Below are 54219 nucleotides of genomic sequence, written 5' to 3' on the forward strand. Positions count from 1 at the left end.
GCGCCGGGGGGCGGCGGCGCGCCCGGGGGCGGCCCCCCCCCCCGCGTGCCCCGCGGGGGGGCCCCCCCCCGGCGGGGCCGGGCCCCCCCCCCGGGGGGCCCCCCCCCCCACGGATCGGCGGTCAGCGCCGCAGCGCCTTGCGCGCCAGCCAGTTGCCGAGGAACTGCGCCGCCTGCACCAGCACGACGATCGTGATCACGGCGATCCACGTCACTGCCCAGTTGTAACGCTGGTACCCGTACGAGATCGCGAAGTCGCCCAGGCCTCCCCCGCCGATGCTGCCGGCGATGGCGGACAGGTCGACGATCGCGACGAAGATGAACGTGTAGCCGAGGATGAGCGGGCCGAGCGCCTCGGGGATGAGCAGCGTCGTGATGATCCGCCACGGGCTCGACCCCATCGCCCGCGCCGCCTCGATGACGCCCGGCTCGATGGTGACGAGGTTCTGCTCCACGATCCGGGAGATGCCGAAAGTCGCCGCGATCGTCATCGGGAAGATCGCCGCCGGGGTGCCGAGGAACGTTCCGAGCACCAGCTGCGTCAGCGGCGCGATCGCCGTCATGAAGATGATGAACGGGATCGGGCGGATGAAGTTCACGACGACGTTCAGCACGGTGAAGAGCGCCCGGTTCTCGAGCAGTCCGCCGCGCCTGGTCGTGTAGAGCAGGACGCCGAGCGCGAGGCCGAGGATGCCGCCGAGCACCAGGGTGGCGACGACCATCCACAGCGTCTGACCGATGGACTCCAGGTACACCGGCCACAGGGTCGACCAGTCGGTCATGCGGCCACCTCCTCGACCTCGGTCACCGTGCGGAGCTCGGCGATCAGCGCATCCACGTCGCCCGGCTCGCCGAGGAGCTCCAGCGTGAGGCTTCCGAACGACCGGCCCTGCAGCGCGGAGATGCCGCCGTAGACGATCTCGAAGCGCACGTTGTGGCGGCCCACCGCGTCCGACAGCACGGACCCGAGACGGCCGTCGTCGTGGATGCGCGCCGAGACGATCCGCCCGGAGTGCTTGCCGCGGAGGCGCTCGATGTCCGCCTCCCCGGGCTGGTTGCGCAGCACGGTCCCGACGAACCGCTGGGCTGTCGGCGTCTGCGGGTCGGAGAAGACCTCGAACACCGTGCCCTGCTCGATCACCCGGCCGGCGTCGAGCACCGCGACCCGGTCAGCGATCGAGCGCACGACCTCCATCTCGTGCGTGATGACGACGATGGTCACGCCGAGTTCGCGGTTGACGCGCTTCAGCAGGGCGAGCACGTCGGATGTCGTCTCGGGGTCGAGTGCGCTGGTCGCCTCATCGGCGAGCAGGATGTCGGGGTTCGTCGCGAGTGCGCGGGCGATGCCGACGCGCTGCTTCTGCCCGCCGGACAGCTGGTCGGGGTAGCTCCACGCCTTGTCGGTGAGGCCGACGAAGGCGAGGAGCTCGGCGACCCGCTGCTTGCGCTTGTCGGCCGGCCAGCCCGCCACCTTGAGCGGGTAGGCGACGTTGCCGAACACGGTGCGCGAACGGAACAGGTTGAACTGCTGGAAGATCATGCCGATGCCGGCGCGGACCTGCCGCAGGTCGCGTTCCCGCATCGTCGTCAGGTCGCGTCCGTCGACGATCACGGCGCCGGCGGTGGGATGCTCCAGCGCGTTGATCAGGCGCACCAGCGTGCTCTTGCCCGCGCCGGAGTAGCCGATGATCCCGAAGATCTCGCCGCGGCCGATCGTGAGGTCGAGCTCGTCGACGGCGGGAACCGCGGCGTCGCCCGAGCCGAAGCTCTTGGTGACGCCGCGGAACTCGATGATGGGACCCGCGGTGGCCGTGTCGGGCACTACTGCGCCGCCTCGATGGTCTTCTTCAGGTCGTCGAGGATGCCGATCAGGTCGGACTCGGGACGGTTCACGATGACCGCCGTGTTCTTCGACTCGGCGAGCACCGCATCCGTCACCGCCTTGGTGTGGTACAGCTTCGCGATCTTCAGGTACGTCGGGTTGTCCTTGTCCTTCTCGCGGGCGACGAAGGCGTTGATGTAGGGCTCGGCGGTCTCCGACTTCGGGTCGTCCTGGAACAGCGCCGACTTCGGGTCGATGCCCGCGGTCAGGGCGTAGTTGTTGTTGATGATCGCGCCGTCGGCCGAGCTGAGCGCCGGGGCGGTCTGGGCGGCATCCACCGGGATGACGGTGACCTTGGAGGCGGCCGCATCGATGTCGGCCGGGGTGGCCAGGGTGCTTCCGCCGTTCTTCAGCTTCAGGAGGCCCGCCTTCTGCAGCACGAGCAGGGCGCGCGCCTGGTTGGTCGGGTCGTTCGGGATGGCGATCTTGCCGCCCTGGGGGATGTCGTCGAGGCTCGTGTGCTTGGTCGAGTACAGCGGCAGCGGGACGACGAGGGTGGCGCCGATCGGCACCAGGTTCTGCTTCGCCTGCACGTCGTAGTTGGCGAGGAACTGCAGGTGCTGGAACAGGTTCAGGTCGAGCTGACCGTCGGCGAGCGCCGGGTTGGCCTGCGTGTAGTCGCGGAAGTTGACGGTCTGGATGTCGATGCCCTCCTTCGCCGCCTCCTTCTTCAGAACGGCCCAGTACGGCGAGGATGCCTCGGTGGTGCCGATCTTCACCGTGACGCTCTTGGCGGTGGCGGCACCGGATCCCGTGAGGTTCACGACGACGAGGACGACCGCCACGATCACCGCGACGACGGCGATGCCGATGCCGACGAAGAGGCCGGTGCGGGAGCGCTTCGGCTTCTCCGGGAGCGCGGGGGTGGACGGGGGGCGTCGGACATGGCTGTGCCTCTCTCTCGTGAAGGGGGGATGTGCCGGCGAACGCTGTGGCGGCACATCCGAGCCTCTCCCGAGCCGCCGACAGTGGTCAAAACGTCTTGCGAAATGTGACGCCGCCCGTTCATCCGGCGACCCTTACGGTCGCGGTGGGCCACGCGTAGGGTGAGTGGGGTCAGCGTTCCCGCAGACGGACTGGAGACGGAATGAGCGACATCAACGACGACGACATCAGCACCGACGCGGTCGGCGGCGGCGAAGGGCCCGCGGACGGCGGAGCGAACCCCGGCGGCCACGACGGCGGAGCCGACGGCTCGGCCGCAGGCGAAGGGCCGGCCGACGGCGGAGCGAACCCCGGCGGCCACGACGGCGGAGCCGACGGCTCGGCCGCAGGCGAAGGCCCGGCCGACGGCGGAGCGAACCCCGGCGGCCACGACGGCGGAGCCGACGGGTCCGCTTGATGACGACCCACGAGCGCGGGCCGGGCGACCGGCCCGCGCTTTCGCGTTGCGTGCCGATCACGCGCGAGGAGTTCGCGACCGATCACTGGGGCCGGAAGCCGCTGTTCACCCGCGCGGCCGCGCTCCCGGAGGACTTCTCCGACCTCTTCAGCATCGACGCGGTGGATGAGTTGGTCTCGTCGCGCGCGATCCGCACGCCGTTCGTCCGCATGGCGAAGGAGGGCTCCGTCCTCCCGCCGTCACGCTTCACCGGGCCGGGCGGCTTCGGTGCGGAGGTCGGCGACCAGCTCGACTCCGCGAAGGTGCTGGCCGAGTTCGCGAACGGCGCGACCCTCGTGCTCCAGGGGCTGCACCGCACCTGGCCGCCCATCCAGGAGTTCGCGCGACGGCTCGCCACCGAGCTCGGGCATCCCGCCCAGGTGAATGCGTACATCACGCCCGCGTCCTCCCGCGGCTTCGATCCGCACTACGACGTGCACGACGTGTTCGTGCTGCAGATCGTCGGCGAGAAGCACTGGCGCATCCACGAGCCGGTTCACGTCGACCCGCTGCGCGACCAGCCGTGGAGCGACCATCGCGACGCGGTCGCCGCCCGCGCCCAGGAGGCGCCGGCGATCGACGAGACCTTCCGCCCCGGCGACGTGCTCTATCTGCCGCGCGGATGGATCCACTCGGCGGAGGCCCTCGGCGGCGTCTCGGTGCACCTGACCATCGGCGTCGCCGCGTATACCCGACACGACGTGGTGCGCGAGGCCGTGGCCCGAGCGGCGGACGCCGCCGCGCTGCGCAGCTCGCTCCCGCTCGGGTTCGACCCGTCGGATCCTGACGCGGTCGCGCCTCTCGTCGAGGAGACGGTTGATGCGCTCATCAAGGCGCTCAGCGACCCGTCCGCCCGCTCCGCGGTCGCCGCCGCGGTGACGGACCGCCTGCGCCGACGCCAGCGGTCGGACACACCGCCCGCGCCCGTCCGGCCGCTGGCGACGATCGCCGTCGCCGACGAGCTGTCGGTCGACAGCGTGGTCGCAGCACGGCCCGGTCTGGGCGCCGACGTGACGGTGGAGGTGGAGACGGTGACCGTGCGACTCGCGACCAAGACGGTCGCGCTGCCCATCGCCGCGCGACCAGCGGTCGAACGTCTGCTGGACGGGTCTCCTGTCGCCGTCGGCGAGCTGCCGCTCGATGAGCGCTCGGCGGTCGTCGTGGCGCGGAGGCTGCTGCGTGAGGGGATCGTCATTCCGGTGTCCGACCCGGTCGACGCCGCCTTGCCTGACGTGGACCCCGCCGACGAAGCGGGTGTCTCGAGCGACGGTGAGCGGAGCGCGACCGCCGACTTCGGGACCGCGACGGCGACGTGACCGGCCTTCCGCCGGATCTCGCCGGACCGGCGCGCGCACCCGCCGGGCACGGCGCTCCCGGGTGGCTGCCGTGCAGCGATCGCGCGTTGGAGCGACACGACCCGCTGGCCGGGACGGCCGGCTTCGGCGAGCGCTGGCTGCTGGTGGAGATCGAGAGCGGATGGGGTCGCCACGCGTTCTTCGACTCGGCGCTCGATCCTGCGCTCGGCGCCCGGATCGTCGCGCGAGCCGAGGAGGCGGGCATCCGTCCGCTGGCGATCCGGCGCACGCGGCTGCGCGCGCCGCTCCGCCGCGACCAGACCTCGTGGCGCTGGGCGCTGGTGGATTCCCGTCCCGGCCGGGAGAGCATCCACTGGGGTCGCGTCGACGACCCGGCCGAACTCCTGACTCTCCCGCTCGACGGAAGCGCCGGCGAGCCGAGCGACGCACCGATCTACGCGGTGTGCGCGCACGCCCGACACGACCAGTGCTGCGCCGTACGCGGTCGCCCGGTGGTCGAGACCCTGGCCGCCGAGCATCCCGAGCTCACATGGGAGTGCTCCCATCTGGGCGGCGACCGGTTCGCCGCGACGATGATCGTGTTTCCCGAGGGCCTCCTGTACGGTCGGGTCGGCGCCGAGGATGCGTCACGCATCGTGGAACGTCACGCGGAGGGCCGCGTGGTGCCGGAGCTGCTGCGCGGCCGGACCTGCCACAGCACGGTCGCCCAGGCGGCGGAGGCGTTCGCCCGCGCCGACACCGGCGACGACCGCATCGGTGCGTTCCGGCCGCTGGAGGAGCGCCCGCATCCCCACGGCTGGACGGTGGAGCTCGCCCACGGCCGCGATCGTCTCACCGTGGAGGTGGGCGAGCGGCTCTCCGAGCCCCTGTTGAGCACGTGCGCCGCGACGATCGCGCATCCGGTCCGGGAGTTCGTCCCGGTGTCGGTCGCCCGCGCCTGACGCGGACGGCCGCGAGCGTGGCCGCCTGAGCGACCAGCGCGAGCCACCGACGCACGCGGCCAGCGCAAGCCACCGACGCACGCGGCCAGCGCAAGCCACCGACGCACGCGGCCGGCGCACGCGGCCGGCGCGGACGACCGGCGCACGCGGCCGGCGCACGCGGCCGGTACGCGCGGCGAGCGGCCGCGCGCGCCGGCCTCCAGCTCAGGCGTTCTGCGTCGCGGGCGTCGACTGCAGGATGCGCACCATGTTGCCGGACGGGTCGCGGAAGGCGCAGTCGCGGGGACCCCACGGCTGGTCGATCGGCTCCTGGAGAACCTCGGCGCCCGAGGCGCGCACGCGCTCGAAGGCGGTGTCGAGGTCGTCGGTGCGGAAGACGATCGGGCTCAGAGAACCCTTGACGACGAGCTGCGCGAGCGCGTCGCCGTCGGCCTGGGAGCGGCCCGCGTGCGGGTCGCTGAGCACGACGGCGGCGCCGTCGTCGCCGGCCACCCCGAGGGTGACCCAGCGGTGGTCGCCGGAGGTGACGTCCTGGATGACGTCGAGGCCGAGGGCGTCGCGGTAGAACGCGAGCGACTCCTCCGGGTCGAGGACGGTGATCTGCGAGTACTGGAGTGAAACGGTCATGAGTCGACTCTAGGAACGCCGGATCGGGCGCGCTTCTCCAAAACTGCTCAGGTGGATAACTGCTCGCGCGGGCGGTCTGTGGACGGGTTCAGGCCCTCGCCCGGACGGGCCGGGTGCGCTGCTTGGCGATGCAGTCGGGCATCGCCCGCACGGCCTCATGCTCGCGGGTGCGATACTCGGTCGGCGTCATCCCGACGATCTCGGTGAACTTGGAGCTGAACGATCCGAGCGACGTACAGCCGACCGCCATGCACGCGTCGGTGACCGACATCCCGGTGCGGAGCAGGGCCATCGCGCGCTCGATCCGTCGAGTCATGAGGTAGCTGTAGGGCGTCTCGCCGTACGCTGCCCGGAACTGGCGCGAGAAGTGTGCGGGCGACATGTAGGCGCGCGCGGCCATGGTCGGGACGTCGAGCGGCTTCGCGTAGTCGCGGTCGATGAGGTCCCTGGCCCGGCGCAGGTGCGCGAGCGTCTGCAGTTCCTCCGGTGACACGGGATGAGCGTAACAGCACGCGTCTCGCGGCGGCAGAGCCGCTGTCGTGGCGTCGGTGTCAGCCGACCGGCAGTGCGGCCGTGCGCTCCGAACCTTCGACCAGCCGGATGAACGCGCTGAGCTCTCCCACCCCGGCCGGTGTCGTCGGCAGGAACTCGGTCAACTCAGGTGAGTGGACGAGGTATGCCGCCCACTTCGCACGTGAGATGGCGACGTTGAGCCGGTTCTTCATGAGCAGGAAGGACACCCCGCGCGGCACGTCGACCGCGGACGATGCCGCGAGGCTGACGATGGCGACGGCAGCCTCCTGACCCTGGAACTTGTCGACGGTGCCCACCCGCACTCCGCGATGACCCGCCGCATCGAGAAGGGCACGCACCTCGGCGAGCTGGGCGTTGTAGGGCGTCACGACGATGATGTCGTCCTCCGCGAGGGGAACATCGTCGCGGCCCGCGGCCGGGTCGCTCCACGAGCGACCGAGGAGGTCGTCGACGAGGGCGACGACGGTCTCAGCCTCCTCGGGCGAGGCGGTGGAGTTGCCGACGTGCAGCACCGGCACGGGATGCACGCCCGGCTCCACGCCGCCCAGCTGGCGTTCCGACGCGCACTCGTGAGCCCGCAGCTTGCCCTCGTACGAGAGCCGCGACACCGCAGCCGCGAGCGCGGGGTGCATGCGCCGTGTCTCGGCGAGGAAGTACCCGTACTCCGGCGGCAGCACGTCGTGGCCGTCGCTCACCCAGCCCAGTGCGGAGCCGTCGACCGGCTCGGGATGCCGCCCCTGGCTCACCTGCGGCAGCTGCTGAGGATCGCCGAGCAGGAGGAGGTTCTTCGCCGCGACACCCACGGCGATGGTGGATGCCAGCGAGAACTGCCCGGCTTCGTCCACCACCAGCAGGTCCAGGCTGCCGCGCGGGACGCGGCCGGCGTTCGCGAAGTCCCACGCGGTTCCGCCCAGCACGAAACCGCGTTCCTCGTTGACGCCCGCGAACTCCAGATGCCCGTTCGCCGAGAGCGGCGTGAAGCGGACAGCCGGCTCATCCGCCGGGTCCTCGGCCCCCGCCTGATCCGGCTTCGCACCCCCGCTGGGCACCTTGCCGACCTGTTCGGGATCGAGGCCTGCGGCCACCACGCGGTCGAGCAGGTTCTCGACGACCGCGTGCGATTGCGCGACGACGCCGACCTTCCAGCCCTCCTCGGCCACCAGCCGCGCGATGACGTGCGCGCCCAGGTAGGACTTCCCCGTACCGGGAGGCCCCTGGACCGCCAGATACGACCGGTCGAGGTCGAGCAGGCTCGCCACGACGGCGTCGATCCGTCCGGTTCCGTCGCTCGCCCCGTCCTCTCCACTGCTCGTCGGGTCAGGCACCAGGGCGCCGGACCGGGTTCGCGGCGGCGTGCGCCGCAGCAGGTCGATCGTCGCATCCACTGGCCACGTCTCATGATGCCGGGCGATCAGCAGCGCGGTCCCCCACTCGCGGATCGCCTCCCCGAGCCGCCGCGAATCCGGCGGAGCGGCCGGTGTCAGCGCGCTTGGCAGGTCGCGATACGGAGGCACCTCGGGCGGGAGAGTCTCGCGCACGACGATCGAGCCGTCCTCGAGCGCGTCGATCACGGCGACCGTCCGAGCCGCCCGCGCACCGGGCTGTGCACGCGGTTGACGGAAGGGTCCGGGGTACTCGTAGAGCAGGTACGGGCCGGTGCGCTCGCTCACCCGGATCGCGCTGCCCGCACCCCAGGCTCCCGTCAGCAGCAGCTCACGCCGTTCGACGCGCTGGCCCTCATCGAGATACCAATCGCGGAGCACCGTCGCGCTCTCGACGACGAGCACATCACGCGTCTCGCCCCACTCTTCGATGGGTTGGATCAACCGCGAGAAGTGCGACTGCCAGAAGCTCTTCTGCTCGCGACGGTGGAAGTCGATCGCCGCGGCGGCGAGCGCCATCGCCCGGCGGTCGGCATCGCGATGCGGATCGAGCGGATCGCCGGCGAACGCCAGCAGTCCGGCGCGCAGGGGCGACGCCTCGGGTGCAGCCTCCGTCTCCTCCATCGGAGCTGCGCCGATCGGGATACGGTTCTCGGTCGCGCGGGCGATCAGCCAGTCGCGCAGGCGCAAAGTGGAGACGCAGTCGTACCGGTTGTAGTCGCCGATGTCGTCGAGCAGAGGCTGGGCCTCGTCCAGGCGGCCGAGCGCGATCAGGTCGCGCGCGTTGGCGTACTCGGTGATCGAGTCGGCGCCGGTGGTCACGTCGCTCTCGCGGAGCTCGTCGCCCATGTAGAGCGGCTCGAGTTTCTTGATCGAGTACGACCGCGACCCGACCCGGACGGCCTTCCGGACCAGCGGATACAGGTCGACCATCACGTTGTCGCGCAGCAGGCCGTCGACCTCCTCCTCGCCGACGCCGTGGCGGGCGGCGAGGGCCAGCAGGTGCGTCTGCTCGTACGCCGCGTAGTGGTAGATGTGCATGCCCGGGAACTGTGCCCGGCGGTCGCGGACGAACGCCAGGAACGCCTCCAGCGCCACGCGCTCCGCCGCGAAGTCGTGCGCCCAGAACGCGGTGAAGCGCTCCTCCTGGTCGACCAGCCCGAACAGGTAGTCGAGGTTCCAGCGCTCACCGGCTCCCTCGGTGTACAGCGGATCGCCCTCGAAGTCGAAGAAGATGTCGCCGGGATCGGGATGCGGCAGCACCGCGAGAACCGGCGCGTTGAACACCCGCACCGGCGGTGGCGCCTCCGGCACGGCCTGCAGCTGCAGCCGCGCCTGCTCGCGGAGGCCGTCGAGCGTGCCTTCGGGGATGCCGTCAATCGGACCGGTGGAGGCGGCGAGCGCGTCGATGGTGGGGATGCCGGCCGCGAGGAGGTGCTCCCGCTGGGTCACGCGCATCCCGGCCACCAGCAGCACGTCACGGGACGCCTGCACCTCGGCGTCGCAGGTGTCGCACCGCCCGTCGACGGTGAAGCGCGGGTCGCCCCAGGCGACCGGCCCGGTATCGGCCGCATGCTCGGCCACGATGGTCAGGAGGCGTGCGCGACGCTTGCGGTACACCGGTTCGATGTCGGTCAGCGAGTGCTCGCTCACGGAGCCGTCGCCGAGCAGCAGCTCGACCGTGTCGTCGACATCCACACCCATCCGCCGCAGCTGCTCCGCGTACGCGGCGAGCTGCAGCAGTGCGGTGACGCGGGCGCTGCGGGCCAGCTTGGAATCCTGCACCCGATAGCGGCCGTCGGGAAGTCGAACGACGAAGTCGGCAAACCCGACGAACGACCCGTCGAAGAACGTCGCCTGGAAGACGACCTCCGCTCCGCGCTCGAACGCCTCGGACGTACGACGGACAGCGTCGGCGAGCGACTCCGCCGTCAGCTGCTCCGGCCGCTCGATCTCGGCCACGCCGCTGCCGAACCGCTCGCGGTAGCGCTCCAGGATGCGATGTTCGTGCTCGTCGCCCATGCGCGAGGAGCGCACGTACATCGGATCTTCAACCTCTTCGGTCTTCTCGAGCCGCCCGAGCTTCACATCGAGGGTGCGCAGGAAGGCGAACTCGCACTTCGACGCCTCGGTGAGGTCGCTGGCGCTCGTGACGATGATCCCGTCGAGCAGGAACACGGCGACCTCCCTTCGCTTCGGGGCGGCTATGGCGCCACCCGCTCTGCGAGACTACCGGCGACCACCGACAGCAGCGGGTTCTCCACAGGGACGACCGGCAGGGCGCCGAAAGCCGCTTCCTGTGATCACTTTCCCTTCGCGGCCGCCTTCATCGCCCGCTTGTGCTCCCGCACGCGCGCGAGCGAGTCGGCATCGACGATGTCGGCCACCGATCGGTAGCCCTCGCTGCCGTAATCGCCGGCCGCCTGCTGCCAGCCGGCGGCGGTCAGTCCCTTCTGCTTGCCGAGGAGGGCGAGGAAGATCTTCGCCTTCTGCTCGCCGAATCCCGGCAGCGCCTTGAGCCGGCGCAGCACTTCGGCGCCGTCCGGGTCGCCCTGCGTCCAGATGGCCGCGGTGTCGCCACCCCAATCGCTGACGATGGCAGCTGCCAGCGCCTGCACCCGCGCGGCCATCGACCCGGGAAACCGGTGTACCGCCGGGGTCTGCTTCATGACCTCCGCGAGCTTGTCGGGATCGAGCGCCGCGACCGTCGCCGGATCGAGCGAGCCGAGCCGGTCGCGCAGCTTCGCCGGACCGGCGAAGGCGGTCTCCATCGGGATCTGCTGGTCGAGCAGCATGCCGGTGAGCAGAGCGAAGGGCGACTGGTCGAGCAGCGCGTCGGCTTCGGGATCGCCGGTGATGTTGAGAGCCATGCGCTCAGCCTGCCACCAGGAGCACCACGCCCGCCACAGCCGACAGCACGGCCAGCAGCAGGGCCACGCCGAGCAGCACACCGTGCACGATGAGGAACGGCGTGGCGCGGCCCGCCGCATCCCGAGCCCGCGCATCCTTCCGGACCCGAGTGAAGAACCGCGGCCAGGCGAAGACGTTGAACAGGGCGTTGAGGAACAGCACGATGGCGGCGAAGACGGTCATGGTGCCTCCAGCCTATGCGGCCGGCGGCCGCGCTCCGCCGCCGCCTCAGTCACCCGAGGCGACGAGCTGCACGCGCAGCGAGTCGACGCGCGTGGCGATCACGTCGTCCGCCGCCCAGCGCTGCGCCAGCCGCGAGAGGATGGCGTCCAGCTCCTCGCGCGTCAGTCCCGCCGCGAGGGACAGGCGCACCACGAGCTCCTCACCTGCCAGCCGGTTGCCGGGATCGCCCGCCAGCAGGGCGACGTCATGCACGCCGAGCTCGGAGTCGATGGACCGCTGGAACGCCTCCTGCACCTCCGCGTCGCGATCGCTCGGCAGCCACGGCGTGCCCTGCGCGACCGCCCACACGGCGGGTCGCCGCAGCACGAACTCGGTCTCCGACGTCGGGTCGAGGACGATGAGCTCGGTGCCCTCCGCCGCGGCGGCGAGCGCCGCCCGACGGCTGTCCACCGGGACGGGACGCGCGGACGGGTTCCAGGCCTGCAACGCGGTCACCGACGAGAACACGGGCTGGACGGTGCGTCCGTCCGGCCCCGCCACCGTCACGATCGACAGTTCCTGGGTCTTGTCGACGCGCATCCCCGCGTCGTTCGTCCCCTCGTCGCCGAGGTCCGCCATCAGCGGGACGAGGAGGCGCACATCGCGCAGCGCATCCACCACGGTCTCCGCTCCGGTCTCGCCGGCGCGGAACGCGGCGAGCGCGCCGAGAAGCGCGGGCGGCGCCGAGCCGTCGTCGTCGCCGAACGGATTGTCGTCGAACTCGCGACCCTGCCACGGCTGACCCGCGGAGTCGGCGAGGGATGCGGCGAACGCGGCCAGCCGCGCGGCGCCCTCGACGCTGGGTCGGCCCGTCGGCGTCACCCCGTCAGCGGCTGCCGCGCCCTCCGGAACGGCGCCCGTCTGGTCGTCAGCGTCCCGCGACATCCAGCGCCTCGGGCAGCGTGAAGGCGCCGGCATAGAGCGCCTTGCCGACGATCGCGCCCTCGAGCCCCAGCGGCACCAGCTCGCGCAGCGCGGCGATGTCGTCGAGGTTGGAGATGCCGCCGGAGGCGACGACCGGCCGCTCGGTGCGATCCAGCACCTGGCGCAGAAGGTCCAGGTTCGGGCCGCGGAGCGTGCCGTCCTTGGTCACGTCGGTGACGACATAGCGGGCGCAGCCGGCGTCCTCCAGGCGGTCGAGGACCTCCCACAGGTCACCGCCCTCACGGGTCCAGCCGCGGGCGGCGAGGGTGGTGCCGCGCACATCCAGTCCGACGGCGATCGCCTCACCGAACCGGCTGATCGCGCTGGCGGCCCACTCCGGGTTCTCGAGCGCGGCCGTACCGAGGTTGACGCGGGTCGCGCCCGCTTCGAGGGCGTGCTCGAGCGAAGCGTCGTCGCGGATGCCGCCCGAGAGCTCGATGCTCACGCCGTCGACCTCGTGGATGACCTTCTTGAGCAGGGACCGGTTCTCCCCGCGGCCGAATGCGGCGTCGAGGTCGACCAGGTGGATCCACTCGGCGCCCGCCGCCTTCCACTCGGCCGCGGCATCGACCGGGTCGCCGTAGCTCGTCTCGCTGCCGGCCTCGCCCTGGGTGAGGCGCACCGCCTTGCCGTCGGCCACATCCACCGCGGGCAGGAGGACGAGCCGGGGCGTGCTGATGAAGTCGGTCATGTGTTTCCTCGTGTCGGTCCGCGGCGCGGACGGTGGGCCGGATTCGGCGAACTCGGGCGGGAGGCGGCTACAGCGAGCCGATCCAGTTGCGGAGCAGCTGGATGCCCGCGCGGCCGGACTTCTCCGGGTGGAACTGCGTGGCGCTCAGCGGGCCGTTCTCGACCGCCGCGACGAACGGGGAGCCGTGATCGGCCCACGTCACCTTCGGCTTGGGGAACGGGCCCGACGCCTCCAGGGTCCAGTCCTGGGCGGCGTACGAGTGGACGAAGTAGAAGCGCTCGTCCTGCAGGCCGGCGAACAGCGTGGAGTCCTCGGGCGCGCGGACCGTGTTCCAGCCCATGTGCGGCACGACGTCGGCACGGATGAGGTCGACCGTCCCCGGCCACTCCCCCAGCCCCTCGGTCTCGACGCCGTTCTCGACGCCACGCTCGAACATGACCTGCATGCCGACGCAGATGCCCAGCACCGGTCGGCCGCCCGCCAGGCGCCGGTCGACGACCTCGTCTCCGTGCGAAGCTTTCAGCGCCTCGGCGACGGCAGTGAACGCGCCGACGCCGGGCACCAGCAGACCGTCCGCCTCCAGTGCACGCTTGCGATCGCCGGTCAGCTCGACCTCGGCCCCCGCGGCCTCGAGCGCCTTGACGGCCGAGTGGACGTTGCCCGTCCCGTAGTCGAAGACGACGACCTGCGGGGCGCTGCCGGGAGTGCGTGCCACGGTCACAGCGCGCCCTTGGTCGAAGGGATGCCGCTGATCAGCGGGTCGAGCGCCTTCGCCTGACGGAACGCGCGCGCGAACGCCTTGAACTCGGCCTCCGCGATGTGGTGCGGGTCGCGACCGCCGACGACCGTGATGTGCGTGGTGAGACGCGCGTTGAACGTGATCGCCTCGAAGACGTGACGGACCATCGAACCGGTGAAGTGGCCGCCGATGAGGTGCAGCTCGAAACCGGCGGGCTCGCCGGTGTGAACGAGGTACGGGCGACCGGAGATGTCCACGACCGCCTGCACCAACGCTTCGTCGAGCGGCACCAGGGCGTCGCCGTAGCGGGAGATGCCCGACTTGTCGCCGAGCGCCTCCAGGATCGCCTGCCCGAGGACGATGCCGATGTCCTCCACCGTGTGGTGGACGTCGATGTCGGTGTCGCCGGTCGCGCGGATCCGCAGATCGGTGAGCGAGTGCTTGGCGAACGCGGTCAGCAGGTGGTCGTAGAAGGGGACGCTCGTCTGGATGTCAGATTCTCCGGTGCCGTCGAGATCGAGGCTCAGCTCGATGCTCGACTCGCTCGTCTCCCGCGTGACCGTGGCGGCGCGATTCGTCATGCGTCCGAGTCTACCGGGGCGCTCTGAGCCCTGTCGGGGGCCTCGTCGGCGCCTGCATCCTCCGGGGTGGGCCGGCCGAGCGCGGCCAGCGCCTCGAGGAAGGCGGTCGTCTCGGCCTCGGTCCCCGCGGTGACGCGCAGGTGGTGCGGGATCCCGACATCCCGGATCAGGATGCCGCGGTCGGCCAGCGCTTCGAACGTCGCGTGCGGGTCGTCCACGCCGCCGAAGAGGACGAAGTTGCTGCCGCTGCGGTGGGGCGTGTAGCCGAGGCGTGCGAGCTCGGTCACCAGCCGGTCGCGCTGGCGGCGGATGTCGCCGACCGTCGCGAGCATCTCGTCCGCGTGCGCGAGCGCGCCGAGCGCGGCGGCCTGGGTGATGGCGGACAGGTGGTACGGGAGGCGCACCAGCCGGAGCGCGTCGATGACGGCGGGGTCGGCGGCGAGGTAACCCACGCGCGCACCGGCGAAGGCGAACGCCTTGCTCATCGTGCGCGAGATCAGGAGGCGCGGCCGGCCCGGGAGCAGGGTCAGCGCGGACGGCTCGCCCTCCGGCATGAACTCCGCGTACGCCTCGTCGACGACGACGATCCCGTCGGTGGCGTCGTACACGGCCTCGATGGTGTCGAGTCCGAGGGGCGTGCCGGTCGGGTTGTTCGGCGAGCAGAGGATCACGATGTCCGGGTTGTGCCGCCGGAGCTCGGCGACGGCCGTCTCCGGGGTCAGCTCGTAATCGGCGTCGCGGGCGGCGGCGACGTACGCGGTCCCGGTGCCCGAGGCGAGCAGGGGGTACATCGAGTAAGTGGGGGCGTACCCGAGCAGCGTCCTGCCGGGGCCGCCGAAGGCCTGCAGGATGTGCTGAAGCACCTCGTTCGACCCGTTCGCCGCCCAGATGTTCTCCGGCGCGAGACCGTGGCCGAGGTAGCGGGCGAACGCCGTGCGGAGCTCGGTGAATTCGCGGTCGGGATAGCGGTTCACTCCACCGACTGCGGCGGCGACGCGGGCCACGATGTCCGCGGCCACATCTTCCGGAACGGGATGCGTGTTCTCGTTCACGTTGAGCGCGACGGGCACCGGACGCTGCGGAGCGCCGTACGGAGACCGACCGCGCAGGTCGTCCCGGATGGGCAGCTCGGAAAGAGAAGTCACCCCTCAATCGTAGCCAGCGCCGTCACTGCCCTTCCGCCGGATGACGCTCGGCGACGCGGCGGGACGAAGCCCCACGAGAAACGGAGGACATTTCGACGTCAAGCACGCTGTGCGATAGGAAACGGAGGCGATCCCGGCTGCCGGGCCGCGGATCCCCTCCGTTCACGACCGCGAGTTGCGGACGGCGCCTACCGTGCGGCGCCGCCTAGTGCGCGTACTTCGACGGGACCGCGAGCTGCTGGCCGGGCGAGACGACGGCCGAGTCGAGGCCGTTGAGGGAGACGATGTCGGCGATCACGTCGCGCGGGTCGGCATTCGGCGCGACGCGCTCCGCGACGGACCAGAGGGAGTCGCCCGACTCCACGGTCACGTACTGGAAGCTGACGTGCGTCTGCTCGCCGGTGGCGACCGCGCCGCCGCCGTTGAGTGCGAACACGAGGGCTCCGATGACGAGGGGCAGCGCGACGAGAGCGGAGAGGACCGCGCGACCGCGCCGCGTGAGACGCAGGCGGACCCGTGCTCCCTCCGGCAGCGGCGGGACCGCACGAAGGGTGGGAACCGACTCGCTCATCAATACTGCGCTCATGGCCGTGACCTCCTCAGACTCGCGGGTGCGAAGCTGTGTTCCGAATGTATCTTCGAATGTCCGAATCCGCAAGATGCCCTCAGAGCGGGAATTTGGGGACGAAGTTCGCGACACACTCGAACACATGTTTGTCTTCCCTTCCCGACGCGGATACAGTTTCGACTGTCTGAGGACATCAGATCAGGAACCACCGACATTCCTGCAGGGAGCATCCCCGCAGGGCCGCCGACGCCAGGAGAGGACGCCCGTGTCGAATGAGAACCAGGCACGCGGAGGCACCCGTCGCCGCAAGAACCTGAGCGACAAGCAGCTGGCGATCCTCGATGTGATCCAACGGTCGGTGAGCCAGCGCGGCTATCCGCCGAGCATGCGCGAGATCGGTGACGCCGTCGGCCTCTCCTCTCTGTCGTCCGTCACGCATCAGCTGAACCAGCTGGAGCTGAGCGGCTACCTCCGGCGCGACCCGAACCGTCCGCGCGCCCTCGAGATCCTCATCGACCTGCCGTCGTCGTCGCAGTCCGCGCCGGACTACGAGAACCAGACGCCGGTCGGCGACGCCGCGATGGTTCCCCTCGTCGGCCGCATCGCGGCCGGAATCCCGATCACGGCCGAGCAGCAGGTGGACGAGGTCTTCCCTCTCCCCCGCCAGCTGGTCGGCAACGGCGAGCTGTTCATGCTGAAGGTCGTCGGCGAGTCGATGATCGACGCGGCGATCTGCGACGGCGACTGGGTCGTCGTCCGCGCCCAGAACACGGCCGAGAACGGCGACATCGTCGCCGCGATGCTCGACGAGGAGGCGACCGTCAAGGTCTTCCGCCAGCGCGACGGCCACACCTGGCTGCTGCCGCGCAACTCGAACTTCGAACCTATCCTCGGCGACTACTCGCAAGTGCTCGGCAAGGTCGTCGCGGTCCTCCGCGCGGTCTGAGCTTCCCGCCCGCCCCACCCCACGTTTTGCGCCAAATAGTGGTTATGACCGCCTCATAACCGCGATTTGCGCCAAATCGTGGCACGGGGGAAGGCCGGGTCACGCCCAGCCGAGCTCGCGCAGGCGGTCGTCGGACAGCCCGAAGTAGTGCCCGATCTCGTGCACCAGGGTGAGCCGCACCCGCGCCCGCAGGTCGTCCTCCGAGACGGCCGACGCCTCCAGGTTGTTGCGGAACAGCGTGATCCGATCCGGCAGCTCGCCGAACCCGTACACCGAGCGCCGGGTCAGCGGACGTCCGCTGTACAGCCCGAACAGCCGCGGCCGGGCGCCGTCCGGTTGATCCTCGATGAGGATGGCGACGTTCTCCAGCGGTCCCACCATGTCGTCCGGCAGCGCATCGAAGATGTCGCCGACCATCCGCTCGAACTCCTCGTCCGGGATGCGCACCATGCGCCCATCCTCACACGCACGCTCTCCCGAAGCACGACGGCCCCGGTACGCCATGAGCGTACCGGGGCCGCACAATGCGCCAATGGACGCGTCAGGCGTTCACAGCCGCCCGCTCGCGCACTCCGCGCGTCGCCTCGATGATGTTCCGCAGCGAGGCGACGGTCTCGTCGTAGCCGCGCGTCTTGAGGCCGCAGTCCGGGTTCACCCAGAGCTGCCGGCCCGGGATCGCCTCCAGTGCCGTCTCCAGCAGCTCGGTCACCTCAGCGACGGACGGCACCCGGGGCGAGTGGATGTCGTAGACGCCCGGCCCGATGCCGTGCTCGAAGCCGGAGCGCTGGATGTCGTGGACGACCTCCATGCGGCTGCGGGCCGCCTCGATGCTGGTGACGTCGGCATCCAGGTTCCGGATCGCGTCGATGACGACGCCGAACTCCGAGTAGCAGAGGTGCGTGTGGATCTGCGTACCGTTGGCGACGCCCGAGGTCGCCAGGCGGAACGATCCGACCGACCAGTCCAGGTATTCGCCCTGTGCCGCCTTCTTCAGCGGCAGCAGCTCGCGCAGCGCCGGCTCGTCCACCTGGACGACGCGGATGCCCGCCTCTTCGAGGTCCGCGATCTCGTCGCGCAGCGCGAGCGCGACCTGTCGTGCCGTCTCGCCGAGCGGCTGGTCGTCGCGCACGAACGACCACGCGAGGATGGTCACAGGCCCCGTGAGCATTCCCTTCACCGGCTTGTCGGTGAGGCTCTGGGTGTACGCCGACCACTCGACCGTGATGGGTGCCGGTCGCGAGACGTCGCCCCACAGGATCGACGGGCGCGTACAGCGCGAGCCGTAGGACTGCACCCAGCCGTTGCGCGTGACCGCGAAGCCGTCCAGGTTCTCGGCGAAGTACTGCACCATGTCGTTGCGCTCAGGCTCGCCGTGCACGATCACGTCGATCCCGATCTCCTCCTGGAGGTCGACGACGCGCTTGATCTCGTCGCGCATGCGGCCCAGGTACTCCGCCTCGGTGATGAGGCCCTTCGCCAGCTGCGCACGCGACCGGCGGATGTCGGCCGTCTGCGGGAACGACCCGATCGTCGTCGTGGGGAGGAACGGGAGGCTGAGGGCGGCATCCTGCGCCGCCAGCCGGTCGGCGTAGGCGCCACGGCGGAAGTCGGCCTCGGTCAGCGCGGCCTCGCGCTCGCGGACGGCCGGAACGCGGACGCCCGGCGCCGACGCACGGTCGGCGAGCGCAGCGGTCGCGGCGGTCAGCTCCTCCTGGATCGCCTCGTGGCCGTCGACGATCCCGCGCGCGAGCACGGCGACCTGGGCGACCTTCTGGTCGGCGAAGGCGAGCCACGACGCCAGGCGCGCGTCGAGGTCCGGCTCGTCGTCCACGTCGTGCGGGACATGCAGCAGCGACGTGGACGTGGACACCGTGACGTCGGGGCTGAGCGACAGCACCTCCGTGAGCTTCCCGAACGCCGCCTCGAGGTCGCCGCGCCAGATGTTGTGCCCGTCGATCACGCCGCCGACGAGCGTCTTCCCGGCGAGGGCGGATGCGGTCGCCGCGTCGAGCCCTGATGGGATGGATCCGCGCACGAGGTCAAGGGAGATCGCCTCCACCGGGTTGGCCGCGAGCGCGGGCAGGGCGTCGTCGAGGCTCCCGTACGGAGCGGCCACGAAGAGGGCAGGGCGGTCGGACGCGCGCCCGAGCACGTCGTACGCCTCACGCACCGCGGCGAGCACCGCATCCCGGGGCTCGTCGATGCTCTCGCTCACGAGAGCCGGCTCGTCGAGCTGCACCCAGGGCGCGCCCGCGGCGGACAGGCGCGCCAGCAGCTCCGCGTAGACGGGCAGCAGGTCGGCCAGGCGCGAGAGCGGCCGGAACCCCTCCGGAGCGTCGTCGGCCGCCTTGCTCAGCAGCAGGAAGGTCACCGGCCCGACGATGACGGGACGCGTGACGAACCCAGCAGCGCGAGCCTCCTCGAACTCGCGGACGATGCGGTCCGAGGCCAGGCGGAACGCCGTCTCCGGACCGATCTCCGGCACGAGGTAGTGGTAGTTGGAGTCGAACCACTTCGTCATCTCCAGCGGCGGGTTCTCCCCCTCGCCGCGGGCGATCGTGAAGTAGCCGGCCAGGTCGACGGAGCCGTCGGCCGCGGCGAGCCCCGCGAATCGCGACGGCACGGCACCGACGGTGACCGCCGCATCCAGTACCTGGTCGTAGAAGCTGAAGCTCTCCGGGATGGACGCGTCGGTGCGGCCGAGGCCGAGCGTCGCGAGCCGCTCGCGCGTGGCGGCGCGCAGGTCGGCCGCAGCCGCCTCCAGCTCGTCCGCGTCGATGCTGCCGGCCCAGAATGCCTCGACGGCTTTCTTCAGCTCGCGGCGGCGTCCGATGCGCGGGTAGCCGATGATGGTGCCCGCCGGGAACGCGGGGCGGCCCGAAGCGGCGGAGGTGGTGTCGGTCATGCTGGTTCCTTCTCGGTGGCCGGGTTCGCCGGGGTGGTGGATGCGGTCTCGCTCGCCGCCGGGAGGGCGCCGATGCGGTCCAGCACGGACAGGACGGCCTCGTGCTGATTGAACGTGTACAGGTGGAGGCCGGGGGCACCGCCGGCGAGCAGCCGCTCGCCGAGCCGGGCGGCCCAGGCGATGCCGATCTCGCGGCGGCCCTCGTCGGTCGGCTCGACCTCCAGCTCGATCGCGAGGTCGCTCGGCAGGTCCTCGCCGCTGAGCTCCAGCATCCGCTTCAGGCGTGCCGGGCTCGTCACCGGCATGATGCCCGGCAGGATCGGGAAGGTCACGCCCGCCTCGGCCGCGCGCTGGGTGAAGTGGAAGTAGTCCTCGGCGTGGAAGAACAGCTGCGTGATCCCCAGGTTCGCCCCGGCCGCCTGCTTGGCGAGCAGAGCGTCGATGTCCTGCGAGACCGAGTGCGACGACGGATGCCCGTTCGGGAAGGCCGCGACGGCGATCTGCACATGCTCGCGATGCTCCAGCACGGCCTGCGCGTGCAGCTCGGGAACGGCCAGCTCGCCGTACGGGACCCGCTCGGCCTGGACGCGATGGATGAGCTGCACGAGCTCCGCGGTCGTGCGGATGTCGCCGATCCCGTCGTCCCCCTCGGCCAGCCCCTCCGGCGGGTCGCCGCGGACCGCGAGGAAGCGGCGCACGCCCGCGTCGAGGAAGTCGCGGATCAGCCGGTGCGCCTCCTCGTGCGACGAGCCGACGCAGGTGAGATGCGCCATCGGGCTGACCTCGGTGTGCTCGATGATGTAGCGCAGCACGTCGAGGGAGGCGGTCCGCGAAGAGCCGCCGGCGCCGTACGTCACGGAGATGAAATCCGGACGCGTCGCGGCCAGCAGGTCGATCGTCCCCGGCAGCGCCGCCGCGGCGCGTTCGGTGCGCGGCGGGTACAGCTCGAAGGAGAACCGGGCCTCGGTACAGCTCATGGGTTCCTCGGATGGTCGGACAGCGGCACAAGGACGTCCCGCCCGCGCTCGGCATTCGGCACAGGGAGGGATTCACTCGGGCGGGTGCCGGGCTCGGCTGTCGCACCACGTCGGCGGTCGCCCGCTTCGGTTGTCTGGCAATCTAGCAACGCAGAAGGCCGGGCGGAACCTCTCGCGTCATCCAGTGACACAGAGGATCCGCCCGGCCTTCGGGATACGGTGTGCGGCTACGAGGTCGCGGCCACCTCGAACGGCTCGAACGCCGCGTGGTACTCGGGCATGATCCGCGCGGTCACGCGGGTGCCCTCCTCCACGTACTCGGTCGAGATCACGCGACCCCGCTCGTGCAGCGCGGAGATGAGGTCGCCGCGGTCGTACGGCACCACCAGCTCGACCTCGAGGGAGGGATCCGGCAGCAGCCGCGCGATGGCGGCCAGCACCTCGTCTATCCCCTCGCCGGTCCGGGCCGACGCGAAGATCGCGCCCGGCTCCAGTCCGCGCAGGATGAGCCGGTCGTCCGCCGAGATCAGGTCGGCCTTGTTGAAGACCACGATCTCCGGGATGTCGCGGGCGCCCACCTCGCCGATCACGTCGCGCACCGTCGCCAGCTGCGAGGCCGGGTCCGGGTGCGAGCCGTCGACCACGTGCAGGATGACGTCGGAATCGGCGACCTCCTCCAGCGTCGAACGGAACGCCTCGACCAGCTGGTGCGGCAGGTTGCGCACGAAGCCGACGGTGTCGGCGAGCGTGTACAGCCGGCCGTCGGCGGTCACCGAGCGGCGGACCGTCGCATCCAGCGTCGCGAACAACGCGTTCTCGACCAGCACGCCGGCCTTGGTCACGCGGTTCAGCAGGCTCGACTTGCCCGCGTTGGTGTAGCCGGCGATCGCCACCGACGGCACGGAGTTGCGGTTGCGGTTCGCACGCTTCGCCTCGCGGGCGGGCTTGAAGCCGGCGATCTGCTTGCGCAGCCGCGCCATGCGCGTGTGGATGCGACGACGATCCAACTCGATCTTCGTCTCACCCGGTCCGCGCGAGCCCATGCCGGCGCCCGCTCCACCCACCTGGCCACCGGCCTGGCGGGACATCGACTCGCCCCAGCCGCGGAGGCGCGGGAGCAGGTACTCGAGCTGCGCGAGCTCGACCTGCGCCTTGCCCTCGCGGCTCTTGGCGTGCTGGCTGAAGATGTCGAGGATCACCGCGGTGCGGTCGATCACCTTCACCTTCACCACGTCCTCCAGTGCACGGCGCTGGCTCGGGGCGAGCTCGGTGTCGGCGATGACCGTGTCGGCGCCGAGGGCCGCCACGATCCCGGCCAGCTCCTCGGCCTTGCCGCGGCCGAGGTAGGTGCTGGGGTCGGGATGCGGTCGGCGCTGCAGCAGGCCGTCGAGCACGGCCGCTCCTGCCGTCTCCGCCAGGGCGGCGAGCTCGCGCATCGAGTTCTCGGCGTCCTGCAGGGAGCCCTGCGAGTACACGCCGATCAGCACGACGTTCTCGAGTCGCAGCTGCCGGTACTCGACCTCGGTGACGTCCTGCAGCTCGGTGGAGAGCCCGGACACACGCCGGAGCGCTGCGCGCTCCTCGCGGTCGAGCTGCTCACCGTCGTGGAGTCCGCCCTCGACGGCGTCCGCCTGCAGGGCCTGCGCCCGTGCGGACGCATCCGAGCCGAACAGCGTCACCGTCGCACGGCTGTCCTGCGTGGCGAGCACGCGCGCGACCACGTCGTCTGCGTCGTGGTCGCGGATGTCGGTCTTATCAGTCATTCAGTTCCCCGATCCGGGTTAACCCTAGTTTGTTCGTGTCCTGTACGGTCTGCTTATGGCCAGCGGAGATCACTACTTTTCCCCGGCGCCCGAGAGCGAGATGAACCTGCGGCCGTTCACCGTTCAGCTCGCCGGCCAGACATACGAGCTGGTGACGGCGAACGGGATCTTCAGCCCCGAGCGCATCGACATGGGTACGCGAGTGCTGCTGGACCATGTCCCCGCAGCGCCGCCCGGGGGTCAGTTCCTCGACCTCGGCTGCGGCTGGGGGCCACTGGCTCTCACACTTGCTCTCGAATCCCCTCATGCGACGGTCTGGGCCGTCGACGTCAACACCCGAGCGTTGGACATGGTGCGCAGGAATGCGCAGAAGCTCGGTCTCACTAATGTAAACCCGGTGACGCCGGATAATGTTCCCGATGACGTGCGATTTACGACGATCTGGTCGAATCCACCGATCCGCGTCGGCAAGAACGAGCTGCACAACATCCTGGAGCGCTGGCTGCCACGGCTCGAGCCCGGGTCGGACGCGTGGCTGGTCGTGCAGCGCAACCTCGGCAGCGATTCCCTCCAGCGGTGGATCCAGGCGACCTTCCCGGAGCTGACCACCACGCGGGCCGCGACCTCGAAGGGCTACCGCGTCCTCCGCGCCCGCTCCCACGCCGACGCCTGACCTCCATCCCCAGCCGACAGCTCCTGAGTTTTTCGCGTTTCCGGGCGCTGAATCGGCGAAAAACTCAGGAGCTGTTGGATGGGTCAGGCGAGGTCCAGGGTGCCGGTGAAGACGAGGGCGGCGGGGCCGGAGAGGCCGACGTGCTCGCCGTCCTCCGTGGCGAACATGCGGACGCCGACGGTGCCGCCGGGCACCTCCACGCGCCACTGGTTCGGGGCGCCCTCGCCCGCCCAGTAACGGACCGCGAGCGCGGCGGCCGCCGCCCCCGTGCCGCAGGAGAGCGTCTCGCCGCTCCCGCGCTCGTGCACGCGCATCCGGATGCGGCCGACGCCGTCGACGACGAGCGGCTCGTGCGGCACGACGAACTCGACGTTCGCTCCGTGCTCGGGGGCCGGCTCGATGTGCGGGATGTAGGAGAGGTCGGCCGCGTCGAGCTCGGAGTCGTCGGCGACGGCGACCACGACGTGCGGGTTGCCCATGTCGATGCTCAGCCCGGGCCGGGCGACGGCGAGCTCCTTCGCTCGGACGAGCGGCTCGCCGCCGTCGAGCCGCCAGCGGCCCAGGTCGACCTGGAAGCCGTTTGTGCTGCGCTGCACGTCACGCACGCCGGAGCGCGTGCCGATGGCGATCGTCCCGCCCTCGGGGAGCTCGGCGAGGCCGGTCTCGAGGAGGTAGCGCACGTAGACGCGGATGCCGTTGCCGCACATCTCGGCGGGCGACCCGTCGGCGTTGTAGTAGTCCATGAACCAGGTGGCCGCGTCGTCCTCGGCGAGGGCCGCCTCGCCCTCGGGGAGGTGCGCGGAGCGGACCGCGCGGATCACGCCGTCGGCGCCCACGCCGAAGTGGCGGTCGCAGATCTCGGCGATCTGGGTGGCGGTGAGCGGCAGGCGCCCCTCCGGGTCGGAGTAGAGCACGAAGTCGTTGCCCGTGCCCTGACCCTTGGTGAAGTGGATGGTCGCCATGCGTCCCAGCCTAGCGACCCGTCGCGGGCGCGCCGCCCTCGGCGGCCTCCGCCGAATCCACCAGCGCGAGTGCCGCACCCACCAGGTCGGAGGCGTCGTAGTCGAGCCAGTGGATGTGCGGGTAGCGCTTGAACCAGCTGACCTGCCGACGCGCGTAGCGACGGGTCAGCTGCTGGGTCTGGGCGATCGCATCTTCGCGGGAGAGCTCGCCGCGCAGCTCAGCCAGGGCTTGGGCGTAGCCGATCGCGCGGCGGGCGGTGACGCCACGGTCGATGCCGTGCGGGATGAGGTCCGTCAGCTCGGTGAGCAGCCCGTCGGCCCACATCCTGTCGACCCGGGCGTCGAGTCGGGTGACGAGCTCGTCCCGCGGGGCGGCCAGCCCGATGACGACGGTCGGTTCGTGCCAGAGGGACGGTTCGTCGGGCAGCGCGCCGGTGACGGACGTCCCGGTCAGCTCGGCGACTTCGAGGGCGCGGACGATGCGGCGGCCGTTCCGCGATCCGATCCGCCGGGCGGCGTCCGGGTCGCGCTCGGCCAGGCGCTGGAAGAGCATCCCGGGCCCGTGTTCGGCGAGTTCACCTTCGAGGCGTGCCCGAAGCTGCGGGTCCGTGCCCGGGAAACGCAGGTCGAAGAGCACGCTCGACACGTACAGTCCGGAGCCCCCGACGAGGATCGGGACCGCACCGCGGTCGGCGATCTCCTGGATTCGCGCCCGCGCTTCCGGCTGATAGCGGGCGACGGTGGCTTCATCGGTGACGTCGAGCACGTCGAAGAGGTGGTGCGGGATGCCGCGCCACTCCTCCGCACTGATCTTCGCTGTGCCGATGTCCATGCCCCGGTAGAGCTGCATCGCGTCGGCGTTGACGACCTCGGCGGAACGTCCCCGGACGCGCAGCGCTTCGGCCAGCGCCAGCGAGAGGTCGGTCTTGCCGGTGCCGGTCGCGCCGACGATCGCGACGAGCGGAGGCACCGGCGCCGCGCTCAGCGCTGTCCGTCCGTCGGGTCGTAGATCGGCATCGTGCCCACGCCCGGCGACGTGAGCGGTTCGCGCGTGCGGAGCGTCGGGAGTCCAAGCGAGACCCGGCCCGCTGCCGCTCCCGCCGCTGCGCCGCCGTGGGCGGGCACGGCGCAGGACTCGGCCTCTGCGCGGTCCCAGGCGTCGCCCGCGCGCGTGCGGCGGATGCGTAGGGGCGCGCCGTCGGCGGAGTCGGCGATGAGGTGGTGCGGCGCAGCCTGGGTGACGCGGACCGTGACGACGTCACCGGGACGCGGCGTCTCGGAGCCTGCGGGCAGCTCGAAGTGCACGAGGCGGCTGTCTTGGGCGCGGCCGCTGAGCCGGCGCGTGTCGGCGTCCTTCCGGCCCTCACCGTTGGCGACGAGCAGCTCGACCTCACGGCCGATGAGCTTCTGGTTCTCCTCCAGGGAGATGCGCTCCTGCAGCGCCGTGAGCCGGTCGTAGCGCTCCTGGACGATCTCCTTGGGCACCTGGTCCTCCATGGTGGCCGCCGGCGTGCCGGGGCGGATGGAGTACTGGAAGGTGAAGGCGGACGCGAAGCGGGCGGCTTCGACGACGCGGAGTGTCTCGTGGAAGTCCTCCTCGGTCTCACCGGGGAAGCCGACGATGATGTCCGTGCTGATCGCCGCATCCGGCAGCTTCGCCCGCACCCGGTCGAGGATGCCGAGGAACTTCTCGGAGCGGTACGAACGCCGCATGGATTTGAGGATGCGGTCGGAGCCGGACTGCAGCGGCATGTGCAGCTGCGGCATGACGCTGGGCGTCTCTGCCATCGCGTCGATCACGTCGTCGGTGAACGCAGCGGGGTGCGGGCTGGTGAAGCGGATGCGCTCCAGTCCCTCGATCTGCCCTGCGGCGCGCAGCAGCTTGCTGAACGCCTGACGGTCGCCGAACTCCACACCGTAGGAGTTGACGTTCTGTCCGAGCAGCGTCACCTCGATGGCGCCGTCGTCGACGAGCGCCTGGATCTCGGCGAGGATGTCACCCGGCCGACGGTCCTTCTCCTTGCCGCGCAGCGACGGGACGATGCAGAAGGTGCACGTGTTGTTGCAGCCGACGGAGATGGAGACCCAGCCGGAGTACGACGAGTCGCGCTTGGTCGGGAGCGTCGACGGGAACGTCTCGAGCGATTCGAGGATCTCGATCTCGGCGGCGTCGTTGTGTCGGGCGCGCTCGAGCAGGCTCGGGAGGGAACCCATGTTGTGGGTGCCGAAGACGACGTCGACCCAGGGCGCCTTCTCGAGGATGACGTTCTTGTCCTTCTGGGCGAGGCACCCGCCCACGGCGATCTGCATGCCTTCATGCCGCCGCTTCACGCCGGCGAGGTGACCGAGGTTGCCGTAGAGCTTGTTGTCGGCGTTCTCGCGCACCGCGCAGGTGTTGATGACGACGATGTCGGCCTCTTCACCGTTGGCCGGGACGTAGCCCGCCGCCTCGAGGGAGCCGCTGAGGCGCTCGGAGTCGTGGACGTTCATCTGGCAGCCGAACGTGCGCACCTCGTACGTTCGCGCTCGGCCGTCAGGACGGACTGCCGCCTCGGAGGGCGCGATGACGCTGTGCTGTTCCAGGATGCTCATGATGGCGACAAGTCTACGTTTCTCGCCGCCCCCGCAGGCGACGTGATCAGGCGGTCGCCGCGAACCGTCCGCACGCCACCGCGGCACGGCCGGACCTACTGGAAGCGGACCCCTGATCCCCCGCGAGGGCGCCGCGTCGCGAACGCCGCATCCATCGCCTGGCGCACGACATCCGACGCATACCCCTTTCGCGCAAGGAACCCGTGCAGCCGGCGGCGGGCGGTCTCATCGTCGTAGGACGACAGCTGACCCATGCGCTTCACGGCCAATTCCGTCGCGCGCTCCAGTTCGTCGTCGTCGCCGATGTCGGACAGCGCGGCCTCGATCAGGACTGGATCGATGTGGCGGCGCTTGAGCTCCTGCTCGATCGCTGTACGCCCAAGCCCCTTCCGGCTGTGCTGCGTGAAGGCGAGCGTCGCAGCGAGCGCAGCGTCGTCGATCACGCCGAGCACCTCCAGACGATCGAGCTCCGGTCCGTACACCGCCGGGTCGATCTCGCGCTTGGTGAGCAACTGCTCGAGCTCCCACCGCGACATTCCCCGTCGAGCCAGCTGACGGATCGCCACCCCGGAGGTCTTCCGCGCCTGCCGGACCGTCTCCTCGTCGACCTCCGCCTCGTCCGCGATCGCCGGCGCCGGAGGCTCGGCGCCCCAGGTGTTGTTCCACCCGGCGTCCAACCCCGCGTCGGTCCTCTGACCGGATCGCCCGCGCGCGACTCCCGCCGCGCCGTCCCCGCCTGGAGCCTCCGCGGGCAGTGCGACCACCGGCCGCACAACGCCTTCCTGCGGCTGACGCTCGCGCACCCGGCCGCGTCGCGACGGATGCTGGTCGCCGTCGCTCTCGCGCCCGGAAGCCGCTCGGCGGAGCGGGGTCACGGGAGCCAGATGCTCCCGCTCCCCCGTCTCGGCGGTCGACGTGCCGTCACTCTGGTTGTCCTCCGGAGAGGACGGGAACTTCACCACCACGAGGATCCCCTCCGTGAGGCGAAGGACGCGGTCACGCGCCCTTTCGAGCCTGCAGCTTGTCTTCGATCGATCCGACGTTGGACGGCTGTTCCGCCGACGCGTTCGGGTCGGCCATGATGCCCAGCTTGATCTTGATCTTCTGCTCGATCTCGGACGCGATGTCCGGGTTCGCGATCAGGAAGTTGCGCGAGTTCTCTTTGCCCTGGCCCAGCTGGTCGCCCTCGTAGGTGTACCAAGCGCCCGACTTCTTGACGAGGCCGTGCTCCACACCGAAGTCGAGCAGGCTGCCCTCTCGGGAGATGCCGACACCGTAGAGGATGTCGAACTCCGCCTGCTTGAAGGGCGGAGCCATCTTGTTCTTGACGACCTTCACGCGGGTGCGGTTGCCGACCGCGTCGGCGCCGTCCTTCAGGGTCTCGATTCGGCGGATATCGAGGCGCACCGAGGCGTAGAACTTGAGCGCCTTACCGCCGGCGGTGGTCTCCGGGCTGCCGAAGAAGACACCGATCTTCTCACGCAGCTGGTTGATGAAGATCATCGTCGTGTTGGTCTGGTTGAGCCCACCGGTGAGCTTGCGGAGGGCCTGAGACATCAGACGGGCCTGGAGGCCGACGTGCGAGTCGCCCATCTCGCCCTCGATCTCGGCGCGGGGCACGAGCGCGGCGACGGAGTCGATGACGATCAGGTCGATGGAGCCCGAGCGGACCAGCATGTCGGCGATCTCGAGCGCCTGCTCACCCGTGTCGGGCTGCGAGACGAGCAGGGCGTCGATGTCGACGCCGAGCTTGCGGGCGTACTCGGGGTCGAGCGCGTGCTCCGCGTCGATGAAGGCCGCGATGCCGCCCGCACGCTGAGCGTTGGCGATGGCGTGCAGGGTCAGGGTCGTCTTACCCGACGACTCCGGGCCGTAGATCTCGATGATGCGGCCGCGGGGAAGTCCACCGATGCCGAGGGCCACGTCGAGGGCGATGGATCCGGTCGGCACGACCTCGACGGGGGCGCGCTCGTCGCTGCCCAGTCGCATGACGGAGCCCTTGCCGAATTGGCGGTCGATCTGCGCGAGGGCTGTTTCCAGGGCCTTCTCGCGGTCTGCGGGTGATGGCATTTTGCGGTTCTCCTTCGTGGGCTTCGCTACGGTTCGACTCTAGGAGTGACGTCCGACACCCGAAGCGAGGGACGCGCATCTGTGGACAACCGTTTTCGACTGCCGATGTGAAGAAGTGTAGCCACTTCCGAACATATCTTCGAGAAGCGGAAATGGCGTGTCGCGCCGAGGTTCAGCGCTTCGGGGCGGGCTTCCCTGCGCCGTACCAGTGCGACTGCGGCACGCCGGTCTCCTTGCAGAGCGCGATCCACACCTCGCGCGGAGACAGACCGGCGGCGATGGCCTCGTTGGGAGTGCGGCCGCCGAGTTCGCCGAGGACGAGGTCGGTCAGCAGCGTCTGACCGTAGGTGCTGCCGAACTCGTCGGTGACGGCGCGCTGGAACTCGCTGAGCTTCATGGGTCCTTTGTTTCGGAGAGCAGGGAGGGGGTAAACGAAGGACGCCCCGCCGAGAGCGGGGCGTCCTCCAGAGCGTGCGGGATCAGCGGGCGACCAGGTCCGAGTCCATCGCCGAGACGAACTCGTCCGGAACCGTGTCCGGAATCACCGGCTCGAGACCCTCGAGCACCGCGATCCGATCGCCGACCTCGCGCATGATGACCGAGACCGGCGTCTCCAGAGCGTCTGCCACGGAGGCGAGGATCTCACTCGACGCCTCCTTCTGTCCGCGCTCGACCTCGCTGAGGTACCCGAGCGCGACGCTCGCCTTACTGGCGACCTGGCGGAGCGTACGACCCTTTTGCAGGCGGAAGTCCCTGAGCACGTCGCCGATTTCCTGACGTACAAGAATCATTCGGAGCCTCCCTCTCTTACCCTGCCGACGTATCGATGGGATACGAATGTACCGCATCCCTGCGCTCCACGATATCGAGGGCTACTGGGCTTTTCTTGTGAATGCAGCAGGTGTAACGAGACCGAAACACCGCGTATTCCCGCGGTAATCCGGGAGTCTCAAACATCCGTTATTCCGAGCTCGGCGGCGAGCGCGCGTACGGCCACGACGACCGTCTGCCGGCGGATGCCGTCGCGGTCGCCCGAGAGAGCGAGCCTGATCGAGCGCGCGCCGGCGTCGGAGGCGACGCCGACGTACACGGTTCCCACCGGGCGGCCGCCCTGCGGATCGGGTCCGGCGACTCCCGTCGTGGCCACTCCGATGTCGGCGGGGCTGCCCGCGACGGCCAGGCGTTCGCGGACGCCGGCGGCCAGCTGCCGGGCGACCTCGGGATGGACGGGGCCCTCCGCCGCCAGCAGATCGGCATCCACACCCAGCAGCGTGTGCTTCAGCTCGGTGGCGTAGACGACCGCACCGCCGAGGACGACGGCGGACGCGCCGGGCACGCTCGTGAGCTCGGCGGCGAGGAGCCCGCCGGTCAGCGACTCGGCCACGGCGACCGTGAGCCCGCGGTCGATCAAGGCCCGGACCACGACCTCGGTCGCCTGCTCAGGCAACGGCACGCTTCGCCCTCCGGCCCTTCCAGGCCTGCCAGAGGTAGTCGATGCCAGTCCAGACCGTGAGGATGACGGCCGCGGTCATGAGGATGCCGTTCACCCAGAAGATCCAGTCGCCGAACACCGTCCACAGCGGGACGAGCGCGAAGGAGATGGCAACCGACTGGACGATGGTCTTGATCTTGCCTCCGCGCGAGGCGGCGATGACACCCTGCCGGATCACCACGAAGCGGTAGACGGTGATCCCGATCTCGCGCACCAGGATGACGACGGTCACCCACCAGGGCAGCTCACCCAGGATGGAGAGCGCGATGAGCGCACCTCCGGTGAGCACCTTGTCGGCGATCGGATCGAGGAGCTTGCCGAGATCGGTGACGAGTCCCTGGCGCCGTGCGAGGGCACCGTCGACGCCGTCCGTCGCGATCGCGAGGATGAACAGCACCGCGGCCGCCCAACGGAGCCAGCCGTCCTCTCCGCCGTCGGCGAGGAGCATCCAGACGAACAACGGAGCGAGCAGGATGCGCACCACGGTGATCGCGTTGGGCAGGTTCCAGTTGCTCACGTGCGCTGTTCCGCCGTCCGCCGCTGCGGGCGGAGGCGTGTCGGGCACCGACATCGTGGTCGTCTACTCTCTGTCGGTCAGCTGCCAGGCGTCCTCGTCGGAGTCGCCCTCGACCTCAGGATAGCCCGCCGTCATCGCCGCGACAGGGTCGTTTCCGTAGCGATCGTCCGGCTCGGTGTCGACGCCGACCCCGGCCGGTCCGAGCGCGGCGCCCACACTGGCTCCGGCGGCCGCAGACGGCGCCGGCGCGCCAGCACCAGCGGGCGGCTCCTCGCCGCGGAGCCGCGCGATCACCTGCGGAAGCTGTTCCGCCGTTGCGAGCACGTCGCGGGCTTTGGACCCCTCGGACGGCCCGACGATCTCGCGGGACTCCAGCAGGTCCATGAGCCGGCCGGCCTTCGCGAAGCCGACGCGCAGTTTGCGCTGCAGCATCGACGTCGATCCGAACTGCGACGACACCACGAGCTCGGCGGCGGCGAGCAGGAGCTCCAGGTCGTCTCCGATGTCGGAGTCGATCTGCTTCCTCTCGGCCGACACCGTGACGTCCTGCCGGTACTCCGGCCGCGCCTGGCGGGTGACATGGTCGACGACCTTCTGGATCTCGTCCTCGTTCACCCACGCGCCCTGCACGCGGATCGCCTTGGACGCGCCCATCGGCAGGAACAGGGCGTCGCCCTGGCCGATCAGCTTGTCGGCGCCCGGCTGGTCGAGGATGACGCGCGAGTCGGTGACGCTCGTCACGGCGAACGCCAGTCGCGACGGGACGTTCGCCTTGATCAGACCGGTCACGACATCCACCGACGGCCGCTGGGTTGCGAGGACCAGGTGGATGCCGGAGGCACGTGCCAGCTGCGTGATGCGGACGATCGAGTCCTCGACGTCGCGCGGGGCGACCATCATGAGGTCGGCGAGCTCGTCGACGACGACGAGGAGGTACGGATACGGCTTCAGCTTCCGTTCGCTGCCGGCGGGCAGGACGATCTCGTCGTTCACGACGGCGCGGTTGAAGTCGTCGATGTGCCGGAAGCCGAAGCTCGCCAGGTCGTCGTACCGCATGTCCATCTCCTTCACGACCCACTGCAAGGCCTCCGCGGCCTTCTTCGGGTTCGTGATGATGGGCGTGATCAGGTGCGGGACGCCGCCGTAGATCGTCAGCTCGACGCGCTTCGGGTCGATGAGCACCATGCGCACCTCCGATGGCTTCGCGCGCATCAGGAGGCTGGTGATCATCGAGTTGACGAAGCTCGACTTGCCCGAACCGGTGGAACCGGCGACGAGCAGGTGGGGCATCTTGGCCAGGTTCGCGACCACGAAGCCGCCGCCGACGTCTTTACCGACGCCGATCGTCATCGGGTGGACGCTCTTCGTGGCCGCGGGAGACCGCAGCACGTCGCCGAGCGACACGATCTCGCGGTCGCTGTTCGGGATCTCGATGCCGATCGCGCTCTTGCCCGGGATGGGCGAGAGGATGCGGACCTCGTTGCTCGCGACCGCGTACGACAGGTTCTTGCTGAGCGCTGTGACGCGTTCGACCTTGACGCCGGGGCCGAGTTCGATCTCGTACTGCGTGACCGTCGGGCCCCGCGAGTAGCCTGTGACCTTCGCGTCCACGCCGAACTGGGTGAGCACGGAGGTTATGGCGGCAACGATCTCGTCGTTCGCGCCGGAGCGGGTCTTCGCGGGCGTTCCGGCGGACAGCATGGTCGCGGACGGGAGGTTGTACGGAGCAGACGGCTCCGGGAGCGCCGGCGGGGCGACATCCTCGTCGAAGTCCTCGGCGCCGGCCTGGAAGCCGGGGAGCACGGCCGCGCCTCCGGGCGCCCCGGACACGGGCGGGAGCGGCGCGACGGCCGTCGGCGGCTGCTCTCCGGTGAACCGCTGCAGGGCGTCCTCGGCGTTGGCGAGCTCGCTCAGCACCTCGGTGTTGTAGTGGTCGCTTGCCGGGTCGGGCTCGAGGGCGGTCGCGAACTCCCCCTTGCCCCGCTGGCCGGCACCGAAGACCTCGGTGAGGCCGTCCGCCGGGGCGGCGTCGTACTCCGGGTCCTCTTCGCGCTGCGACTTGTTCCGGCGCCACCAGGGCAGGTTGGCCTCCTGCTCGGGCTCGTCGTCGACCCCGTCCAGCTCGACCTGCTTCGATCGGGCCTCCTTCGCCTCCTGGCGCTCATCCTCCGTCGGCAGCTGCGCACCGAACAGGTAGGCGTACAGCTCACGGATGCGCTCGGGCAGCTTGTTCGGCGGCGTCTTGGTGATGATGAAGAGGCTGAGGATCAGCAGCAGGATGATGACGGCGCCCGCGCCGTACGGAGTGATCAGCAGCGACAGCGGGGCCGCGATCAACCAGCCCAGCACGCCGCCCGCCTGCGCAAGAGCCGTGACACCGTCGCTCGGAGACGGGTGCGGGCTGAACAGATGACACAGCCCGGACACCGTAAGCAGCAGGATGCTCAGGCCGATGCCGATGCGCGTGTTGTCGTGAACCGAGCTGGGATGCCGGAACAGCCAGGCGGCGAACAGCACCATGACGATCGGAAGAGCGAACGCGACGCGCCCGAAGAGCGCACCGAACGTCCAGGCGTCGAGCATGCGCGCGACCTGGTCGTTGATGAGGAACCACTCGATGACCGCCCCGGCGATGGCGAGCAGGACGAGGAAGAACGGAAAGCCGTCACGCCGTTCCTCTTTGGCCAGCTTCTCGGGACCGAGCGCACGGAAGGCGGCGCCGGTGAGGTGCGCGAGACCCATCCACGCGCGGATCAGCGGACTGGTCCCCGCATCGGCTGCCGGGTAGGCGACCGTCTTCTGCTGCGCGGTCTTCGACGCCGGCTTGCGCGCGGTCGACCCGCCGCGACCGGAGTTCCGGGCGCGTGCATTCGACTTGGTGCTCGTAGCCATGGCACAACGGTACGTCGTGCCCCCGTCATCACGCGGTTCCCGCGCCTGAGTTGTGGAAATCCGGCCCGGTCAGCGAACTGTGCGCACCATCGTGTCGGAGCCCTCCCCCGATGCGACCGTCACGTAGCCCTCGCTGACGTAGAGCCGCTGGGCGAAGTTGGAGCGCTCGACGCTGAGGCTCAGTCGCGCGTGGCCGCGGGCCGCGGCTGCGCGCGCCAGCTCACGGAGCAGCGCCCGGCCGACCCCCTGCGCGCGCCACTGCGGGTAGACGCCCAGCGTCAGCTCGGGCACCCCGGCCGCGACGAAGCCGTAGCCGGGGTCGCTCGGAGAGAACAGTCGCGCCCAGGCGGCACCGACGGGAACACCGCGGGCGTCCTCGGCCACGCAGCCGAAGTCGCCCGGCCGCTGCCAGCCCGCGATGTAGTGGCGGACGGACGGATCGTCGAGGACGGTCACTCGCGGCCGGGTGCGGACCGGATTCCAGTTCGCGGCCTCCACCAGCATGTCCGCGAGCACCCGGGCGTCGCCGGGAACGGCGGGGCGGATGTGGAACGCGTTCATGGACGAACGTTACCCACCGTCGTGTTTCCGGCGGGTTACGATCCCACCCGCCGGAAGCGAGGCCGTGTCAGGCCTCGATCACCAGCGGCACGATCATCGGCCGGCGGCGGTAGCTGGTGTTGACCCAGCGGCCCACGGTCCGGCGGACCACCTGCGAGAGCGCGTGCGAGTCGCGGACGCCGTTGTGGGCGGCCTCCGACAGGGCGGCGGCGATCTTGGGCTTGACGTCGTCGAACACCGCGTCGTCCTCCGCGAAACCGCGGGCGTGCACCTCCGGGCCCGTCACGATGCGGCCGGTCGCGGCCTCCACGACGACGATGATCGAGATGAAGCCCTCCTCGCCCAGGATGCGGCGGTCCTTCAGGTCGGCGTCGGTGATCTCGCCGACGCTGGAGCCGTCGACGTAGACGAAACCCAGGTCGAGCTGGCCGACCACGCGGGCGACGCCGTCGCGCAGGTCGACGACCGAGCCGTCCTCCGCCAGGATCGTGTTCTTCTCGGGAACGCCGGTGTCCATCGCGAGGCGCGCATTGGCCACCAGGTGGCGGTACTCGCCGTGCACGGGCATGACGTTCTTCGGCTTCAGGATGTTGTAGCAGTAGAGCAGCTCGCCCGCCGCCGCGTGGCCCGAGACGTGGACCTTCGCGTTGCCCTTGTGCACGACGTTCGCGCCCAGCTTGGTGAGCCCGTCGATGACCCGGTAGACCGCGTTCTCGTTGCCCGGGATGAGGCTGGACGCCAGGATCACCGTGTCGCCGGGGCCGACCTCGATCTGGTGGTCGAGGTTCGCCATCCGCGCGAGCACGGCCATCGGCTCGCCCTGCGATCCGGTCGACATATACACGATCTCGTCGTCGGGGAGGTCGGCGGCCTTCTTGTAGTCGATGAGCACGCCCTCGGGGACTTTGAGATAGCCGAGCTCCGCCGCGATGGTCATGTTGCGGACCATCGAGCGGCCGAGGAGGGCGACGCGGCGGCCGTTCGCGGCGGCGGCGTCGAGCACCTGCTGCACACGGTGGACATGGCTGGAGAAGCTGGCGACGATGACGCGGCGCGGCGCCCGGGCGATGACGGCGTCGAGCACCGGGCCGATCGAGCGCTCCAGCGGCGTGAAGCCAGGCACATCGGCGTTGGTGGAATCGGCGAGGAACAGGTCGACGCCCTTCTCGCCGAGACGCGCGAAGGCCCGCAGGTCGGTGATGCGGTCGTCGAGCGGCAGCTGGTCCATCTTGAAGTCGCCGGTGTGAAGCACGACGCCGGCCGGCGTGGTGATGGCCACGGCGAGCGCATCCGGTATGGAGTGGTTGACCGCGACGAATTCCAGGGAGAACGGGCCGAGCTGTTCGACCTGCCCCTCCTTGACCGTCAGCGTGTACGGCTGGATGCGGTGCTCCTTGAGCTTCGCCTCCACCAGGGCCAGCGTCAGGCCCGAGCCGATCAGCGGGATGTCGCGCCGCAGCCTGAGCAGGTACGGAACGGCCCCGATGTGGTCTTCGTGGCCGTGAGTCAGCACGACGCCGACGACGTCGTCCAAGCGGTCGCGCACGGGCGCGAAGTCGGGGAGGATGAGGTCGACGCCCGGCTGGTCCTGCTCGGGGAAGAGGACGCCGCAGTCGACGATGAGGAGCTTTCCCTCGTACTCGAAGACGGTCATGTTGCGGCCGATCTCACCGAGACCGCCCGTCGGGATGATGCGGAGTGTTCCGGGTTCGAGCGCGGGAGGCTCGGCGACGAGGTTGGGCATGTGCCCTCCTATTTCTGTGTTCTTCGCGGGGCTTCGCGCGCCCGCCATGTGTTCGACCGCCTGTGCGGTCGTCAGCGTGTGGTCCCGGCGATCTTCGGGAGCGCACCGCCCGCGGCCGCGTTGCGGTCGGGGCGGAAGTTCGAGAAGTCGACACCGGGGATGTTCTTGACGAGGTCGAGCTCGTCTTCGATCTGAGCGGCCTCCCACTCTTCGGGCCCCACGAGCGGCAGACGCACGCGGGGGCTCGAGATGCGGCCGAGGCCGTGGAGGATGTACTTCGCAGCAACCGTACCGGGCACGTGCGTCATCACGGCGCGCACCAGCGGTTCGAGCTTCATGTGGGCGGCGGTGGCGGTCGCCAGGTCGCCGGCGTTGACCGCGTCCACGATCTGGCGGTACGGGGTCGGGGCGATGTTCGCCGTGACCCCGATGAGGCCGCTCGCGCCGATCGAGAGGTGCGGGAGCACGTTGGCGTCGTCGCCCGAGAAGTACATGAGGTCGGTCTGGTTGAGCACGCGGCTGACCTCGCTGAAGTCGCCCTTCGCGTCCTTGATCGCGAGCACGTTGGGGTGCTTCGCGATGCGGAGGATCGTCTCGTACTTGATCGGCACGCCGGTGCGGCCGGGGATGTCGTAGAGGATGACGGGAAGGTCGGTCGAGTCGGCGATCATCCGGAAGTGGGTCAGGATGCCGGCCTGCGTCGGCTTGTTGTAGTACGGGGTGACGACCATGACGCCGTCGGCCCCGGCCTTCTCGCTCTGCTGGTACAGCTGGATGGCGTGGGCGGTCTCATTGGACCCGCCACCCGTGATGATCTTGGCGCGACCGTCGGCGACCGACTTGCCCACCTCGACCAGGCGGAGCTTCTCGGGGTCGGTCAGCGTCGAGGTCTCCCCCGTCGTGCCGGTGACGACGATGCCGTCGGCCCCGGCGCGGATCACGTCGTCGATGTGCTTCTCGACCGCCGCCCAGTCCACTTCGCCATCGGCGGTGAACGGGGTGACCAGGGCGACGAGGACCTGGCCGAACGGATTCTCGGAAGCAGCCATGGCACAAGGCTATCGGGTCGCCGTCACGGGAGGTCACATTAGCTGCGCTGTCCACAGCGTCGGCGTAGCGTCCCGAGCTGTGAACGGATTCGCGGCTCTCGGCATCCTGCTCGGGCTCGTCGCCGTCCTCGCGGCGGCCGGGCTCCTCTGGCGCGCAACCACCGGGCGGGCGCGCACAGTGCGCGTCCACGACGTCGTCATCCCCGCCGAGGTCGGCGTCGACGCCCTCGGCGGCCGCGCCACCCTCCTGCAATTCTCCACCGAGTTCTGCGCGCCCTGCCGCTCCACCGCCCGCGTGCTCGACGACGTCGCCGCCGACGTCGACGGCGTCGCCCACGCCGAGATCGACCTCACCGATCGTCCGGACCTCGCCACCCGCTTCGGGATCCTGCAGACCCCTACCACCCTCGTCCTCGACGCCACGGGCGCGGTCCGTGCCCGGATCGGCGGCGCCGCGCGCTCGGACGACGTGCGCCTCACCCTCCACCGCATCCTCGGGAGCGACCATGTCTCAGCCTGATCCGTCCGCTCGCACCGGCATCGACCCGCGGTCGCCGCGTTTCGGCGCCGGGATCACCGCCGTGCTGCTCCTGATCGACCTGTTCCTCTCGCTGGTCGGCGCGGCGACGTCCGCGGCGGTGCTGCTCCTCGTCATCGCGCTGCTCTTCGCCTGGGGCGCCTTCGCCGGCATCCGCCGCCATCCGTACGGGGTGCTGTTCCGCGCGGTCATCCGGCCCCGGCTCACGCCTCCGACCGAGTTCGAGGACCCGGCGCCCCCGACCTTCGCGCAGGCGGTCGGGCTGTTCGTCACCGGTGTCGGCCTCGTTCTATATGTGTCGGGCGTGCCGCTCGCCCTCCCGATCGCCGTGGCGCTCGCGTTCGCCGCGGCCTTCCTCAACTCGGTGTTCGGATACTGCCTGGGCTGCCAGCTGTACCTGCTGCTGGTGCGCGCGCGGCTCATCCGGCGCCGCGCCCAGGCCTGAGCGAGCGGCCCAGCCGGGAATCCGCCCAGCACCCGGTGACGGTGTCGGAACCCGTCAGTAGGGTGGGAGACGCCCGGCCGCGCTCGGCGGCGGAGCGTCACGAGGAGGTCTTCATGGCAGTCACCAGCGCATCCACCACCGTCTGGAACGGCGATCTGACGAGCGGCTCCGGAACGGTCACGCTCGACTCGTCGCACGCGGCGGAACTGGCCGTCAACTGGAAGGCCCGCTCCGAGGGCGGAGCCGAGGTCACGACCCCGGAGGAGTTGCTCGGGGCCGCCCACGCCGCCTGCTTCTCGATGGCCTTCTCGAACGTGCTCGCGAAGTTCGGCAACGCGCCGGAGAGCATCCGCACCACCGCCGCGGTCACCTTCGACCCCGCTCAGGGCATCACCGGCAGCCACCTGACCGTCACGGCGACCGTTCCCGGCCTGTCCGAGGACGACTTCCAGCGGCTCGCCGACGAGGCCAAGAGCACCTGCCCGGTGTCGCGGGCGCTGGTCGGCATCCCGATCACGCTCGACGCGTCGCTCGCCTGATCCGCCGGGGGCCGGACATGCGCGTACTGCTCGCCGGAGCCTCCGGCATGATCGGCGGCGAGCTACGCCGTCAGCTGGCTGCGGCCGGACATGAGACGCGGAGGCTGGTCCGCCGCGAACCCGCCGACGCCGACGAATTCCGCTGGGCGCCTGAGGAGCGGTCCGTCGACCCCGCGCTGTTCGACTGGGCGGACGCGGTGGTCAACCTCTCCGGCAGTTCGCTGCAGCATCTGCCCTGGACACGCGCGACCAAGCGACGCATCCTGTCGTCACGGCTGCAGGCCACGGGAACCCTCGCCGAGGGGATGCGCCGAGCCGACACCTCTCCCGACGTGTTCGTCAGCGGCTCCGCCGTCGGCTACTACGGTGACCGTCCCGGCCAGCAGCTCACCGAGGCGGCGACGAAAGGGCGCGGGTTCCTGGCCGACGTGGTCGACGCCTGGGAGGCGGCGGCCCGGCTCGCGCCCTCATCCACCCGGGTGGCGCTCGCGCGCACCGGCGTCGTCATCGGTCGCGGCGGCGCCCTGAAACCGCTGCTCCCGCTCGCCAAGGCGGGACTCGCCGGGCCGCTCGGCGGCGGACGCCAGCACTGGCCCTGGGTGAGCCTGCACGACGAGGCCGCAGCGCTCATCCACCTGCTGACCTCGTCGCTCGACGGGCCGGTCAACATCGCCGGGCCGACGCCGGCGACGGCCGGAGAGATCGTGCGCGCACTCGCGCAGGCCGTGCGGCGGCCGTACCTCCTACCGGTGCCGAAGTTCGCGATCGAGCTGGCGCTGCAGGACGCGGGCCGCGAACTGCTGCTCGCGGATCAGCTGGTGGTGCCGAAGGCGCTGCTCGACGACGGCTTCGAATTCCGGGATCCGACGATCGAGGACGCGATGGATCGGCTCGTCGAGGTGCGCGCGGCCTGACGCGGTCGCGGGTCGCGGGGTGCTCAGCGCGCTGGGGGCCGCCCTGCCTTCGCCTGCGACCGTTCCAGCCGGATCGCCTGCCGCAGCGCCTCCCGTGCCCGGCGTCGGTCGCCGGACGCGTCGTAGGCGAGCCCGAGCCGGAACCAGGCGCGCCAGCTCTCCGGCTCCGCCTCCACCTCGGCGCGGTATCGCGGGAACTCCTCGTCGGCGGCGTCCCGGAGCGGACGGCCGCTCGCACGCGTCGGCAGGTCTTCGACGGGAAGGGCGCCCTCCGCATCCAGCTGTCGCACCAGGCGCTCGGTGCGCGCGCCGAACAGCAGCTCCCGGCCGATCGCCCACGCGGCGATGAACGGGAGCACGATCAGCGCGACGCCCATGGCGATGCCGACGGGCTCGCCGGTCAGCACGAGCATGATCGCGCGCTGCGTGACCAGCACGAGGTAGACGAGCAGGAGGACCGCCATCAGGATGGCGGCCAGACGGTTTCTCATGGCGACCGGTCCCTTATCGCGTCGGGTCGGTGCCGTCGTCGCCCGCATCGCGGACGGTCGGACGCGGCGGTTCGCCGCTCGGCTCGGCGATCCCGAGGTCGACGAGCTTGTCGAGACCGACGATGACGCCGGTCGTGGTCGCCGCTGCCCGGAGCGCCAGAAGGATGCCCGCCTCGTACGCCTCCGGGCCGATCGTGTCGTGGCGGATGGTCAGCTGCTCCCCCGCGCCGCCGAAGATCACCTGCTGCTGGGCGGCGACGCCGCGCATCCGGAGGCTGTGGATGGGCACGCTCGCGACCTGCTGACCGCGGGCGCGCTGGTCGGAGTGCGGCGCCTCCACCGGGCCCTTCGCCGCGCGTGCGGCGCCGATGAGTTCGGCGGTGCGCACCGCCGTGCCGGACGGGGAGTCGACCTTGCCCGCGCCGTGCGTCTCCACGATCTCGATGGAGTCGAAGAAGCGGGCGGCGACAGAGGCGAACGCCGTGCCCAGGGCGGAGCCGAGGGAGAAGTTGGGGATGACGACGGCGCCGCGTCCTTCGTGCGCGGCGACGCGTCGCTCCAGGTCGAGGATGCGGTCCGCCGACCAGCCGGATGTGCCCACGAGCACATTGAGGCCGTGATCGACCGCGAAGGCGACGATCCCCGGGCTGACCTGCGGCAGCGTCATGTCGACGAGCACGTCCGCGCCGAGCATGTCCTCCAGCGGCGAGCGGGAGTCGAGCTGTGCGACGAGCTCGAGGTCGTCGGCCTCCTCGATGAGGCGGACCGCCACGCTTCCCAGTTTTCCGGTCGCTCCGGCGACGGCCACGCGAATGCTCACCCGATCAGCCTACCCGCGGGCCGCGTTACGCTGGGCCGATGGTGTCTTTCGCAGACGTCGCCGTCACCGACGCGACCGCCCACCGGATGCTGTCCGACTACTTCGCCGAGCGCGCCGAGACGTTCCCGAGCTCGCAGGGCGCGTACCGCACGTCGTTCCCGGATCCGAGCCAGTTCGTGGCGCCGAACGGTGTCTTCCTCCTCGCCTACGACGAGGGCGTCGAGGTGGGATGCGGCGGCATCCGCGAGCTGCGCGTCCCGCTGTCCGAGATCGAGGAGGGCGTGCAGGTCGTGCGCTACGAGATCAAGCACCTGTGGGTGACGCCCACGCAGCGTGGCAATGGGTACGGCCGGGCGATCCTCGCCGAGCTGGAGCTGCGCGCCCGCGGCTTCGGCGCGACCGAGCTGGTGCTCGACACGAACGCCAGCCTGGAGGCGGCGGGCGGCCTGTACCGCTCGCACGGCTACGAGCCGATCCAGCCGTATAACGACAACCCCAACGCGACCGACTGGTTCCGCAAGCCCCTCGTCTGAAGCCGACAGCTCCTGAGTTTTTCGGCGAAATCGGGGCTCGGAGGCCGAAAAAGTCAGGAGCTGTTCGCTGCTCAGGCGGGGCGGGTCAGACGGGCTGCAGCTCCGGGAGACCCGTACGCAGCTCGACGGGCAGGTGCCCGAGGTCGTTGTGCACCACCAGCACCGGCGGCTTGGCGGAGCGGACGCGGATGATCGTCAGCCCGCAGTTGGCCTGGTTGAGGCCCAGCCAGCGCCAGTCCGGCGCGTCGAACACGTGCCGCACGAACCAGCCGATCACGAAGTTGTGGGTCACCAGCAGGTCGTGCCGGTCCCCCATCGCCGGGGTGAGGAACTCGTGGACAGCGTCGTCCATCTGCGCCCGGCCCGCCTCGATCTCCGCCTCGGTCACCGGGCCGAAGAACGACTCGAACGCCTTCGGCATGTCCGGGGTCGGACCGGAGGGGATGCAGTCGAACAGCAGGCTCGACGGCTGCGGTTCGAGCGCCGGCATCCGCTCGGCCATGATCGCGGCCGTCTCGGCTGCGCGCACCAGCGGCGAGTGGTACATCGACGTGAACGGGATGCCGCTCAGCCGCTCAGCGACCAGCTGCGCCTGACGCTTGCCCCGCGGCGAGAGCGGGCCGTCCGGCAGGCCGTGCTCGGCATCCTGCTGCTCGCCATGGCGCACGAGGTAGATGTAGTGGGGCACGAGCGGGACCTTTCGGAGATGGAACGGAAGGAAGAGCGGATCAGGAGGCGAGGCCGGCGAACACGTCGTCGGTGACGCTCCCGACGGCGGCCACGGAGACCGGCCGGTCCGCCAGGTCGGCGGCGAGGGCGCGCACATCGTCGGCGGTGACGAGGTGGAGGCGCCGGAGGCTCTCATCGAGGTCGGCGAACTCGCCGAGCGTGATCTCGGCGCGGCCGAGACGGGACATACGGGTGTCGGAGTCTTCGAGGGCGAGGGCCGCTCCCCCGGAAAGCTGCCCGACCGCTCGACGCAGCTCGTCGGGCGTGACGCCGCCGGAGGCGAGCCGCCGCAGTTCGTCGAGCATCAGTTCGGTGACCTGGCGCGCCTTCGCCGGCGTGCATCCCGCGTAGAGGCCGAACACGCCCGCGTCGGAGTACGAGCCGGAGAACGAGTAGACGGAGTAGGCCAGGCCGCGGCGCTCGCGGACCTCCTGGAAGAGGCGGCTGGACATCCCGCCGCCGAGGATGGAGTTGAGCACGCTCATGGTCGTGCGGCGCTCGTCGGTGGCCAGGATCCCGGGCATTCCGACGAACACGTTGGCCTGCTCGTTGGGGCGCTCCACCGTGACGATGGGGCTCCCGCGGCGGATGTCGGCGGGCACCGACGGGCGGCGGTCGACCGGAGTGGCGACGAGCTCCGGATCCCAGCCCGCGGCGGCGAGCGCGCGCTCGACGCCGGCGACCAGCAGGTCGTGGTCGACCGCGCCCGCGGCCGTGACCACCAGGTCCTGCGGCCGGTAGTTCGCCCGGTAGTGCTCCCACACGCCGTCCCGGCTCGCGGCACGGATGGTGTCGGGGCGGCCGCCGATGGGACGGCCCAGCGGGTGGTCGCCGAGGACGGCCTGGAACATCCGCTCGTTGGCGACGTCGGCGGGGTCGTCCTCCGCCATCGAGAGCTCTTCGAGGATGACGCCGCGCTCGTTCTCGAACTCGCCCGCGTCGAGCACCGACGACGTGAGCATGTCGCCAATGACCTCGACCGCCATTGCGAGATCCCGGTCCTGGACCTTCGCGTAGTAGCAGGTGTACTCCTTGGCGGTCATGGCGTTGTGCTCGCCGCCCACCGAGTCGAACGACACGGCGATGTCGAGGGCGGTGCGGGTGCGCGTGCCCTTGAAGAGGAGGTGCTCGAGAAAGTGCGTGGAGCCGAGCGAGCCGGGATGCCCGGGCTGGCCGTCGCTCTCGTCGCGCGAGCCGACGGCGACCCAGTAACCGAGTGTGGCGCTGCGTGCTCCGGGCACCTGTTCGCTGAGGATGCGAACTCCGCTCGGGAGCACTGTCCGCCGGACCAGCGCTTCGCCGGACGCCGCGAAGGTGAGGTCGGCCATACCGAGCGGGAGGTCGACTGCGCTGTTCATCCCCTCCACCCTACGCCAGAGCCGGTGGGATCCCGTGGCTGGGAAAAAGAGGACAAACAGACTCGTCTGTCTACGGCTATACTGTGAAAGCCATCGTGTCCGGTGCCCCGCGCCGGATGCGATCGGCCTACGAACAGCAACGCGGAGGCGCCCGAGCCTCCCCCGAACAAGGAGTCGTGCCGGATGGTCGTAAGTGCCCGAGCGACCATCCGGCCGCCCGCGCCGTCGAAGGTCAAGATCCTCGCGACGGCGGATCAGCTCTTCTACCAGGAGGGCATCCACACCGTCGGCGTTGACCGCATCATCGCGGGCGCCCGGGTGACGAAGGCGACCTTCTACAAGCACTATCGGTCGAAGGACCTGCTGATCATCGCCTACGTCGAAGGACGCGACCGCCAAGTGCGCGAATGGTTCGCCGAGCAGGAGGCCAAGCACGCGGATCCCCGTGACATCGCGCGCGCCCTCGTCGACTCGATCAACGAGCAGGCCGTCAGCCCCGGCTTCCACGGCGACCCCTTCATCAACGCCGCCGCGCAGTTCGCGGACGAGACCGACCCGGTCCGCGTCGCCGTGACGGCCCACCGCGACTGGTACGCGGACCGCATCGAGGAGCTCTTCCGCCAGATCGGCCACCCGCGGCCGGGAGACGCCGCGGACGACCTCATCCTCGCGCGCGACGGCGCCCTCGCCGGCGGCTACGTGGGCGACCCGATCGCCGCGGGCGCCGCGCTGCACCGGGCCCTCGACCGCATCCTCGGCGAGGTCTGACCGGCGCGACCAACTGTGGGTCGCGACACGCCGTTATGCGACCCGAATAACGGCGTGTTGCGACCCACGTCTGCGCGGCGAGGTGCGCGCGGGACGGGGCGAGACGGACGAGACGGGCGCGTCGGACTGGCGCGCGCTACTCCGAGACGCGGTCGAGGTCGAGCATCTGCGACCGCGTGAGGCGGATGCCCGCGGCGGCCATGAGCGCGTCGACCTGATCCGGCCGGCTGGCGCTGGCGACGGGTGCCGCGATCGTCCGCTTGGCAAGCAGCCAGGCGAGCGCGATGCTCGCGGGCGCCACGTGGTGCTCGGCCGCGATGCGGTCGAGGACGGCGAGCACGCGCTGGCCGCGACGGTTCACGTAGGCGGCGGCGCGAACGCTGCGCGCCCCGGCCGTCAGGTCGCCCTTGCTGCGGTACTTGCCGGTGAGGAAGCCGTTCGCCAGCGCGTAGTACGGCATCACCGCGAGCCCCTGCGCCGCCGCGACGATGCGCGGGGCGCTCTCGAACTCGCTGCGGTGCATCAGGTTGTACTGCGTCTGGATGGCCACGAACTTCGGCAGGCCCGACGATGCGAGGATGCGCGCCTCGATGAGGCGGTCCGCACTGAAGTTGGACGCGCCCAGATACCGCACCTTGCCGCTCTCGATCAGCCACTCGGCCGTCGCAAGGCTGTCCTCCAGCGGGGTCTCCGGGTCGTCCTCGTGGAAGTAGAGCAGGTCGATGTGGTCGGTCTGCAGCCGCTCGAGGGACGCCTCGACGGCGCGGATCATGCTCACCGAGCCGAGCCCGGGGTTGTCGTGGTGCCGCCCGACCTTGGTCGCCACGACCATGCGGTCGCGGTTGCGGCGCTCGCGCATCCACTTGCCGATGAGCACCTCGCTGCGGCCGCCGACGTAGCTGTCGGCCGTGTCGATGAAGTCGCCGCCCAGCTCGGTGAAGCGGTCGAGGATAGCGAGGGATGTGTCGCCGTCGGCCGTCCAGCCGAAGACGCTCGCGCCCAGCGACAGCGGGTACACCGCGAGGTCGCTCTCGCCGATGCGGCGGGGCGCGATGATCGACAGCGGGCCGGTGCTCGCGATCGCCGGGTCGACATCGATGACGCCGGTCGGCGGCTCGGCGGAGCCGGCGCGCGGGTCGGCAGCAGTGCTGCTGCGGAGACCGACGGTCTCGAGCAGGCGCAGGGGTAGCAGCTGTGGCATGTCTCCCCCTCCCCCGCGACCTCCAACCGCCGCGTATCTCCGTTCCCCGCGAATCGACTGGTCTCGAATCGATTCGAGAACGTCGGATTCCCGATTGAACACTTGCAGCGTACGACATGCCTCCGACGTGCGAAGGACGAAACGGGTGAACCGTGGAGGAAAGCTAGGTCACAGTTTCATCACGAACGCCGGAGCACCGCCCGGGCGTGCGCGAGCACCGGTCCGTCGACCATCCGGCCCTCGTGCCGGAACACTCCCCCGCCCGCGTTTTCGGCGGCCGCGAGCAGCTCGCGAGCGGCCTGCACCTCGGCCGGATCCGGCCGGTAGGCGGCCCGGATCGTCTCCACCTGGCCCGGGTGGATGCAGGCCGTCGCCGCGAATCCGACGGCCACCGCGTCCTCCGCCTCAGCGGCCAATCCCTCGAGGTCGGCGATGTCCAGGTGCACGGTGTCGACGGCGTGGATGGATGCGGCGCCCGCCGCCAGCAGCACCGCCGACCGCGCATGGCGGGCGATGTCGCGGTACCGTCCGTCGGGGTGCCTGCTCGACGTGCCGCCGAGCGAGGCGACGAGGTCTTCTGCACCCCACATCAGCGCGATCACGCCGGGCGCGGCGGCCAGCAACGGCGCCGCGAGTACGCCGGCGGCCGTCTCGCAGAGAGCGATGACGGTGTGGTCGCGCAGCCCGTCGAGGTCGGACGGCCGCTCGGCCTTGGGCAGCATCACGGCGCGGTACGGCGTCGCGGCAAGCGCGGACAGGTCGGCGTCGTGATCGGCGGTCCCGGCCGGATTGACCCGGACGATGACGCGCTCCGGGTCCAGCTCCGACGCGACGAGCGCCTCGCGCGCTGCGGGCCGCGCGGCCGGGTCGACCGCGTCCTCCAGGTCGAGGATCACCGCATCCGCCCGCTCCAGCGCCTTGGCGTAGCGCTCGGGGCGGTCGGCGGGGCAGAACAGCAGCGCCGGCCCCCACGGGAACGCGACGTCGTTCACAGGATCTCGTCCGACCCGTCGCCTCCCGCTGCGCCCGGGTCGGACGCGACCGGCGAGACGTCGCGGCACCACACCATCACCTGGCGCGTCGCCGTCGCGACGACGACCCCGTCCTGGTTGCGTCCGGTGTGCTCGAGCGTGACGATGCCCTGCCCCGGCCGGGAGGCGGAGAGCCGCTTCGCGAGCACGACGGTCTCCGAGTAGAGCGTGTCGCCGTGGTGCAGCGGATGCGGGAAGGCGACCTCGCTGAACCCCAGGTTCGCGACGATCGTGCCCTGCGTCAGCTGGGTGACCGAGGCTCCGACGATCGTCGCCAGCGTGAACATGGAGTTCACCAGCCGCTCCCCGAAGGGCTGCCGGGCGGACCACGCGGCGTCCAGGTGCAGCGCCTGCGTGTTCATGGTCAGGGTCGTGAAGAGGACGTTGTCGGCCTCCGTCACCGTGCGCCCGGGTCGGTGCAGGTACCGCGTCTCCGGCTCGAACTCCTCGTAGTAGAGCCCGCGCTGCTCGATCTCCCTCATGCCGCCTCCTCCAGCTCCACGCGCAGCGGTGCGCCGGTCGCGGCGACCACCTCGTCGACCGTGACGCCGGGGGCGACCTCGCGCAGCACCAGTCCGTCGTCGGTGACGTCGATGACGGCCAGGTCGGTGATGATCCGGTCGACGCATCCCGTGCCGGTCAGCGGGAGGCTGCACTCGGTCACGATCTTGGGGCGGCCTTCGCGGTCGACGTGCTCCATCATCACGATGAGCCGCTTTGCGCCGAAGACGAGGTCCATGGCGCCGCCCATCCCCTTCACCATCTTGCCGGGGATCATCCAGTTGGCGAGATCGCCCCGCTCCGAGACCTCCATCGCGCCGAGGACGGCCAGGTCGACGTGTCCGCCGCGCACCATCCCGAACGACAGCGACGAGTCGAAGAAGGCGGCGCCGCGGTTCACCGTGACCGTCTCCTTCCCCGCGTTGATGAGGTCGGGGTCGACCGCGGCGTCGGCGGGATACGGGCCGACGCCGAGCACGCCGTTCTCCGAGTGCAGGATGACCTCGACGCCCTCCGGGATGTAGTTCGGGATGAGCGTGGGCATCCCGATGCCGAGGTTGACGTACTGCCCGTTCTCCAGTTCGCGCGCCACCCGGGCGGCGAGTTCGGTGCGGCTGAGGCTCATCGTGCGCTCCCTTCGGCGACGGTGCGCCGTTCGATCCGCTTCTCCACGCCCGGCGCGTGCACGACCCGCTGCACGAAGATTCCGGGGCAGTGCACGGCGCCGGGATCGAGCTCGCCCGGTTCGACCAGCTCCTCCACCTCGGCGATGGTGACGCGGCCGGCCATCGCGGCCAGCGGGTTGAAGTTCATCGCGGCGGCATGGAAGACGAGGTTGCCGTGCCAGTCGCCCTTCGCGGCGTGGACGAGGGCGAAGTCGGGGCGGAGGGACCGCTCCAGCACGTACTCGGCGTCGTCGAAGGTCCGCACCTCCTTCGGCTCGCTCGCGACCGCGACGGAGCCGTCGGCGGCGTAGCGGCGCGGGAGTCCTCCCGTCGCGATCTGGGTGCCGACGCCTGCGGGCGTGAAGAACGCGGGGATGCCCGCGCCGCCGGCCCGCAGCTTCTCGGCAAGCGTTCCCTGCGGGGTGAGCTCGACCTCCAGCTCGCCGGAGAGGAATTGGCGTGCGAACTCCTTGTTCTCGCCGACGTACGAGCTGATCATCTTGGCGATGCGGTGCTCGGCGAGCAGCAGCCCGAGGCCCCAGTCGTCGACGCCGCAGTTGTTGCTGACCACCTCGAGGTCGGTGGTCCCGGCCTCGAGCATCGCCTGGATCAAGGCGCTCGGGATGCCGCACAGGCCGAACCCGCCGACGGCGAGCGTGCTGCCGTCCGGGATGTCGGCGACGGCCTCCGCGGCGCTTCCGACGGTCTTGTCGATCATGCGTCCTCCCCTTCGAGGGTCTCTCGCCATCAGCTCCTGAGTTTTTCCGGCGACACGCCGGGTGCTGCGCGGAAAAAGTCAGGAGCTGTCGGCTGCGGATTCAGGTTAGGCGGAGAAGCCCAGCGCGCGCGAGATCACCATCAACTGGACCTCGCTCGTGCCCTCGCCGATCTCCAGGATCTTCGAGTCACGGTAGTGGCGCGCGACCGGGTTCTCGTTGAGGAAGCCGTAGCCGCCGAAGATCTGCGTGGCGTCGCGGGCGTTGTCCATGGCGGCCTCGCTGGAGACCAGCTTGGCGACGGAGGCCTCCATCTTGAACGGCTTGCCGGCCATCAGCTTGAAGCAGGCGTCGTAGTAGGCGAGGCGGGCGGTGTGGACGCGGGCCTGCATCCGCGCGATCTTGAAGGCGATGTGCTGGTTGGAGCCGATCGGCCGGCCGAACACGTTCCGGCTCTTGGCGTAGCGGATGGCCTCCTCCAGACAGCCCTGCGCGGCGCCGGTGCACAGGGCGGCGAAGGCCACCCGGCCCTCGTCGAGCGTCGCGACGAAGTTCGCATAGCCGCGGCCGCGCTCGCCGAGCAGGTTCGCCTCCGGCACGTGCACGTCGGTGAGGGTCAGGGGATGCGTGTCCGAGGTGTGCCAGCCGACCTTGTCGTACACGGGCTCCGCGACGAAACCGGGGGTGCCGGTCGGGACGATGATCGCCGACAGCTCCTTCTTCATCGATCCGTCCGCGCGCCGCTCCTCGCCGGTGACGGCCGTGATAGTGACCAGCCGCGTGATGTCCGATCCGGAGTTGGTGATGAACTGCTTGGTGCCGTTGATCACCCACTCGCCGTCGTGCAGCTCGGCCGTCGTCTTCGTGCCGGACGCGTCGGAGCCCGCCTCGGCCTCGGTGAGCCCGAACCCGGCGAGCGCCTCGCCGCGGGCGAGCATCGGCAGCCACTGCTGCTTCTGCTCCTCGGTTCCGCTGCGGTAGATCGGCATGGCGCCGAGCCCGACGCCGGCCTCCAGGGTGACGCCGATCGACTGGTCGACGCGTCCCAGCTGCTCCACAGCGAGGCAGAGCGACAGGTAGTCCTTGCCCTGGCCGCCGTATTCGACGGGGAACGGGAGGCCGAACAGGCCCATCCGGCCCATCTCGGCGATGATGTCGTACGGGAGGCTGCGCTTGGTGTCGTACTCGTAGGCGGCGGGCGCGACGACCGTGTCGGCGAAGTCGCGGACCTCGTCGCGAAGGCGGCGCTGCTCGTCGGTGAGCTGGAAGCCGGCGACGTCGGTGTCGTCGGCTCCGGCGGCTCCGGCCGCGGGGCCGGTGGGGCGGGTCATCTGCATGGTCATGCGGGTCCTGTCTCTTGTGGTGACTATCGCTGTGCGGCGGCCGGTCGTGTCGGCGCCGCGTCCGCCTGCTGGGGCGGAACGTCGGAAGTGCTCGGGATGGGCGGAGTCGCGTCCGCCTCGTCCGCTTCGTCGGCGTCGACGCGGGCGACGAGCTGGTCGAGCCGCACCAGGTCGCCGGGGCCGACGTGCACCGCGACGACGCCGTCGACGGGCGCCACCAGGCGGTGCTCCATCTTCATCGCCTCGACCACGACGACCGTGTCGCCCGCGGCGACGCGCGCGCCGGTCTCGACCGGGACGGCGACGACGGTGCCGGGCATGGGCGAGCGGAGCTCGGGATGCGCCGCGAGCGTCCCGCGGTCGACCGCGGCCAGCCGCTCGGCGAGGCGCGTCGCGCGGTCGCGCAGCCGCAGCGGTCGGGAGCGCCCCTCGCGCGCCAGCCACACGGTGTCGCCGTCGCGGGCGGCGTCGAAGCGGATGGTCTCTCCGTCGAGGTCGAGGAGGGCGACCGCGGGGCGACCCGCGGCGTCAGGTTCGCGCAGGCGGAGGGAGGCGCGGCGCGCGTCGAGTGTCGACGTATCGGACCCATCCCGCACCACGGTGACCGTCGCATCCTCGACGGGTCCGCTGACGGATACCGCCACCCCGTCGACGTCGTACCGCACCGGTCGCGCCCGGCCGGGACGCCATCCCGTCGGCGCACCCCACACCGCGCCGACGCCGGTCGGCGGCTGCTGCCAGCGGTCACGGTGCGCGAGCAGTGCCGCCGCGATCAGCTCCGGCTCGGTCACCGGCGCGGGCGTCTGCTCGGCGAAGCGGCGGTCGATCAGCGTGGTGTCCATCCGCCCGGCGAGGACGTCGTCGTCGGAGACGAGCCCGACGAGCCACGCCAGGTTGGAGACCGCACCGAGGATGCTCGTCCCCGCCAGCGCCCCGCGCAGCCGGGCGAACGCCTGGTCGCGGTCCACGCCCCAGGCGACGATCTTGGCGAGCATGGGGTCGTAGTCGGTCACGATCGGGATACCCGCGACGATGCCGCTGTCGACCCGCACGCCGTCGCCCTCCGGCTCGCGCAGCGCCAGCACGTGGCCGGCCGCGGGCAGGAAGCCGCGCTCCGGGTCCTCCGCGTAGACGCGCGCCTCGACGGCGTGGCCGTTCAGCCGCACATCGGCCTGCGCGAACGACAGCGGCTCCCCTGCGGCGATCCACAGTTGCTGCTCGACGAGGTCCAGCCCCGTCACCAGCTCGGTCACGGGATGCTCGACCTGCAGCCGGGTGTTCATCTCCATGAAGAAGAACTCGTCCGGCGCCTCGGCCGACACCAGGAACTCCACCGTGCCCGCGCCCACGTAGCCGACGCTCTCGGCGACACGGCAGGCGGCCTCGCCGATGCGCGCGCGGGTCACCTCGTCCAGCAGCGGCGACGGCGCCTCCTCCACCACCTTCTGGTGGCGGCGCTGCAGCGAGCACTCGCGCTCGCCCAGGTGCACGATCCCGCCGTGGCGGTCCGCGAGCACCTGCACCTCGATGTGGCGAGGGGAGGCGACCAGCCGCTCCAAGAACAGCGTGTCGTCGCCGAACGCGGCGGCGGCGACGCGTCGGGCCGCCCGCAGCGCCTCCGGGAGCTCGCCCGCGGAACGCACGGCCTGCATCCCCTTGCCGCCGCCGCCCGCCGACGGCTTCACCAGCACCGGGAACCCGATGCGCTCGGCGGCGGCGATCAGGTCGTCGTCGCTGAGGCCCGGCTCGGCGATCCCGGGGATCGTGGGGACGTCATGCTCGGCGACGGCGTGCTTCGCCGTGATCTTGTCGCCCATGACCTCCAGGGCGTGGACGCCCGGGCCGACGAACACGATCCCCGCCGCCTCGCACGCCTCCGCGAGCGCCGGGTTCTCGGAGAGGAAGCCGTAGCCGGGATGGACGGCCTCGGCGCCGGTGCGGCGGGCCGCATCCACGATCCGGTCGACATCCAGGTAGCTCTCGCGCGCGGCGGGTGGTCCGAGGCGCACGGCGACGTCGGCGAGCGCGACGTGCGGCGCATCGCGGTCGGCGTCGCTGTAGACCGCGACCGAGCGGATGCCCAGGCGCTGCAGGGTGCGGATGACGCGGCAGGCGATCTCGCCGCGGTTGGCGACGAGGACGGTGCGGAAGGGGGTGGTGGTCACGCGATCACATCCGGAAGAGCCCGAAGGCGGTGTCGGGCAGCGGCGAGCGGGAGACGACGTCGAGCGCCAGGCCCAGCACGGTGCGGGTCTCGGCGGGGTCGATCACCCCGTCGTCCCAGAGTCGGGCGGTCGAGTAGTACGGGTTGCCCTGCTCCTCGTACTGGGCGGCGATCGGGGCGCGGAACGCGGCCTCGTCGTCGGAGGACCACTCTTCGCCGCGTGCGTCCAGCTGGTCGCGCTTGACGGTGGCCAGCACGCTGGCCGCCTGCTGGCCGCCCATCACCGAGATGCGGGCGGCGGGCCACATCCAGAGGAAGCGCGGCGAGTAGGCCCGGCCGCACATGGAGTAGTTTCCGGCGCCGAAGGACCCGCCGATCACCACGGTGAGCTTCGGCACACGGGCCGTCGCGACGGCCGTGACCATCTTGGCGCCGTTCTTGGCGATGCCGCCCGCCTCGTAGTCGCGGCCGACCATGAAACCGGAGATGTTCTGCAGGAAGAGCAGCGGGATGCCGCGCTGGTCGCACAGCTCGATGAAGTGGGCACCCTTGAGGGCGGACTCGCTGAACAGCACGCCGTTGTTCGCGACGATGCCGACGGGATGCCCGTGGATGTGCGCGAAGCCGGTCACGAGCGTCGTGCCGTACTCCGGCTTGAACTCGTGGAAGCCGCTGCCGTCGACGATACGGGCGATCACCTCGTGGACGTCGTAGGGCGCCTGCACGTCGACCGGGACGACGCCGTACAGCTCGGCGGGGTCGGCCGCAGGCTCGACGGACTCCTCGACCGCCCAGGCCGGCGCCGCGGGCGGCGGGAGGGTCGCGACGATGTCGCGCACGATGGCGAGCGCATGCTCATCGTCCTCCGCCAGGTGGTCGACGACTCCGGAGGTGCGGGCGTGCAGGTAGCCGCCGCCGAGCTCCTCCGCGCTGACGATCTCGCCGATCGCCGCCTTCACGAGCGGAGGACCGCCGAGGAAGATGGTGCCCTGGTTGCGGACGATCACCGTCTCGTCGCTCATCGCGGGCACGTAGGCTCCGCCGGCGGTGCACGAGCCGAGCACGGCCGCGATCTGCGGGATCTTCGCCGCCGAGAGCCGCGCCTGGTTGTAGAAGATGCGGCCGAAGTGGTCGCGGTCCGGGAAGACCTCGTCCTGCATGGGCAGGAACGCGCCTCCCGAGTCGACCAGGTAGATGCAGGGCAGCCGGTTCTCCAGCGCCACCTCCTGCGCCCGCAGGTGCTTCTTGACGGTCATCGGGTAGTACGTGCCGCCCTTGACCGTGGCGTCGTTGCACACGACCATGACGTGGCGGCCCGCGACCAGGCCGATCCCGGCGATGACGCCGGCCGCCGGGCTCTCGTCGCCGTACATCCCGGTAGCGGCGAGCGGCGCGATTTCGAGGAACGGGCTGCCCTCGTCGAGAAGCGCGTCGATGCGGTCGCGCGGCAGCAGCTTGCCGCGGGCGACGTGGCGCTCGCGGGCGCGCTCCGGGCCGCCGGCCGCTGCGACGGCCAGCCGCCGCCGCAGATCGGCGACGAGCTCGCGCTGGGCGGCGTCGTTCTGCTCGAACCGGGCGTCCGTCGCGGACGCCTCACTGGTCAGGGTCGGCATGCTGCTCCATATGTCGTCGTCGACATCCGGTTAGTGGTCACTAACTCGGTTTTTAGGTTAGTGTTCATTAACCGAAAAGTCCAGCGTCGCCGACTGAGCGGCCCGACCCCATCGAGGACGATGACCCAGCCGAGTCCCGCCGCTCCCCTCGAGCGGCCGACACAGCGCAGCCAGGCCAAGGCCGACCGGCGAGCCGCGCTGCTCGAGGCCGCCGCCACGCTCTTCGCCGAGCGCGGCTTCAACGGCGTTTCGATCGAAGACCTCGGTGCAGCGGTCGGCGTGAGCGGGCCGGCGGTGTACCGCCACTTCTCCTCCAAGCAGGCCGTGCTGTCGGCTCTCCTGATCGGGGTCAGCGAGCGCCTGCTCGCCGGCGGTCAGGCGGTCGAGCAGGCCGCGGCGGATGCGGCGACGGCCCTGCGGTCGCTGATCGGCTTCCACATCGACTTCGCCCTCGGCGAGCCCGACACCATCCGGGTGCAGGACCGCGACCTCGACTCGCTCGACGATGCCGCCCGCCGTCAGGTCCGCCGGCTCCAGCGCCGTTACGTGGAGGTGTGGATGGGCGTGCTCGGCACCCTGCACCCCGCCCTCGTGGACGACGAGCTGCGCGTGCGCGTGCAGGCCACGTTCGGCCTCCTGAACTCGACCCCGCACACCGCGCGCGTCGGGGCGCTGCAGGTCGCGCCCGGGGTCGTGCGCCCCGTCCTGGAGCGCATGGCGTGGGCCGCCCTCACCTCCCCCTGACCGAGATTCGTGGGGGGGGGGGGGGGGGGGGGGGGGGGTTAGCACACCCGCGCCGCATATTGTGGGGGGGGGGTGGGGTGGCCGCGCGGGGGGGCGGGGCAGGGGGGGGGGGGCGGGCGAG

55 protein-coding genes are annotated in these 54219 nt (G+C 70.8%); 12 read left to right on the forward strand and 43 right to left on the reverse strand.

All coding sequences use genetic code 11. From position 1 onward, the window contains the following. Positions 1–121: 121 nt before the first annotated feature. Genes J2Y42_RS18410 through J2Y42_RS18420 form a run of 3 tightly spaced genes read right to left on the reverse strand, consistent with a single transcriptional unit; the run spans position 122 to position 2822 of the window. On the reverse strand, positions 122–781 hold the full coding sequence (locus J2Y42_RS18410) for a methionine ABC transporter permease (RefSeq protein WP_018191426.1): 660 nt from the start codon (positions 779–781) through the stop codon (positions 122–124). Further along, on the reverse strand, positions 778–1821 hold the full coding sequence (locus tag J2Y42_RS18415; protein WP_309861616.1) for a methionine ABC transporter ATP-binding protein: 1044 nt from the start codon (positions 1819–1821) through the stop codon (positions 778–780). Before J2Y42_RS18415 ends, J2Y42_RS18410 begins: the two co-directional genes overlap by 4 nt. Next, complete coding sequence (locus tag J2Y42_RS18420; RefSeq protein ID WP_309861619.1) at positions 1821–2822, reverse strand: MetQ/NlpA family ABC transporter substrate-binding protein; 1002 nt, start codon at positions 2820–2822, stop codon at positions 1821–1823. Before J2Y42_RS18420 ends, J2Y42_RS18415 begins: the two co-directional genes overlap by 1 nt. Before the next feature lie 146 nt (positions 2823–2968). Here J2Y42_RS18420 and J2Y42_RS18425 point away from each other — a divergent pair, with 146 nt between their 5' ends. From J2Y42_RS18425 to J2Y42_RS18435, 3 genes are all read left to right on the forward strand, one after another. Further along, positions 2969–3223, forward strand: coding sequence for a hypothetical protein (locus J2Y42_RS18425; RefSeq protein WP_018191429.1), 255 nt, complete (start codon positions 2969–2971; stop codon positions 3221–3223). Beyond that, positions 3223–4578: a JmjC domain-containing protein gene (locus J2Y42_RS18430; RefSeq protein WP_309861623.1), complete on the forward strand. Its 1356-nt coding sequence runs from the start codon at positions 3223–3225 to the stop codon at positions 4576–4578. Before J2Y42_RS18425 ends, J2Y42_RS18430 begins: the two co-directional genes overlap by 1 nt. An 86-nt stretch (positions 4579–4664) precedes the next feature. After that, on the forward strand, positions 4665–5519 hold the full coding sequence (locus J2Y42_RS18435) for a sucrase ferredoxin (protein WP_309861627.1): 855 nt from the start codon (positions 4665–4667) through the stop codon (positions 5517–5519). 204 nt (positions 5520–5723) lie between these two features. Here the strand turns inward: J2Y42_RS18435 and J2Y42_RS18440 are convergent, their stop codons facing one another. From J2Y42_RS18440 to J2Y42_RS18490, 11 genes are all read right to left on the reverse strand, one after another. Further along, on the reverse strand, positions 5724–6146 hold the full coding sequence (locus tag J2Y42_RS18440; protein WP_018191432.1) for a VOC family protein: 423 nt from the start codon (positions 6144–6146) through the stop codon (positions 5724–5726). Positions 6147–6234: 88 nt separating this feature from the next. Beyond that, positions 6235–6639, reverse strand: coding sequence for a helix-turn-helix transcriptional regulator (locus J2Y42_RS18445; RefSeq protein WP_309861630.1), 405 nt, complete (start codon positions 6637–6639; stop codon positions 6235–6237). A 58-nt stretch (positions 6640–6697) separates the two neighbouring features. Further along, positions 6698–10240, reverse strand: coding sequence for a TM0106 family RecB-like putative nuclease (locus tag J2Y42_RS18450; protein ID WP_309861633.1), 3543 nt, complete (start codon positions 10238–10240; stop codon positions 6698–6700). Between the two features lie 125 nt (positions 10241–10365). Further along, positions 10366–10932 (reverse strand): HhH-GPD-type base excision DNA repair protein, encoded by a 567-nt coding sequence (locus J2Y42_RS18455; RefSeq protein ID WP_309861638.1) that lies wholly within the window; start codon positions 10930–10932, stop codon positions 10366–10368. 4 nt (positions 10933–10936) lie between these two features. Continuing rightward, complete coding sequence (locus J2Y42_RS18460) at positions 10937–11155, reverse strand: SCO4848 family membrane protein (protein ID WP_309861641.1); 219 nt, start codon at positions 11153–11155, stop codon at positions 10937–10939. Between the two features lie 45 nt (positions 11156–11200). Next, positions 11201–12079 (reverse strand): SseB family protein, encoded by an 879-nt coding sequence (locus tag J2Y42_RS18465; protein ID WP_309861644.1) that lies wholly within the window; start codon positions 12077–12079, stop codon positions 11201–11203. Continuing rightward, positions 12063–12809 (reverse strand): bifunctional 1-(5-phosphoribosyl)-5-((5-phosphoribosylamino)methylideneamino)imidazole-4-carboxamide isomerase/phosphoribosylanthranilate isomerase PriA, encoded by a 747-nt coding sequence (priA, locus tag J2Y42_RS18470; protein WP_309861646.1) that lies wholly within the window; start codon positions 12807–12809, stop codon positions 12063–12065. The genes J2Y42_RS18465 and priA overlap by 17 nt, the downstream gene beginning before the upstream one ends. Before the next feature lie 67 nt (positions 12810–12876). Next, on the reverse strand, positions 12877–13530 hold the full coding sequence (hisH, locus tag J2Y42_RS18475; protein ID WP_309861650.1) for an imidazole glycerol phosphate synthase subunit HisH: 654 nt from the start codon (positions 13528–13530) through the stop codon (positions 12877–12879). Continuing rightward, positions 13527–14129, reverse strand: a complete 603-nt coding sequence (hisB, locus tag J2Y42_RS18480) for an imidazoleglycerol-phosphate dehydratase HisB (protein ID WP_309861653.1) — start codon at positions 14127–14129, stop codon at positions 13527–13529. Before hisB ends, hisH begins: the two co-directional genes overlap by 4 nt. Then, positions 14126–15274, reverse strand: coding sequence for a histidinol-phosphate transaminase (locus J2Y42_RS18485; protein WP_309861657.1), 1149 nt, complete (start codon positions 15272–15274; stop codon positions 14126–14128). Before J2Y42_RS18485 ends, hisB begins: the two co-directional genes overlap by 4 nt. 205 nt (positions 15275–15479) lie before the next feature. After that, complete coding sequence (locus J2Y42_RS18490; protein WP_396427175.1) at positions 15480–15860, reverse strand: LysM peptidoglycan-binding domain-containing protein; 381 nt, start codon at positions 15858–15860, stop codon at positions 15480–15482. A 247-nt stretch (positions 15861–16107) separates the two neighbouring features. Here J2Y42_RS18490 and lexA point away from each other — a divergent pair, with 247 nt between their 5' ends. After that, positions 16108–16788 carry a transcriptional repressor LexA gene (lexA, locus tag J2Y42_RS18495; protein WP_018191443.1) on the forward strand — a complete coding sequence of 227 codons (681 nt, stop codon included), beginning with the start codon at positions 16108–16110 and terminating at the stop codon, positions 16786–16788. Positions 16789–16887: 99 nt separating this feature from the next. Here lexA and J2Y42_RS18500 read toward each other — a convergent pair whose 3' ends face one another. From J2Y42_RS18500 to hflX, 4 genes are all read right to left on the reverse strand, one after another. After that, complete coding sequence (locus J2Y42_RS18500) at positions 16888–17238, reverse strand: metallopeptidase family protein (protein ID WP_018191444.1); 351 nt, start codon at positions 17236–17238, stop codon at positions 16888–16890. Between the two features lie 91 nt (positions 17239–17329). Next, entirely contained in the window at positions 17330–19693 is a 2364-nt protein-coding gene (gene metE / locus J2Y42_RS18505; RefSeq protein WP_309861662.1) for a 5-methyltetrahydropteroyltriglutamate--homocysteine S-methyltransferase, read from the reverse strand. Next, positions 19690–20670, reverse strand: coding sequence for a methylenetetrahydrofolate reductase (locus tag J2Y42_RS18510; RefSeq protein ID WP_309861664.1), 981 nt, complete (start codon positions 20668–20670; stop codon positions 19690–19692). Before J2Y42_RS18510 ends, metE begins: the two co-directional genes overlap by 4 nt. A gap of 227 nt (positions 20671–20897) precedes the next feature. After that, on the reverse strand, positions 20898–22433 hold the full coding sequence (hflX, locus tag J2Y42_RS18515; RefSeq protein ID WP_309861667.1) for a GTPase HflX: 1536 nt from the start codon (positions 22431–22433) through the stop codon (positions 20898–20900). Between the two features lie 55 nt (positions 22434–22488). On the opposite strand from hflX, the gene J2Y42_RS18520 reads away from it, so the two are divergent. Then, on the forward strand, positions 22489–23106 hold the full coding sequence (locus J2Y42_RS18520; protein WP_391505895.1) for a class I SAM-dependent methyltransferase: 618 nt from the start codon (positions 22489–22491) through the stop codon (positions 23104–23106). An 83-nt stretch (positions 23107–23189) separates the two neighbouring features. Here the strand turns inward: J2Y42_RS18520 and dapF are convergent, their stop codons facing one another. The 13 genes from dapF to dapA form a co-directional block, all read right to left on the reverse strand. Next, a complete protein-coding gene (gene dapF / locus J2Y42_RS18525) occupies positions 23190–24068 on the reverse strand; it encodes a diaminopimelate epimerase (RefSeq protein ID WP_309861669.1) in 879 nt (292 codons plus the stop codon). A 10-nt stretch (positions 24069–24078) separates the two neighbouring features. After that, positions 24079–25038, reverse strand: a complete 960-nt coding sequence (gene miaA / locus J2Y42_RS18530) for a tRNA (adenosine(37)-N6)-dimethylallyltransferase MiaA (protein WP_309861671.1) — start codon at positions 25036–25038, stop codon at positions 24079–24081. An 11-nt stretch (positions 25039–25049) separates the two neighbouring features. Continuing rightward, the gene (gene miaB, locus J2Y42_RS18535) at positions 25050–26660 is read right to left on the reverse strand and encodes a tRNA (N6-isopentenyl adenosine(37)-C2)-methylthiotransferase MiaB (RefSeq protein ID WP_309861674.1); all 1611 of its coding nucleotides are present in this window, start codon (positions 26658–26660) and stop codon (positions 25050–25052) included. A 95-nt stretch (positions 26661–26755) separates the two neighbouring features. Continuing rightward, a complete protein-coding gene (locus J2Y42_RS18540; RefSeq protein WP_309861677.1) occupies positions 26756–27625 on the reverse strand; it encodes a regulatory protein RecX in 870 nt (289 codons plus the stop codon). A gap of 31 nt (positions 27626–27656) precedes the next feature. Next, positions 27657–28730 carry a recombinase RecA gene (recA, locus tag J2Y42_RS18545; protein WP_309861680.1) on the reverse strand — a complete coding sequence of 358 codons (1074 nt, stop codon included), beginning with the start codon at positions 28728–28730 and terminating at the stop codon, positions 27657–27659. A gap of 172 nt (positions 28731–28902) precedes the next feature. Continuing rightward, on the reverse strand, positions 28903–29127 hold the full coding sequence (locus tag J2Y42_RS18550; RefSeq protein WP_018191454.1) for a DUF3046 domain-containing protein: 225 nt from the start codon (positions 29125–29127) through the stop codon (positions 28903–28905). Between the two features lie 82 nt (positions 29128–29209). Beyond that, complete coding sequence (locus tag J2Y42_RS18555) at positions 29210–29521, reverse strand: helix-turn-helix domain-containing protein (protein WP_018191455.1); 312 nt, start codon at positions 29519–29521, stop codon at positions 29210–29212. 158 nt (positions 29522–29679) lie between these two features. After that, positions 29680–30177 carry a CinA family protein gene (locus J2Y42_RS18560; RefSeq protein WP_396427176.1) on the reverse strand — a complete coding sequence of 166 codons (498 nt, stop codon included), beginning with the start codon at positions 30175–30177 and terminating at the stop codon, positions 29680–29682. Further along, entirely contained in the window at positions 30170–30793 is a 624-nt protein-coding gene (pgsA, locus tag J2Y42_RS18565; protein ID WP_309861687.1) for a CDP-diacylglycerol--glycerol-3-phosphate 3-phosphatidyltransferase, read from the reverse strand. Before pgsA ends, J2Y42_RS18560 begins: the two co-directional genes overlap by 8 nt. Positions 30794–30802: 9 nt before the next feature. Further along, positions 30803–33631, reverse strand: coding sequence for a DNA translocase FtsK (locus J2Y42_RS18570; protein ID WP_309861690.1), 2829 nt, complete (start codon positions 33629–33631; stop codon positions 30803–30805). 69 nt (positions 33632–33700) lie between these two features. Continuing rightward, on the reverse strand, positions 33701–34192 hold the full coding sequence (locus tag J2Y42_RS18575; protein WP_309861693.1) for a GNAT family N-acetyltransferase: 492 nt from the start codon (positions 34190–34192) through the stop codon (positions 33701–33703). A 67-nt stretch (positions 34193–34259) separates the two neighbouring features. After that, positions 34260–35936, reverse strand: coding sequence for a ribonuclease J (locus J2Y42_RS18580; RefSeq protein ID WP_309861696.1), 1677 nt, complete (start codon positions 35934–35936; stop codon positions 34260–34262). Positions 35937–36007: 71 nt separating this feature from the next. Then, on the reverse strand, positions 36008–36985 hold the full coding sequence (gene dapA, locus J2Y42_RS18585) for a 4-hydroxy-tetrahydrodipicolinate synthase (protein ID WP_309861699.1): 978 nt from the start codon (positions 36983–36985) through the stop codon (positions 36008–36010). A gap of 79 nt (positions 36986–37064) precedes the next feature. Between dapA and J2Y42_RS18590 the strand changes: the two genes are divergently transcribed. From J2Y42_RS18590 to J2Y42_RS18605, 4 genes are all read left to right on the forward strand, one after another. Continuing rightward, on the forward strand, positions 37065–37505 hold the full coding sequence (locus tag J2Y42_RS18590; RefSeq protein WP_309861703.1) for a thioredoxin family protein: 441 nt from the start codon (positions 37065–37067) through the stop codon (positions 37503–37505). Beyond that, entirely contained in the window at positions 37492–37968 is a 477-nt protein-coding gene (locus J2Y42_RS18595; RefSeq protein ID WP_309861706.1) for a DUF4395 domain-containing protein, read from the forward strand. Before J2Y42_RS18590 ends, J2Y42_RS18595 begins: the two co-directional genes overlap by 14 nt. Positions 37969–38081: 113 nt before the next feature. After that, on the forward strand, positions 38082–38507 hold the full coding sequence (locus J2Y42_RS18600) for an OsmC family peroxiredoxin (RefSeq protein WP_309861709.1): 426 nt from the start codon (positions 38082–38084) through the stop codon (positions 38505–38507). Positions 38508–38524: 17 nt separating this feature from the next. Next, a complete protein-coding gene (locus J2Y42_RS18605; RefSeq protein WP_309861712.1) occupies positions 38525–39421 on the forward strand; it encodes a TIGR01777 family oxidoreductase in 897 nt (298 codons plus the stop codon). A gap of 23 nt (positions 39422–39444) precedes the next feature. On the opposite strand, the gene J2Y42_RS18610 is transcribed toward J2Y42_RS18605, so the two are convergent. After that, positions 39445–39912, reverse strand: coding sequence for a tetratricopeptide repeat protein (locus J2Y42_RS18610; RefSeq protein ID WP_309861715.1), 468 nt, complete (start codon positions 39910–39912; stop codon positions 39445–39447). 13 nt (positions 39913–39925) lie between these two features. After that, a complete protein-coding gene (dapB, locus tag J2Y42_RS18615; RefSeq protein WP_309861719.1) occupies positions 39926–40732 on the reverse strand; it encodes a 4-hydroxy-tetrahydrodipicolinate reductase in 807 nt (268 codons plus the stop codon). Positions 40733–40770: 38 nt separating this feature from the next. Here dapB and J2Y42_RS18620 point away from each other — a divergent pair, with 38 nt between their 5' ends. Beyond that, entirely contained in the window at positions 40771–41265 is a 495-nt protein-coding gene (locus J2Y42_RS18620; protein ID WP_309861723.1) for a GNAT family N-acetyltransferase, read from the forward strand. Between the two features lie 85 nt (positions 41266–41350). On the opposite strand, the gene J2Y42_RS18625 is transcribed toward J2Y42_RS18620, so the two are convergent. Both J2Y42_RS18625 and J2Y42_RS18630 read right to left on the reverse strand, forming a co-directional pair. After that, complete coding sequence (locus J2Y42_RS18625) at positions 41351–41953, reverse strand: histidine phosphatase family protein (protein WP_309861726.1); 603 nt, start codon at positions 41951–41953, stop codon at positions 41351–41353. A 40-nt stretch (positions 41954–41993) separates the two neighbouring features. Next, entirely contained in the window at positions 41994–43352 is a 1359-nt protein-coding gene (locus J2Y42_RS18630; protein WP_309861728.1) for a pitrilysin family protein, read from the reverse strand. 183 nt (positions 43353–43535) lie between these two features. Between J2Y42_RS18630 and J2Y42_RS18635 the strand changes: the two genes are divergently transcribed. Beyond that, entirely contained in the window at positions 43536–44120 is a 585-nt protein-coding gene (locus tag J2Y42_RS18635) for a TetR/AcrR family transcriptional regulator (RefSeq protein WP_309861731.1), read from the forward strand. 136 nt (positions 44121–44256) lie between these two features. Here the strand turns inward: J2Y42_RS18635 and J2Y42_RS18640 are convergent, their stop codons facing one another. From J2Y42_RS18640 to J2Y42_RS18675, 8 genes are all read right to left on the reverse strand, one after another. Continuing rightward, positions 44257–45321, reverse strand: a complete 1065-nt coding sequence (locus J2Y42_RS18640) for an aldo/keto reductase (RefSeq protein ID WP_020077305.1) — start codon at positions 45319–45321, stop codon at positions 44257–44259. Between the two features lie 179 nt (positions 45322–45500). Further along, the gene (locus J2Y42_RS18645; protein ID WP_309861736.1) at positions 45501–46313 is read right to left on the reverse strand and encodes a CoA ester lyase; all 813 of its coding nucleotides are present in this window, start codon (positions 46311–46313) and stop codon (positions 45501–45503) included. Further along, positions 46310–46834: a MaoC family dehydratase gene (locus J2Y42_RS18650; RefSeq protein WP_089876426.1), complete on the reverse strand. Its 525-nt coding sequence runs from the start codon at positions 46832–46834 to the stop codon at positions 46310–46312. Before J2Y42_RS18650 ends, J2Y42_RS18645 begins: the two co-directional genes overlap by 4 nt. Beyond that, entirely contained in the window at positions 46831–47478 is a 648-nt protein-coding gene (locus J2Y42_RS18655; RefSeq protein WP_309861742.1) for a CoA transferase subunit B, read from the reverse strand. The genes J2Y42_RS18650 and J2Y42_RS18655 overlap by 4 nt, the downstream gene beginning before the upstream one ends. Next, on the reverse strand, positions 47475–48236 hold the full coding sequence (locus tag J2Y42_RS18660) for a CoA transferase subunit A (RefSeq protein ID WP_309861745.1): 762 nt from the start codon (positions 48234–48236) through the stop codon (positions 47475–47477). The genes J2Y42_RS18655 and J2Y42_RS18660 overlap by 4 nt, the downstream gene beginning before the upstream one ends. A 105-nt stretch (positions 48237–48341) precedes the next feature. Next, entirely contained in the window at positions 48342–49577 is a 1236-nt protein-coding gene (locus J2Y42_RS18665) for an acyl-CoA dehydrogenase family protein (RefSeq protein WP_309861748.1), read from the reverse strand. A 23-nt stretch (positions 49578–49600) separates the two neighbouring features. Beyond that, the gene (locus J2Y42_RS18670; RefSeq protein WP_309861751.1) at positions 49601–51742 is read right to left on the reverse strand and encodes a biotin carboxylase N-terminal domain-containing protein; all 2142 of its coding nucleotides are present in this window, start codon (positions 51740–51742) and stop codon (positions 49601–49603) included. A 4-nt stretch (positions 51743–51746) separates the two neighbouring features. Then, positions 51747–53354, reverse strand: a complete 1608-nt coding sequence (locus J2Y42_RS18675) for a carboxyl transferase domain-containing protein (RefSeq protein WP_309861754.1) — start codon at positions 53352–53354, stop codon at positions 51747–51749. A 120-nt stretch (positions 53355–53474) separates the two neighbouring features. Here J2Y42_RS18675 and J2Y42_RS18680 point away from each other — a divergent pair, with 120 nt between their 5' ends. After that, a complete protein-coding gene (locus tag J2Y42_RS18680) occupies positions 53475–54098 on the forward strand; it encodes a helix-turn-helix domain-containing protein (protein ID WP_309861757.1) in 624 nt (207 codons plus the stop codon). Positions 54099–54219: the final 121 nt, after the last annotated feature.

This window comes from Leifsonia sp. 1010 (genome assembly GCF_031455295.1).
In the GTDB taxonomy this organism is placed as follows: Bacteria; Actinomycetota; Actinomycetes; order Actinomycetales; family Microbacteriaceae; genus Leifsonia.

Excerpts from the sequence above, each read along its gene's own strand:
- miaB (WP_309861674.1), bottom strand. The coding sequence starts at position 26,660 with ATGAGCATCCTGGAACAGCACAGCGTCATCGCGCCCTCCGAGGCGGCA.
- priA (WP_309861646.1), bottom strand. The coding sequence starts at position 12,809 with ATGACCGACTTCATCAGCACGCCCCGGCTCGTCCTCCTGCCCGCGGTG.
- J2Y42_RS18460 (WP_309861641.1), bottom strand. The coding sequence starts at position 11,155 with ATGACCGTCTTCGCCGCCATCGTGCTGTTCCTCAACGCCCTGTTCAAC.
- J2Y42_RS18455 (WP_309861638.1), bottom strand. The coding sequence starts at position 10,932 with ATGGCTCTCAACATCACCGGCGATCCCGAAGCCGACGCGCTGCTCGAC.
- J2Y42_RS18430 (WP_309861623.1), top strand. The coding sequence starts at position 3,223 with ATGACGACCCACGAGCGCGGGCCGGGCGACCGGCCCGCGCTTTCGCGT.
- J2Y42_RS18600 (WP_309861709.1), top strand. The coding sequence starts at position 38,082 with ATGGCAGTCACCAGCGCATCCACCACCGTCTGGAACGGCGATCTGACG.
- J2Y42_RS18500 (WP_018191444.1), bottom strand. The coding sequence starts at position 17,238 with ATGGTGCGCATCCCGGACGAGGAGTTCGAGCGGATGGTCGGCGACATC.
- J2Y42_RS18650 (WP_089876426.1), bottom strand. The coding sequence starts at position 46,834 with ATGAGGGAGATCGAGCAGCGCGGGCTCTACTACGAGGAGTTCGAGCCG.
- J2Y42_RS18610 (WP_309861715.1), bottom strand. The coding sequence starts at position 39,912 with ATGAGAAACCGTCTGGCCGCCATCCTGATGGCGGTCCTCCTGCTCGTC.
- J2Y42_RS18655 (WP_309861742.1), bottom strand. The coding sequence starts at position 47,478 with ATGAGCCTCAGCCGCACCGAACTCGCCGCCCGGGTGGCGCGCGAACTG.
- J2Y42_RS18520 (WP_391505895.1), top strand. The coding sequence starts at position 22,489 with ATGGCCAGCGGAGATCACTACTTTTCCCCGGCGCCCGAGAGCGAGATG.
- metE (WP_309861662.1), bottom strand. The coding sequence starts at position 19,693 with ATGACCGACACCACCTCCGCCGCTTCGGGCCGCCCCGCGTTCCCGGCG.
- J2Y42_RS18620 (WP_309861723.1), top strand. The coding sequence starts at position 40,771 with ATGGTGTCTTTCGCAGACGTCGCCGTCACCGACGCGACCGCCCACCGG.
- J2Y42_RS18635 (WP_309861731.1), top strand. The coding sequence starts at position 43,536 with ATGGTCGTAAGTGCCCGAGCGACCATCCGGCCGCCCGCGCCGTCGAAG.
- J2Y42_RS18570 (WP_309861690.1), bottom strand. The coding sequence starts at position 33,631 with ATGGCTACGAGCACCAAGTCGAATGCACGCGCCCGGAACTCCGGTCGC.
- recA (WP_309861680.1), bottom strand. The coding sequence starts at position 28,730 with ATGCCATCACCCGCAGACCGCGAGAAGGCCCTGGAAACAGCCCTCGCG.
- J2Y42_RS18465 (WP_309861644.1), bottom strand. The coding sequence starts at position 12,079 with ATGTCGCGGGACGCTGACGACCAGACGGGCGCCGTTCCGGAGGGCGCG.
- J2Y42_RS18665 (WP_309861748.1), bottom strand. The coding sequence starts at position 49,577 with ATGACCATGCAGATGACCCGCCCCACCGGCCCCGCGGCCGGAGCCGCC.
- J2Y42_RS18680 (WP_309861757.1), top strand. The coding sequence starts at position 53,475 with ATGACCCAGCCGAGTCCCGCCGCTCCCCTCGAGCGGCCGACACAGCGC.
- J2Y42_RS18555 (WP_018191455.1), bottom strand. The coding sequence starts at position 29,521 with ATGATTCTTGTACGTCAGGAAATCGGCGACGTGCTCAGGGACTTCCGC.
- J2Y42_RS18510 (WP_309861664.1), bottom strand. The coding sequence starts at position 20,670 with ATGAGCTGTACCGAGGCCCGGTTCTCCTTCGAGCTGTACCCGCCGCGC.
- J2Y42_RS18490 (WP_396427175.1), bottom strand. The coding sequence starts at position 15,860 with ATGAGCGCAGTATTGATGAGCGAGTCGGTTCCCACCCTTCGTGCGGTC.
- pgsA (WP_309861687.1), bottom strand. The coding sequence starts at position 30,793 with ATGTCGGTGCCCGACACGCCTCCGCCCGCAGCGGCGGACGGCGGAACA.
- J2Y42_RS18550 (WP_018191454.1), bottom strand. The coding sequence starts at position 29,127 with ATGAAGCTCAGCGAGTTCCAGCGCGCCGTCACCGACGAGTTCGGCAGC.
- J2Y42_RS18580 (WP_309861696.1), bottom strand. The coding sequence starts at position 35,936 with ATGCCCAACCTCGTCGCCGAGCCTCCCGCGCTCGAACCCGGAACACTC.
- J2Y42_RS18440 (WP_018191432.1), bottom strand. The coding sequence starts at position 6,146 with ATGACCGTTTCACTCCAGTACTCGCAGATCACCGTCCTCGACCCGGAG.
- J2Y42_RS18630 (WP_309861728.1), bottom strand. The coding sequence starts at position 43,352 with ATGAACAGCGCAGTCGACCTCCCGCTCGGTATGGCCGACCTCACCTTC.
- hflX (WP_309861667.1), bottom strand. The coding sequence starts at position 22,433 with ATGACTGATAAGACCGACATCCGCGACCACGACGCAGACGACGTGGTC.
- J2Y42_RS18605 (WP_309861712.1), top strand. The coding sequence starts at position 38,525 with ATGCGCGTACTGCTCGCCGGAGCCTCCGGCATGATCGGCGGCGAGCTA.
- J2Y42_RS18675 (WP_309861754.1), bottom strand. The coding sequence starts at position 53,354 with ATGCCGACCCTGACCAGTGAGGCGTCCGCGACGGACGCCCGGTTCGAG.
- J2Y42_RS18660 (WP_309861745.1), bottom strand. The coding sequence starts at position 48,236 with ATGATCGACAAGACCGTCGGAAGCGCCGCGGAGGCCGTCGCCGACATC.
- J2Y42_RS18410 (WP_018191426.1), bottom strand. The coding sequence starts at position 781 with ATGACCGACTGGTCGACCCTGTGGCCGGTGTACCTGGAGTCCATCGGT.
- J2Y42_RS18640 (WP_020077305.1), bottom strand. The coding sequence starts at position 45,321 with ATGCCACAGCTGCTACCCCTGCGCCTGCTCGAGACCGTCGGTCTCCGC.
- J2Y42_RS18595 (WP_309861706.1), top strand. The coding sequence starts at position 37,492 with ATGTCTCAGCCTGATCCGTCCGCTCGCACCGGCATCGACCCGCGGTCG.
- J2Y42_RS18575 (WP_309861693.1), bottom strand. The coding sequence starts at position 34,192 with ATGAACGCGTTCCACATCCGCCCCGCCGTTCCCGGCGACGCCCGGGTG.
- dapF (WP_309861669.1), bottom strand. The coding sequence starts at position 24,068 with ATGGCGACCATCCACTTCACCAAGGGTCAGGGCACGGGCAACGACTTC.
- J2Y42_RS18425 (WP_018191429.1), top strand. The coding sequence starts at position 2,969 with ATGAGCGACATCAACGACGACGACATCAGCACCGACGCGGTCGGCGGC.
- hisB (WP_309861653.1), bottom strand. The coding sequence starts at position 14,129 with ATGACGAATCGCGCCGCCACGGTCACGCGGGAGACGAGCGAGTCGAGC.
- dapA (WP_309861699.1), bottom strand. The coding sequence starts at position 36,985 with ATGGCTGCTTCCGAGAATCCGTTCGGCCAGGTCCTCGTCGCCCTGGTC.